This is a genomic window from Corynebacterium faecale (assembly GCF_030408735.1).
Lineage (GTDB): Bacteria > Actinomycetota > Actinomycetes > Mycobacteriales > Mycobacteriaceae > Corynebacterium > Corynebacterium faecale.
The window spans coordinates 57,672-114,129 of sequence record NZ_CP047204.1 but is presented as its reverse complement, the minus strand read 5'-3'; the positions used below and the strand labels follow the sequence as shown (position 1 = coordinate 114,129).

At 60.1% G+C, this 56,458-nt stretch carries 55 protein-coding genes and 1 riboswitch (2 of these 56 only partly in view); of the genes, 26 read left to right on the top strand and 29 right to left on the bottom strand.

Features of this window, described 5'->3' with window-relative positions; all coding sequences use genetic code 11:
* Positions 1-17 carry the 3' portion of a Fic family protein gene (locus CFAEC_RS00525; RefSeq protein ID WP_290277827.1) on the top strand. The gene continues 1,213 nt to the left of window position 1, outside the view, so only the last 17 of its 1,230 coding nucleotides appear in the window; its start codon lies off the left edge, out of view; the stop codon is at positions 15-17.
* 141 nt (positions 18-158) lie between these two features.
* On the opposite strand, the gene CFAEC_RS00520 is transcribed toward CFAEC_RS00525, so the two are convergent.
* Positions 159-716 carry a gamma carbonic anhydrase family protein gene (locus tag CFAEC_RS00520; RefSeq protein ID WP_290277825.1) on the bottom strand — a complete coding sequence of 186 codons (558 nt, stop codon included), beginning with the start codon at positions 714-716 and terminating at the stop codon, positions 159-161.
* Entirely contained in the window at positions 713-1,318 is a 606-nt protein-coding gene (locus tag CFAEC_RS00515; protein WP_290277823.1) for an HAD family hydrolase, read from the bottom strand. Before CFAEC_RS00515 ends, CFAEC_RS00520 begins: the two co-directional genes overlap by 4 nt.
* A gap of 135 nt (positions 1,319-1,453) precedes the next feature.
* Between CFAEC_RS00515 and CFAEC_RS00510 the strand changes: the two genes are divergently transcribed.
* Positions 1,454-2,020, top strand: coding sequence for a DNA-3-methyladenine glycosylase (locus CFAEC_RS00510; RefSeq protein WP_290277821.1), 567 nt, complete (start codon positions 1,454-1,456; stop codon positions 2,018-2,020).
* Positions 2,021-2,030: 10 nt separating this feature from the next.
* Here the strand turns inward: CFAEC_RS00510 and CFAEC_RS00505 are convergent, their stop codons facing one another.
* Both CFAEC_RS00505 and CFAEC_RS00500 read right to left on the bottom strand, forming a co-directional pair.
* Positions 2,031-3,035 carry an ArsO family NAD(P)H-dependent flavin-containing monooxygenase gene (locus tag CFAEC_RS00505; RefSeq protein WP_290277819.1) on the bottom strand — a complete coding sequence of 335 codons (1,005 nt, stop codon included), beginning with the start codon at positions 3,033-3,035 and terminating at the stop codon, positions 2,031-2,033.
* Between the two features lie 8 nt (positions 3,036-3,043).
* Positions 3,044-3,391, bottom strand: a complete 348-nt coding sequence (locus CFAEC_RS00500; RefSeq protein ID WP_290277816.1) for an ArsR/SmtB family transcription factor — start codon at positions 3,389-3,391, stop codon at positions 3,044-3,046.
* 82 nt (positions 3,392-3,473) lie between these two features.
* Between CFAEC_RS00500 and arsB the strand changes: the two genes are divergently transcribed.
* From arsB to CFAEC_RS00475, 5 genes are all read left to right on the top strand, one after another.
* Positions 3,474-4,604, top strand: coding sequence for an ACR3 family arsenite efflux transporter (arsB, locus tag CFAEC_RS00495; RefSeq protein ID WP_290277815.1), 1,131 nt, complete (start codon positions 3,474-3,476; stop codon positions 4,602-4,604).
* Positions 4,601-5,023, top strand: coding sequence for an arsenate-mycothiol transferase ArsC (locus CFAEC_RS00490; RefSeq protein ID WP_290277813.1), 423 nt, complete (start codon positions 4,601-4,603; stop codon positions 5,021-5,023). Before arsB ends, CFAEC_RS00490 begins: the two co-directional genes overlap by 4 nt.
* An 89-nt stretch (positions 5,024-5,112) precedes the next feature.
* Complete coding sequence (gene panB / locus CFAEC_RS00485) at positions 5,113-5,922, top strand: 3-methyl-2-oxobutanoate hydroxymethyltransferase (RefSeq protein ID WP_290277812.1); 810 nt, start codon at positions 5,113-5,115, stop codon at positions 5,920-5,922.
* Between the two features lies 1 nt (position 5,923).
* Positions 5,924-6,805 carry a pantoate--beta-alanine ligase gene (gene panC, locus CFAEC_RS00480; protein WP_290277810.1) on the top strand — a complete coding sequence of 294 codons (882 nt, stop codon included), beginning with the start codon at positions 5,924-5,926 and terminating at the stop codon, positions 6,803-6,805.
* Between the two features lie 13 nt (positions 6,806-6,818).
* The gene (locus CFAEC_RS00475; protein ID WP_290277809.1) at positions 6,819-7,445 is read left to right on the top strand and encodes a hypothetical protein; all 627 of its coding nucleotides are present in this window, start codon (positions 6,819-6,821) and stop codon (positions 7,443-7,445) included.
* 2 nt (positions 7,446-7,447) lie between these two features.
* Here CFAEC_RS00475 and xylB read toward each other — a convergent pair whose 3' ends face one another.
* Together xylB and CFAEC_RS00465 are read right to left on the bottom strand one after the other, a co-directional pair.
* The gene (gene xylB / locus CFAEC_RS00470; protein ID WP_290277807.1) at positions 7,448-8,836 is read right to left on the bottom strand and encodes a xylulokinase; all 1,389 of its coding nucleotides are present in this window, start codon (positions 8,834-8,836) and stop codon (positions 7,448-7,450) included.
* On the bottom strand, positions 8,836-9,678 hold the full coding sequence (locus tag CFAEC_RS00465; protein ID WP_290277805.1) for a DeoR/GlpR family DNA-binding transcription regulator: 843 nt from the start codon (positions 9,676-9,678) through the stop codon (positions 8,836-8,838). The genes xylB and CFAEC_RS00465 overlap by 1 nt, the downstream gene beginning before the upstream one ends.
* A 194-nt stretch (positions 9,679-9,872) precedes the next feature.
* Here CFAEC_RS00465 and CFAEC_RS00460 point away from each other — a divergent pair, with 194 nt between their 5' ends.
* From CFAEC_RS00460 to CFAEC_RS00450, 3 genes are all read left to right on the top strand, one after another.
* Positions 9,873-11,273, top strand: coding sequence for an RbtT/DalT/CsbX family MFS transporter (locus tag CFAEC_RS00460; RefSeq protein WP_290277803.1), 1,401 nt, complete (start codon positions 9,873-9,875; stop codon positions 11,271-11,273).
* A gap of 45 nt (positions 11,274-11,318) precedes the next feature.
* Positions 11,319-12,842, top strand: coding sequence for a mannitol dehydrogenase family protein (locus CFAEC_RS00455; protein WP_290277801.1), 1,524 nt, complete (start codon positions 11,319-11,321; stop codon positions 12,840-12,842).
* A 146-nt stretch (positions 12,843-12,988) separates the two neighbouring features.
* Entirely contained in the window at positions 12,989-13,525 is a 537-nt protein-coding gene (locus tag CFAEC_RS00450) for a SixA phosphatase family protein (protein ID WP_290277799.1), read from the top strand.
* Between the two features lie 318 nt (positions 13,526-13,843).
* Here CFAEC_RS00450 and CFAEC_RS00445 read toward each other — a convergent pair whose 3' ends face one another.
* The 5 genes from CFAEC_RS00445 to CFAEC_RS00425 all read right to left on the bottom strand — a co-directional run bounded on the left by CFAEC_RS00445 (position 13,844) and on the right by CFAEC_RS00425 (position 19,440).
* Positions 13,844-14,485, bottom strand: a complete 642-nt coding sequence (locus tag CFAEC_RS00445; protein WP_290277797.1) for a PIG-L deacetylase family protein — start codon at positions 14,483-14,485, stop codon at positions 13,844-13,846.
* Between the two features lie 929 nt (positions 14,486-15,414).
* The gene (locus tag CFAEC_RS00440; protein WP_290277794.1) at positions 15,415-15,741 is read right to left on the bottom strand and encodes a DUF202 domain-containing protein; all 327 of its coding nucleotides are present in this window, start codon (positions 15,739-15,741) and stop codon (positions 15,415-15,417) included.
* A gap of 11 nt (positions 15,742-15,752) precedes the next feature.
* A complete protein-coding gene (locus CFAEC_RS00435) occupies positions 15,753-16,139 on the bottom strand; it encodes a YidH family protein (protein WP_290277792.1) in 387 nt (128 codons plus the stop codon).
* 267 nt (positions 16,140-16,406) lie between these two features.
* Positions 16,407-17,792 carry a M20 family metallopeptidase gene (locus CFAEC_RS00430; RefSeq protein ID WP_290277791.1) on the bottom strand — a complete coding sequence of 462 codons (1,386 nt, stop codon included), beginning with the start codon at positions 17,790-17,792 and terminating at the stop codon, positions 16,407-16,409.
* 31 nt (positions 17,793-17,823) lie between these two features.
* On the bottom strand, positions 17,824-19,440 hold the full coding sequence (locus tag CFAEC_RS00425) for an AbgT family transporter (protein ID WP_290277789.1): 1,617 nt from the start codon (positions 19,438-19,440) through the stop codon (positions 17,824-17,826).
* Positions 19,441-19,664: 224 nt separating this feature from the next.
* Here CFAEC_RS00425 and CFAEC_RS00420 point away from each other — a divergent pair, with 224 nt between their 5' ends.
* Complete coding sequence (locus tag CFAEC_RS00420) at positions 19,665-20,576, top strand: CE1 family esterase (protein WP_290277787.1); 912 nt, start codon at positions 19,665-19,667, stop codon at positions 20,574-20,576.
* A 42-nt stretch (positions 20,577-20,618) separates the two neighbouring features.
* Complete coding sequence (locus CFAEC_RS00415) at positions 20,619-21,512, top strand: CE1 family esterase (RefSeq protein ID WP_290277786.1); 894 nt, start codon at positions 20,619-20,621, stop codon at positions 21,510-21,512.
* A gap of 8 nt (positions 21,513-21,520) precedes the next feature.
* On the opposite strand, the gene CFAEC_RS00410 is transcribed toward CFAEC_RS00415, so the two are convergent.
* Positions 21,521-22,453, bottom strand: coding sequence for an aldo/keto reductase (locus CFAEC_RS00410; protein ID WP_290277784.1), 933 nt, complete (start codon positions 22,451-22,453; stop codon positions 21,521-21,523).
* A gap of 105 nt (positions 22,454-22,558) precedes the next feature.
* On the opposite strand from CFAEC_RS00410, the gene CFAEC_RS00405 reads away from it, so the two are divergent.
* Complete coding sequence (locus CFAEC_RS00405; RefSeq protein ID WP_290277782.1) at positions 22,559-23,032, top strand: MarR family winged helix-turn-helix transcriptional regulator; 474 nt, start codon at positions 22,559-22,561, stop codon at positions 23,030-23,032.
* A gap of 109 nt (positions 23,033-23,141) precedes the next feature.
* Here CFAEC_RS00405 and CFAEC_RS00400 read toward each other — a convergent pair whose 3' ends face one another.
* Positions 23,142-24,296, bottom strand: a complete 1,155-nt coding sequence (locus CFAEC_RS00400; RefSeq protein WP_290277780.1) for a Fic family protein — start codon at positions 24,294-24,296, stop codon at positions 23,142-23,144.
* Positions 24,297-24,326: 30 nt separating this feature from the next.
* The gene (locus CFAEC_RS00395; protein ID WP_435384243.1) at positions 24,327-27,899 is read right to left on the bottom strand and encodes a bifunctional proline dehydrogenase/L-glutamate gamma-semialdehyde dehydrogenase; all 3,573 of its coding nucleotides are present in this window, start codon (positions 27,897-27,899) and stop codon (positions 24,327-24,329) included.
* Between the two features lie 241 nt (positions 27,900-28,140).
* On the opposite strand from CFAEC_RS00395, the gene CFAEC_RS00390 reads away from it, so the two are divergent.
* A complete protein-coding gene (locus CFAEC_RS00390; protein ID WP_290277778.1) occupies positions 28,141-28,755 on the top strand; it encodes a PepSY domain-containing protein in 615 nt (204 codons plus the stop codon).
* Positions 28,756-28,852: 97 nt separating this feature from the next.
* Here CFAEC_RS00390 and amn read toward each other — a convergent pair whose 3' ends face one another.
* Together amn and CFAEC_RS00380 are read right to left on the bottom strand one after the other, a co-directional pair.
* Entirely contained in the window at positions 28,853-30,277 is a 1,425-nt protein-coding gene (amn, locus tag CFAEC_RS00385; RefSeq protein WP_290279763.1) for an AMP nucleosidase, read from the bottom strand.
* Between the two features lie 31 nt (positions 30,278-30,308).
* Entirely contained in the window at positions 30,309-31,706 is a 1,398-nt protein-coding gene (locus CFAEC_RS00380; protein ID WP_290277776.1) for a DUF2252 family protein, read from the bottom strand.
* 86 nt (positions 31,707-31,792) lie between these two features.
* Here CFAEC_RS00380 and CFAEC_RS00375 point away from each other — a divergent pair, with 86 nt between their 5' ends.
* Positions 31,793-33,172 carry an MFS transporter gene (locus CFAEC_RS00375; RefSeq protein WP_290277774.1) on the top strand — a complete coding sequence of 460 codons (1,380 nt, stop codon included), beginning with the start codon at positions 31,793-31,795 and terminating at the stop codon, positions 33,170-33,172.
* A gap of 73 nt (positions 33,173-33,245) precedes the next feature.
* Positions 33,246-34,010 carry an alpha/beta fold hydrolase gene (locus CFAEC_RS00370; RefSeq protein WP_290277772.1) on the top strand — a complete coding sequence of 255 codons (765 nt, stop codon included), beginning with the start codon at positions 33,246-33,248 and terminating at the stop codon, positions 34,008-34,010.
* A gap of 251 nt (positions 34,011-34,261) precedes the next feature.
* Here the strand turns inward: CFAEC_RS00370 and CFAEC_RS00365 are convergent, their stop codons facing one another.
* Positions 34,262-34,768 carry a MarR family winged helix-turn-helix transcriptional regulator gene (locus CFAEC_RS00365; protein WP_290277770.1) on the bottom strand — a complete coding sequence of 169 codons (507 nt, stop codon included), beginning with the start codon at positions 34,766-34,768 and terminating at the stop codon, positions 34,262-34,264.
* A gap of 245 nt (positions 34,769-35,013) precedes the next feature.
* On the opposite strand from CFAEC_RS00365, the gene CFAEC_RS00360 reads away from it, so the two are divergent.
* Positions 35,014-35,916, top strand: a complete 903-nt coding sequence (locus tag CFAEC_RS00360) for an esterase/lipase family protein (RefSeq protein ID WP_290277768.1) — start codon at positions 35,014-35,016, stop codon at positions 35,914-35,916.
* Between the two features lie 18 nt (positions 35,917-35,934).
* Complete coding sequence (locus tag CFAEC_RS00355; protein ID WP_290277766.1) at positions 35,935-36,942, top strand: esterase/lipase family protein; 1,008 nt, start codon at positions 35,935-35,937, stop codon at positions 36,940-36,942.
* Here CFAEC_RS00355 and CFAEC_RS00350 read toward each other — a convergent pair.
* A complete protein-coding gene (locus CFAEC_RS00350) occupies positions 36,939-37,874 on the bottom strand; it encodes a Sir2 family NAD-dependent protein deacetylase (protein WP_290277763.1) in 936 nt (311 codons plus the stop codon). The two genes, CFAEC_RS00355 and CFAEC_RS00350, sit on opposite strands and share 4 nt — an antisense overlap.
* 69 nt (positions 37,875-37,943) lie before the next feature.
* Between CFAEC_RS00350 and CFAEC_RS00345 the strand changes: the two genes are divergently transcribed.
* Positions 37,944-38,525 carry a hypothetical protein gene (locus tag CFAEC_RS00345; protein ID WP_290277761.1) on the top strand — a complete coding sequence of 194 codons (582 nt, stop codon included), beginning with the start codon at positions 37,944-37,946 and terminating at the stop codon, positions 38,523-38,525.
* 109 nt (positions 38,526-38,634) lie between these two features.
* Complete coding sequence (locus tag CFAEC_RS00340) at positions 38,635-39,288, top strand: hypothetical protein (protein WP_290277759.1); 654 nt, start codon at positions 38,635-38,637, stop codon at positions 39,286-39,288.
* A gap of 256 nt (positions 39,289-39,544) precedes the next feature.
* Here CFAEC_RS00340 and bsaP read toward each other — a convergent pair whose 3' ends face one another.
* From bsaP to CFAEC_RS00320, 3 genes are all read right to left on the bottom strand, one after another.
* A complete protein-coding gene (gene bsaP, locus CFAEC_RS00330) occupies positions 39,545-39,832 on the bottom strand; it encodes a biotin synthase auxiliary protein BsaP (protein ID WP_290277755.1) in 288 nt (95 codons plus the stop codon).
* The gene (bioB, locus tag CFAEC_RS00325; RefSeq protein WP_290277753.1) at positions 39,832-40,836 is read right to left on the bottom strand and encodes a biotin synthase BioB; all 1,005 of its coding nucleotides are present in this window, start codon (positions 40,834-40,836) and stop codon (positions 39,832-39,834) included. Before bioB ends, bsaP begins: the two co-directional genes overlap by 1 nt.
* Positions 40,837-41,124: 288 nt before the next feature.
* Positions 41,125-41,550 carry a hypothetical protein gene (locus CFAEC_RS00320; RefSeq protein WP_290277752.1) on the bottom strand — a complete coding sequence of 142 codons (426 nt, stop codon included), beginning with the start codon at positions 41,548-41,550 and terminating at the stop codon, positions 41,125-41,127.
* Positions 41,551-41,770: 220 nt separating this feature from the next.
* On the opposite strand from CFAEC_RS00320, the gene CFAEC_RS00315 reads away from it, so the two are divergent.
* Both CFAEC_RS00315 and CFAEC_RS00310 read left to right on the top strand, forming a co-directional pair.
* On the top strand, positions 41,771-43,141 hold the full coding sequence (locus CFAEC_RS00315) for an HNH endonuclease signature motif containing protein (RefSeq protein WP_290277751.1): 1,371 nt from the start codon (positions 41,771-41,773) through the stop codon (positions 43,139-43,141).
* 93 nt (positions 43,142-43,234) lie between these two features.
* On the top strand, positions 43,235-44,149 hold the full coding sequence (locus tag CFAEC_RS00310) for a D-isomer specific 2-hydroxyacid dehydrogenase family protein (protein ID WP_290277749.1): 915 nt from the start codon (positions 43,235-43,237) through the stop codon (positions 44,147-44,149).
* Between the two features lie 99 nt (positions 44,150-44,248).
* Here CFAEC_RS00310 and phoH2 read toward each other — a convergent pair whose 3' ends face one another.
* Positions 44,249-45,685, bottom strand: coding sequence for an RNA 5'-3' helicase PhoH2 (gene phoH2 / locus CFAEC_RS00305; protein ID WP_290277747.1), 1,437 nt, complete (start codon positions 45,683-45,685; stop codon positions 44,249-44,251).
* Positions 45,686-45,867: 182 nt separating this feature from the next.
* Positions 45,868-46,035: riboswitch (FMN riboswitch) on the top strand.
* Between the two features lie 101 nt (positions 46,036-46,136).
* On the opposite strand from phoH2, the gene pnuC reads away from it, so the two are divergent.
* The 3 genes from pnuC to CFAEC_RS00290 all read left to right on the top strand — a co-directional run bounded on the left by pnuC (position 46,137) and on the right by CFAEC_RS00290 (position 48,618).
* On the top strand, positions 46,137-46,829 hold the full coding sequence (gene pnuC / locus CFAEC_RS00300; protein WP_290277745.1) for a nicotinamide riboside transporter PnuC: 693 nt from the start codon (positions 46,137-46,139) through the stop codon (positions 46,827-46,829).
* Positions 46,830-46,941: 112 nt separating this feature from the next.
* Positions 46,942-47,553, top strand: coding sequence for an NAD(P)-dependent oxidoreductase (locus CFAEC_RS00295; RefSeq protein ID WP_290277743.1), 612 nt, complete (start codon positions 46,942-46,944; stop codon positions 47,551-47,553).
* A gap of 177 nt (positions 47,554-47,730) precedes the next feature.
* Entirely contained in the window at positions 47,731-48,618 is an 888-nt protein-coding gene (locus CFAEC_RS00290) for a LysR family transcriptional regulator (RefSeq protein WP_290277740.1), read from the top strand.
* 75 nt (positions 48,619-48,693) lie between these two features.
* Here CFAEC_RS00290 and CFAEC_RS00285 read toward each other — a convergent pair whose 3' ends face one another.
* From CFAEC_RS00285 to CFAEC_RS00255, 7 genes are all read right to left on the bottom strand, one after another.
* Positions 48,694-48,981 (bottom strand): muconolactone Delta-isomerase family protein, encoded by a 288-nt coding sequence (locus CFAEC_RS00285; RefSeq protein ID WP_290277738.1) that lies wholly within the window; start codon positions 48,979-48,981, stop codon positions 48,694-48,696.
* Positions 48,982-49,099: 118 nt separating this feature from the next.
* A complete protein-coding gene (locus tag CFAEC_RS00280; protein ID WP_290277736.1) occupies positions 49,100-50,314 on the bottom strand; it encodes an acetyl-CoA C-acetyltransferase in 1,215 nt (404 codons plus the stop codon).
* A 32-nt stretch (positions 50,315-50,346) separates the two neighbouring features.
* Entirely contained in the window at positions 50,347-51,687 is a 1,341-nt protein-coding gene (locus tag CFAEC_RS00275) for an MFS transporter (protein WP_290277734.1), read from the bottom strand.
* A 252-nt stretch (positions 51,688-51,939) separates the two neighbouring features.
* Positions 51,940-52,740 carry a 3-oxoadipate enol-lactonase gene (pcaD, locus tag CFAEC_RS00270; RefSeq protein WP_290277733.1) on the bottom strand — a complete coding sequence of 267 codons (801 nt, stop codon included), beginning with the start codon at positions 52,738-52,740 and terminating at the stop codon, positions 51,940-51,942.
* A 75-nt stretch (positions 52,741-52,815) separates the two neighbouring features.
* Entirely contained in the window at positions 52,816-53,592 is a 777-nt protein-coding gene (locus CFAEC_RS00265) for a CoA-transferase subunit beta (protein ID WP_290277731.1), read from the bottom strand.
* On the bottom strand, positions 53,592-54,512 hold the full coding sequence (locus CFAEC_RS00260) for a CoA transferase subunit A (RefSeq protein ID WP_290277729.1): 921 nt from the start codon (positions 54,510-54,512) through the stop codon (positions 53,592-53,594). Before CFAEC_RS00260 ends, CFAEC_RS00265 begins: the two co-directional genes overlap by 1 nt.
* 155 nt (positions 54,513-54,667) lie before the next feature.
* The gene (locus CFAEC_RS00255; RefSeq protein WP_290277727.1) at positions 54,668-55,939 is read right to left on the bottom strand and encodes a chloride channel protein; all 1,272 of its coding nucleotides are present in this window, start codon (positions 55,937-55,939) and stop codon (positions 54,668-54,670) included.
* A 247-nt stretch (positions 55,940-56,186) separates the two neighbouring features.
* Here CFAEC_RS00255 and CFAEC_RS00250 point away from each other — a divergent pair, with 247 nt between their 5' ends.
* Positions 56,187-56,458, top strand: partial view of an aldehyde dehydrogenase family protein gene (locus CFAEC_RS00250; RefSeq protein WP_290277725.1) — the beginning only. Its footprint extends 1,192 nt past the window's final position; the window shows 272 of its 1,464 coding nt (coding positions 1-272); it begins with the start codon at positions 56,187-56,189; the stop codon falls past the right edge of the window.

Sequence of the window (56,458 nt, the reverse complement as noted above, 5' to 3'; positions counted from 1 at the left end):
GTATCCAGATGGATTAACCCAGGCCGCCTCAACCATGGTCCGGCTGACAAAAAGGTGTACCCATCTGAAACTCCCCTACCTCAGATATGTGGAGATAAGACATCCACTGACTGTTTCAAGCTATCACGCCGGCGAGAACAGCACTATGACCGGAGAACTCAGCTAAAACGTACCTCATCCAGCGACAATGCTTCGCTTATGGAAGCCTGGTTTTTGGAGGTCTCGACATAGCGTCCCGCGTGAGGAATGAAGGCGGCGGATTGTTCGTCGTCAAGCTCTCGTCGCACTTTCGCCGGCACGCCGGCGGCCAAGGATTTCGCGGGGATTTCCTGGCCTTCCAGCACCACCGCACCGGCGGCGATGAGGGAACCTTCACCGATCACGCTGCGGGAGAGCAACCCGGCTTTCATGCCCACCAAGGTGCCGTTGCCCACCGTCGCGCCGTGGACGAGCGCCATATGGCCGACGGTGACATCATCGCCGAGGGTGCAGGGGGCGTCGCCATCAACATGGAGAACACAGTTGTCCTGGATGTTGGTTCGCGCGCCGATGCGGATGGCGTTGACATCGCCGCGCAGCACCACGCCATAGAAGACTGAAGCGTCCGGGCCGATCTCCACATCGCCGATGATGGTGGCATTGGGTGCGATCCAGGCTGTGTGATGGATGCGTGGGGTTTTGCCGTTGAATGGGAGGATCAGGGGGCCGTTGTTCATGGAAGTTCCGCCTTCAGTGCATCAAGAGTTGAGTAGTGGATTGCGTTCATGCCTGCCTCGCGGGCAGCCTCAACATTGACCTGGCGGTCATCGATGAAGGTGATCTCTGAAGCCGGCACCCCAAGGGCCTCGATGGCCAGTTCATAGGCTTTGGGGTCTGGCTTGGCGGTGTCGATCTCACTGGAAAAGAGGACGGCATCCAGGGAATTCAACCAGTCTCCATGCACGTCACGCAGCTTCTTCGCCACACCCTGGGGGATATTGGAGAGCACCCCGATCCGGTGCCCCCGGGCCTTGAGTTCATCCACGAAGGCCTTGACCTGCTCATCCATTTCGGAGATGCCCGCGTAGTCAGCAGCCATGGCCTCGCCGAAGTCGAAATCCAATAATCCGACGCGGGCCTGCACCTGGTTCCAATAGCTGATTTCGGTGATGCGTCCGGCGTTCAGATCGGGGCGCAGCTCCCGGTACACCTCATGCAGCAGCTCGGTCTTGCCAGGTTCGCCGATCACGCGGTTCACCCGCTCGAACTGCGCGGGCCCCTCGACTTTCATGATCACGCCGTAGAGATCAAAAAGGTATGTTCTGGGTGAAGTAGCCATGCAGGCCTCCTTGCCACACTGGTGGGGCTGGTCGTCCATAAGCGGTTTTCTTTCAGTCTAGGTACTTCTGCCACCGCTGTGTCCGGAATCGCGAGCCTGGAACCGTAACAAGCTCACCGACCTACAATCGCTGCCATGTCCATTGATTTCCTCCAGACCGCAGATATTGTCGCCCCACAGCTTCTGGGTTGTATCTTCACCCACGACGGGGTGTCGATCCGCCTGACGGAGGTGGAGGCTTATCTCGGTGCCGAGGACGCCGCCGCCCACACGCACCGCGGCAAGACCGCCCGCAATGCCGCAATGTTCGGCCCCGGTGGCCACATGTATGTCTATATCTCCTATGGCATCCACCGCGCGGGCAATATTGCCTGCGCGCCGGAGGGCACGGGGCAGGGTGTCCTGCTGCGTGCGGGCGAGGTGGTGGCCGGGGAAGAAGAAGCTTATCGACGCCGCGGCCCCGTCCCCTTCCCCCGCCTGGCGCAGGGGCCCGGCAACCTGGGCCAGGCCCTCAACCTGCAGATATCCGATAATCACGCACCGGTCAACGGTCCTGATTTTCACTTGGAGGAACCCACCGACCGTCCGGAATGGGTCAGTGGCCCACGCATCGGGATTTCCAAGAACACCGACGCACCGCTGCGTTTCTGGATCCCCGGTGATCCAACAGTGAGTGTGCGTCGGGGACGGCCTAAACTCTGAACCCGGGGGGTTATTTCACCGTTTTACCCACTGATGCGGCGACTTCGCGGGCTGCCTGTTTGGCGCTGGGGCCGACACCGGTGATCGTCGCTGAGCCTGGTCCGGTCCAGTCGCCATAACCGACCACATGCAGGCCGGGGTGTTGCGGCCGACCGTTTTTCAGAAGGCGACGTATCGGCCTGATCGCCGGCCGGAATCCGGTGCACCAGATCAGATGATCCGCCTCCACCTCGTCCAGGGAAGAAAACGTGGGTGTGGCCTGTAAGCGGCCGGAATCCCTGGCCTCGCGGACCTCAGGCAGGACCACGATATCGCCCAGATCCGAATCGGCCCCCGGATCGGGTTCACCACGTTGGATAGCCAAGGCCCGCTCCCGGTTACGTCGGAACAGCACCCGGCCATCCACATCGTCTGGCATCCAGCGAGGTTGTTCCCGGGTGTACCAGGTCACCTCGGCCACTGTGGTCAGTTCCGCTGCGATCTGTGCCCCGGAGTTCGCACCACCCACCACGGCCACTCGTTGGCCCCGGAATGTTTCTATGCCGGGATAGTTCGCGGAGTGCCAGTGGGTTCCGTTGAATGTCCCAGGGTAGGTCGGGGCGAAGGGCGCGGACCAGGTGCCGGTGGCGGCGATGACATTCCTGGCCGTCCACGAGCGATGGCCCGCCTGGACGTGGAAACGTTCACCGTCATGATCAACCCGATCCACGGTGACCGGACGTTCCACCGGGATCCGGTAGCGCTGCTCATAGGCGGTGAGATAGTCCACGACGTGGGCGGCTGGAGGAAACCCTCCATAAGCGGGCATGGGCCAACCGGGAAGATTGGAGAACTCCGCGGTGGAGAATAATTTTAGGGAAGGCCACACATGCAGCCATCCACCACCGGGAGTGTCCTGATCATCCAGGACCAGGGTGTTAACCCCTGCCCGGAGCAGATAATAGGCGGTGGCAAGTCCTGCCTGACCGCCTCCGATGATGATCGCCTCATAGGTGTGGTCAGCGTCTTGTGCCATGGGTGTAATCAACCGATCTGCAGAACGGTGCGCAACTCGGCGAACAGTTCAGGACGCACCGTGTGCAGAACCGTGCGCCCTTCACGGGTGCGTTCCAGCAGGCCGGCTTCGGTCATCTTCTTCAGGTGGTGGGAGATGGTCGGCTGGCTCAACCCCATCAATTCAGTGAGCTCATTGACGCTGACCGGCCCACATCCACCGGCAGCCAACTGTGACAGCAGCCGCAACCGCACCGGTTCAGCCAGTACCTTGAACAGGGTGGCATAGCGCTCGGCCTCATCATCAGACAGGGGGCCGGTGGCCAGTGAGCAGCAGTCGGACAGGTCAGTCAGGGGAAGTATCTGGGAGGCGGTCATGTTCCCCACTATATATTGACGTACGTCGATATTGGAAGTAGTTTGAATATCGATAACCATCGATACTACTGAGAGGTGACGCATGACCGCGCCCACCCAGACCCGGGAACAACCTGCCCGCATTTCCTTCCTTGATAAATACATTCCCGTCTGGATCATCCTCGCGATGGCGCTCGGCCTCCTGCTGGGCCGCGGCATCCCAGGGCTTGCCCCCTTCCTCGGCTCTATGGAGGTCGGCGGGATCTCACTGCCCATCGCCCTCGGCCTGCTGGTGATGATGTACCCACCGCTGGCCAAGGTCCGCTATGACAAGACCAAACAGATCGCCTCTGACAAACGTCTGATGGGCGTCTCACTCATCCTCAACTGGATCATCGGCCCGGCCCTGATGTTCGCACTGGCCTGGATCTTCCTGCCAGGCGAACCGGAGCTCCGCACCGGCCTGATCATCGTCGGCTTGGCCCGGTGCATCGCCATGGTGCTGGTGTGGAGCGACATGTCCTGCGGTGACCGCGAGGCCACCGCCGTGCTCGTAGCCCTCAACTCCGTCTTCCAGGTCATCATGTTCGGTGTCCTTGGCTGGTTCTATCTTCAGCTCCTGCCGTCCTGGCTCGGCCTGGAAACCACCTCCGCACAGTTCTCCTTCTGGTCGATTGTGAGCTCGGTGCTGGTGTTCCTGGGCATCCCATTGCTGGCCGGTGTGCTCTCCCGTGTGATCGGCGAGAAGGTCAAGGGACGCCGTTGGTATGAATCGACATTCCTCCCCGCCATCTCCCCGTTGTCCCTGGTCGGCCTGTTGTACACCATCGTGTTGCTGTTCTCACTGCAGGGCGAACAGATCACCTCCCAACCCCTGACCGTGGCGCGCCTCGCGGTACCGCTGCTGCTCTACTTCGTGGGCATGTTCTTCATCTCCCTGCTTGCGTCCAAGCTCTCCGGGATGGGTTATTCCCAGTCCGCGTCGGTGTCCTTCACCGCCGCGGGCAATAACTTCGAATTGGCCATCGCGGTATCCATCGGCACCTTCGGGGCGACCTCCGCCCAGGCTCTGGCTGGCACCATCGGGCCATTGATTGAGATCCCGGTGCTCGTTGGTCTGGTGTACGTCATGCTCTGGCTGGGCCCGAAGCTCTTCCCCGGTGATCCGACCCTGCCCCCAACCCGTTCCACCACTACTCAACCCAGCAACCATCAGGAGACCATCACATCATGAGTACCTCAAACCTTTCCGTTCTGTTCGTCTGCGTCGGCAACGGCGGCAAGTCCCAGATGGCCGCGGCACTCGCCGAAAAGCACGCCGGCGACCAGCTGGAGATCCACTCCGCCGGCACCAAGCCGGGCAGCAAGCTCAATGCCGCATCTGTCGAGGTCATCGCCGAAGCAGGTGCCGACATGTCGAAGGGTTCACCCAAGGGCATTGATCCGGAACTGCTCAAGCGCGTTGACCGCGTGATCATCCTCGGTGCCGATGCCCAGCTGGAACTTCCCGCCGATGCCCGGGGCACCCTGGATCGGTGGATCACCGATGAGCCGTCTGAGCGCGGCATCCAAGGGCTCGAGCGCATGCGCCTGGTCCGCGATGACATCGACGCCCGCGTCCTCGGGCTCTGCGAGACCATCCAGCGCTCGTAGATGGAATAAGACCGAGGTAGCCACCACGGAACCGATCAAGTAACACTGCCGTTGACGGAGTGTTTCGGAACACATCTATACTCATCGACATGTCTGGCATTGATGCAAAGAAGATCCGCACCCGTCATATCCATGAGGCCAAGGCCAATGGAACCAAAATTTCCGTCCTCACCAGCTATGATGCGCTGACCGCCTCCATCTTTGATGAGGCGGGCATCGATATGCTGCTGGTCGGTGATTCCGCCGCCAATGTGGTGCTGGGACGGGACACCACCCTGTCCATCACTCTCGATGAGATGATCGTGCTGGCCAAGGCTGTCACCATCGCCGCCAAGCGGTCCCTGGTGATCGTGGATCTTCCCTTCGGCACCTACGAGGTTAGTGAACAGCAGGCCGTGGAATCCGCGGTGCGTGTCATGCGCGAGACCGGTGCGGCGGCCGTGAAGATCGAGGGTGGTGTGGAGATGGCCTCCACCATCCGCCGGATCGTGGATGCCGGCATCCCCGTCTGTGGTCACATCGGTTTCACCCCGCAGTCCGAACATGCCCTCGGCGGTCCGGTGATCCAGGGTCGTGGTGTCGGTGCGGACAAGCTCATCGCCGATGCCCACGCCGTCCAGTCCGCCGGCGCCTTCGCCGTGGTTCTGGAGATGGTGCCAGCAGACGTGGCCACCGAGGTGACCCGCCAGCTGGATATCGCCACCATCGGCATCGGGGCAGGCAACGGTACCGATGGTCAGGTACTGGTGTGGCAGGATGCCTTCGGATTCAACCGCGGCCGCAAACCCCGTTTCGTGCGTGACTATGCCACGCTGGGTGATCAGCTCCTCGACGCAGCCCGCTCCTACGCCGCAGATGTGAACTCCGGCGCGTTCCCCGGCGAGGCGGAGAGCTACTGACATGTTGATTGCACGCACCAAAAAAGAGCTGGCCGCTGCCCTGGCGGAGATCCGGAGCCACCACCGTTCCATAGGCCTGGTGCCCACGATGGGAGCGCTGCACTCTGGGCATGCCTCCCTGGTTGCGGCAGCCCGGGAGGAAAATGATGCCGTGGTGGCCAGCATTTTTGTCAATCCCCTGCAGTTCGAGGCGCTCGGCGACTGCGATGACTACCGCAACTATCCCCGCCAGCTCGACGCGGATCTCTCGCTTATGGAAGCCGAGGGTGTGGATGTGGTGTTCGCCCCCGAGGTGGAGGAGATGTACGGCCCCACCGGAGTGCCCCTGCTGTGGGTGCGCACCGGTGCGATGGGCGAGCGGCTTGAGGGCGCCAGCAGGCCGGGACATTTTGATGGGGTGGCGACGGTCGTCGCAAAGCTCTTCAACCTGGTGCGACCGGACCGCGCCTACTTCGGGCAAAAAGACGCGCAACAGGTGGCCGTGATCCGCCGCCTGGTGGCGGATCTGGATTTCCCGCTGGACATCCGTGCCGTGCCCATCATCCGCGCCGCTGACGGGTTGGCGGAATCAAGCCGCAACCAGCGTCTTTCTGACACCGATCGCACGGCCGCGCTCGCACTCCCCCGCGTGCTCAGCACGCTCGCCGAGCGCGCGGCAGGCAACCAACCGCTGGATATTGAGGGGGCGCGTGCGCAGCTGCGCAATGCGGACGGGGTGCGACTGGACCACCTGGAGCTTGTCGACGCCGCCACCCTCGAGCCCCTTGCGGTTTCCGGGGCGCTGGACCGCCCAGCGCTCGTGGTCGCCGCAATCCATGTCGGCGCGGTCAGGCTGATCGACAATGGTGAACTGATCCCCGCCGGTGATCGGGACCTGCGCTAACCTGAGAATCACCATGTCACTGCATCCACTGCTCCCTGAGATCCTCGGCCACCGTGATTTCCGCCAGATGGCGCGGGTCACCAACGCCGAGTTGAGCAGCGGATCACGCGCGATCGTCGTGCCGGATAGAGCCGCATTGAGAGCGTTCCTTCCCAGTGATCAACCCACCAGGGCAGTTCAGAGTGCGAAACGCTCGCGTGCTGGATTGATGGGTGCGGGTCTACTCATCCCGGTCCTGGCGGTATTAAGCGCTGCGATTGATTCCACCGCTCTTATCATTCTGGCCGGAATTCTGATGCTTCTGGTTGTGGTGGGAACCCCGCTCGCACTGGGACGCATCTGGTTCCTGGCGCGGAAGGAACGGGAGGGTAAAGACGTCGACCTGAACCTACCGGTGTTGATCACTGACACCCGCGACCCATCTGAGCTGGCACTTCTACACCAGCTGTGCGCCTTTCACGACTACACCCATCAATCCGGATACCCCATTCCCGCTCCCAAATGGCACTTGCTGGTCAGCGATGCCCAATTTGCCCTGCACTCTGGAAACCTCGCGGCAGCCGAACGGGTGGCCACCCAGATTGATGATTGGGTCATTGGTGCCGAAGCCGCCAATGAGGCTAGGCGGAACTTCCGGTAGCGTCAGGGGTTACACCAGTCCCGCGTCGCTTCCCGGAGGCGGGCGTAGCGCACGGCAATCTCATCATTTCTCTGTCTGGACATGGTTGTAGACCCCGCGATATCCCACGTTGGTGGTTTACCCGAACCTGACAGCACCCATGCAGCCTGCCGGGCGGCACCGAGTGCGACGTATTCTGCAGGTTCAGGGATCACCACATCCGTACCGAATACCTCCGGGGCGATCTGGCGTACCGCCTCCGAACGGGCACCACCACCGATGAGCAGAATGCGCTTCGCAGGGACACCAGTAGCATCAACCAATGCGGTGACGGCATCATCCATGGAGCTAAGCAGGCCTTCCACGGTGGCACGTGCGAAGTCTTCCCGAGTGGTGGCGCTGGTGAGTCCCGCCAGCACCCCGGTTGCCCCAGGCCGGTTCGGGGTACGTTCACCATCGAGGTAGGGCTGGAGCACCAACCCCGCGGAGCCCGGGTCGGAGGCTAACGCCAAGCGATCAAATTCCTCCCATTCCACCCCCAGGATACGGCGACCGAGTTCCAGGACACGGGCGCCATTGAGGGTGCAGGACAGCGGCAGATAGGCACCGGTGGCATCGGCAAACCCGGTGACCAGTCCGGATGGATCGTGGACACTGTCATCCACCGTGGCTGAAGCCACCCCGGACGTGCCTATGGAGACACTGACATCCCCTGGTTTCAGGCTCAATCCCAAGGCGGCGGCCGCATTATCACCAGTCCCGGGGGCAACCAGCACGCCACTGCTGGTGCGCCCTGCCACCTCGTTCGGACCTAAAAGGTCAGGCAGGGTCACCCCGCGCCCGAATGCGAGTTCCACGAGGTCAGGCCTCCAGGCACGGTAACGAGTGCTGTAATAGCCGGTGCCGGAGGCATCACCGTGGTCAGTGACCATGCGCTTTTTGCCCAGCAGATGCCAGGTGAGGTAATCATGCGGGAGCAGCACCGCAGCGGTGCGACGCGCATTATCGGGTTCATGGTCTCTCATCCACCGTAACTTGGTGGCCGTGATGGAAGCCAGATACACACTGCCGGTGGCGTCCACAGCAACATCAGTACCACCGATCTCCTCATTGAGATCACGCGCCGCCTGTGCGGAGCGGGTGTCGTTCCACAGCAGGGCGGGCCTCACCAGGTCGCCATGGGCGTCCAGGGCCACCATTCCGTGCTGTTGGCCGGCGATGGACACAGCATCAGCACGCCCCAGGAGCCCCTCGGTGGCGATGTCAAGAGCCTCGATCCAGGCGGCAGGGTCCACCTCCGTACCGGAAGGGTGACTCGCACGGCCTTCATCGACCACGTGGCCGGTGGCGGCGTCGACAAGCACCGCCTTGCACGATTGGGTGGAACTATCGATGCCCAGCACCAGTGCCATCAGTTTTCCCCTTTCTGGAGGGCGGTCTCATTCCCATCCACATCGACGACATGGATCTGGGCGCGACAGAGTGAAAGAAGTTCACGCTGCTCACGGCTACATTTCTGGTCAATGATGATGTGATCGAAATGATCGATCGGGGCCACACGGAAGACACCGGGTGAGCCGAATTTACTCGAATCCAGCACCAGCACTTTGATGGCACCGATGCCGATCACCGCACGTTTGGTGTCCGCGGCCTCCATATCCGGGTGAAATAATGCAGCAGAATCACCAGTCTCTCGCAGTGCGGTGGTGGATACGAAGGAAATATCTGCAGATAACTGGTTGAGCTGCGCGGTGGTGGTGGTGCCGAGGAAGGAATCCGTTTCCGCAAAGTAGAGTCCGCCACAGGCGATGAGGCGGATATCCATCATCCCGGCGCGCCGGCGGTGATCGCTCATTGCCTTGAGGGAATGGGTGATCAATGCCGACGGCGCGCGTTCAGGGAGTTGTTCCACCAGGGCTTCGAGGGTAGTGGAATCATCAATCGCCACCACCGCACCTTCGGGAATGAGACGCGCGGCAGCGGCACAGAGCGCCTCCTTGGTGGTCCGGTGCAGGTGTCTGCGCTGCCCCACCGCCAGCTCACTCATAGACGGCGACACCGAGCGCGCGCCACCCCGGATGCGTTCGAGGAGATTATCCGCAGCCAGTGCCTCCAGATCACGGTGGATGGTCATCGCGCTGACATCAAAATGCTCTGCCAGTTGTTCCACGCGCGCGGAACCATGTCGCGTGATGTAGGAGATGATGCGCTCTCGACGCCGCTCCTGGGCGGTGGCGGGGGTTATGTGGGCCATGTGAAAAAGCTACCACGCCCCTGTTGTTAGAACCAGCAGCTTTTAACATTTTTATGTTGGGTATTGCTTTTTGCCAACATAATGGCGTTAGATTGGTGATAGATTCACGTGATCTGCACCACCACAGTATGAATAATCTCTACTTGGCACAGTTTTTCCCCACTGCATCTAACAAACCTAACAAAGGCGACAACATGCCCACTCCACAGGTACCGGTGACACAACCGGGCGTTCTGGACCGTCTCGGCATCCCCCGGGCACTGATCTTCGGTTTCATCGGCCTCACGATCTTCATGATCGGCGACGGCGTGGAGACCAACATCCTCGAACCCTTCCTCAGCTCCGAACATGGTTTCAGTGTCTCGCTGGCCGGCAGCCTAATCACCGTTTACGGTGTGGCCGTGGCTATTGCAGCTTTCTTCGCAGCAGCACTCTCTGACCTGTGGGGTCCACGGAAAGTAATGATCCTCGGTGCGGCAATCTGGATCATCTTCGAACTCGCCTTCCTCGCAGTGGCACTGACCACTGACCAGACCTGGCTCATCTTCCTCACCTATGGGCTCCGTGGTTTCGGATACCCCTTCTTTGCCTATGGATTCCTGGTCTGGATCACCGCCACCGCATCCCCACAACAGCTGGGAACCAGCGTGGGCTGGTTCTATGTGGCCTTCTCGGCAGGTCTGCCCACACTGGGCGCACTGGTAGCCACCATTTCCATGCAGTGGGTGGACCTCAGTTTCTATCAAACCCTGTGGGTCTCTCTGATACTGGTGGTCATCGGTTCCCTCATTGCCCTGCTGGGCGTGAAGGAACGCCGTGGCCGCCATCCACTGGTATCAAACCCTGAGGATGTCACCCAGACTCTCGGACAGGGCTTCACGCTGCTGCGCCATGATCGCCGGGCCCGTTTTGTCACTTGTATCCGCACCATCAACTCCATCCCCACCTATGCCATGGCAGTGTTCTTTCCCTCCTTCTTCACCGAAGACCTCAGGTGGCAGCTGGGGTGGTTTCTCATCCTCACCACCGTCATCTATGCCGTGAACCTGCCGTTTAATCCCTTCTTCGGCAACTTCGGTGACCGCTATGGATGGGCACGCACGGTTTTCTGGGTTGGCTCCATAGGCGGCGCAGCCACCCTGTCATTGGTGTACTTCACCCCGCTCATCGGTGTCCGGGCAGGATTGAGTGATGGTCTGGTCTTCGGTATCACCATTGCGGCGGGTGCTCTTTTCGGTATCTCACTGGCAGGCTTCGTTCCCCTGTCAGCCATCGCGGTATCGCTTGATCCGAAACACCCCGGTGCTGCCATGGCCACCTACAACCTGGGCGTGGGTGGAGCCGTGGCTGTCGGTCCGCTCCTGGTGGCGGTCTTCCACCCTCTCATCGGTGCCACCGGTCTCATTTTCATCATGATCGGCCTCTACCTGCTCTCCGGTTGGATGACGCTTCAGCTGCGTGGCACCCAGCCAGGTTTCGACGGTGTTCCAGCCCTAAAGGAAGGCGCAGAGATCACCGACCTCGCGAGAAACAACCCCACGGAGGAAACAGCAACCGTGGATAAGCACATCACCACCAGCAACATCGCACCCTAAACACACCCATCAGCCGCACACCTTCGGTACTTCAAGGAGAAATCCATGCCCCTGCAGCTCACTACCGCTCATCTTCCCGCCATCACAGCCGCCACCGGTGTGGCCATTCCAACCTATGACCGCACCCAGGTCACACCGGGCATCGTCCACTTCGGCGTCGGCGGTTTCCACCGCGCACACCAGGCCATGTATCTGGATTCCCTGATGAATGAGGGCACAGCACTGGACTGGGGCATCATCGGCATGGGTGTCATGCCATCGGATGCCCGGATGCGCGATGCACTAGAAAAACAGGATCACCTGTACACGCTGACCACCAAAGCCCCGGATAACTCCAGGAAACAGCGCATCATCGGCTCCATTGTTGACTATGTGTTTGCACCGGACGATCCAACTGCCGCCGTAGAAACCCTCGCCGATCCGCGAATCCGCATTGTCTCCCTCACCGTCACCGAGGGTGGATATAACATTGATCCCGCCACAGGCAACTTCGACCATTCCAATCCCCGCATCACGCAGGACCGGGACATGATCCGCGCCGGTGATTATTCGGGACTGCAGACCTTCTTCGGACTCATCACTGCAGCATTGATCACCCGACGCGCTGCTGATACTGCACCTTTCACCATCATGAGCTGCGATAATATCCAGGGTAACGGTGAGTTGGCGGCCACGTTCTTCATGGCTTTCGCTGACTCTGTCTCCCCCCAGCTAGGCGCCTGGGTAGCGGATAATGTCCGGTTCCCCAATTCCATGGTGGACCGCATCACCCCGGAGACCACCGATGCGGATCGTGCCGATGTGCTGGCCACCGGTTATGAAGATGCCTGGCCCGTGGTCGCGGAGGACTTCACGCAATGGGTACTGGAAAACACTTTCACAGCCGATCCCGATGGCACCATCGGCCGTCCCGCCTTCGAGCAGGCCGGTGTCCAGGTGGTCGCTGATGTCGAACCCTATGAGCTGCTGAAGCTTCGTCTCCTCAACGCCTCCCACCAGGGCCTGTGCTATTTTGGCTACCTCGCTGGCCACCGGATGGTGGACGAGGTCATGTCAGACCGACGTTTCCGTGACTTCCTGCTCGCCTATATGGAACGCGAGGCCACCCCGACCCTGCAGGCGTTGCCTGACGTGGACCTGGATTCCTACCGTCACCAACTTATTGCCAGGTTCGGCAATGCCTCAGTTAAGGACACAGTGGCACGTCTGTGCGCCGAATCCTCCGACCGCATCCCCAAGTGGCTGCTGCCCGTGATCCAGGAGAATCTAGCCAATGGGGGTGAAATCAGATTGTCCGCAGCGATCGTCGCCTCCTGGGCGCGCTATGCGGAGGGTATCGACGAGGACGGCCAGCCGATCACTGTGGTGGACCGACTCGTGGATCGTGTGCGGGAGAACGCCTCCCGAAACCACGAGGATGTGCTCGCCTTCCTTCGTGACCGTGGCCTGTTCGGGGATCTCATCGATTCACCCGACTTCACCGCCGCCTACACCGAGGCGCTCACCTCACTCCATGAACACGGCGCTGAGGCCACCCTGGACATGCTTCTTGCAAAAGTCACCGTTTAAACACGCTTATCGACGCCCCACTGTGGAGTGCGGGTCGTCGTCAAGCGGGTGAACCGCCGTGCAGCAGCGCGGACGCCACGAGCACGGCCTGGGGAGCTTCCCTGGTTGCCAGGTGGGGTGGCGTTTTCCGGACTATCATGAGGCTCATGCATCACCGCCTGGTTATTCTGCGCCATTCCAAATCCTCCTGGGCTGAACCCGAACCGGATCATGACCGCCCGCTGAACAAGCGCGGACATCGCGATGGCAAGGCTGCAGGCAAGTGGTTGGCGGACAACATCGGCCCGATTGATCACGTGTTATGTTCCACAGCCGCCCGCACGCGTCTGACCTGGGAACGTGCGCAGGCTGGCGGGGCTGTGGCGGCGGGTGGTGGCGGCGGTGCGGCCGGCGGCACGGCGGTTCACTATCACGATGAGATCTACGAAACCGAAGTGTCCTATTTCGAGCACCTGGTTCTCCGAATCCCGGAGACAGCGGGAACCGCGCTGTTCATCGGCCACTGGCCGGGTGTGGTGGAACTGGCGCACCATTTTGCGGCGGAGGATGATCACCCCGGATGGTCGCAGATGGATAAAAAATTCCCCACCAGTGCGATCGCAGTGTTGGAATTTGATACCCCCTGGAAAGACCTGTCCACCGGTACTGCCCGGCTCACAGATTTTGTGATTCCGCGTGGCTGACAACTGAAAGGTTGCCTGGTGGTTATTCGGTAGCTGTCCAGTGGCTATTCGGCCAGCTATTTGGCGGCTGTTAGGCGGTGCGTGATTGCGGGCTGATCAGAGGCGCACCGGCAGCTCACGTCATCGTCTAACCGTTGCTGGCTGGCGATGGGTTTATTGCATTTGGCGGTTGTCTCTCAGCCACCATCAGCCACTCTCTGGCCACCGGCGTTCTTATGGACACCCGGTTTTCGGGTTTAAAACTCGAGAGCTTTGACCTGCTTCTCAACTAATACGCTGATGATTTCCATCCTCACGGCTACCACTGACTACCACTGCTTACCACTGCAATGAGGTGGAAGAACCTGCACGGATGACCTCAAATGACTCCTTGCGCACACCGTGATCCCAGGGATCCCGGGTGCCATGGTAGTCGCGGAGGACATAATCCTTCATGAGCAGATACGCATCCACATCACAGCGACAGTCCGAGGAAAAACGCCCGTCGCTGGTCGGTGACCGGAACCCGTACACGGCCTGCCTCACCGTGGACATCTGCATCACCAGATCAGCAAGCATCGCCCGTTCCTTATTGGTGTCATGCACTGAATGGGTCAGGATGGCGTCAGGACGATATTTCTCCAACTGTTCGCGGATGAGAGCACGGATGTACTCACGTCTGGCTGCAACATGCTGCACTGGCACATTGCCCAAGGTCAAGGAACTACAACCGACGAACTGCGCCCAAGACCCGCACTTATCAGGAAGCATTTCCACCTCATCATCAGAACCACCATTGGTGAGGGTGAACACGTGAATCTCATGATGTCGGTCCCGGAGTTTGGCCAGCGTGGCCACCGCCCCGTAGATGGCGTCCCCAGGATGTGCCGCCACCACCAGAAAGGTACGGTGACTGATCGCAGGCTGGGAAAGGATCCGGAATCGTTCAAAGACGAGAGCCCCCACAGCCACAGAAACCATCAAAAATCCACATAAGAGCAGGTCAGCGATGGAACTAGTCCTGAACCACACCCATGACACAAAACTCAATAGCACCAGAACCAGAGAAACCGCGACCGTGGCTCTAATGAGCAGGTCTGCCCGGCGAAATCTCCTTAAGATCCGTCGGCGCACATTGCTGAACCCCATAGAGGACGCAACCAGAAATCCGATCATTCCGCACACAAGCAACATGATTGGCATGCTTCTTCTGAAGCCCTCCCTCCCTGTAGCGGCACCCTGTGCCTGTCTTATCTCTTGATGACTCTCGCTGTTTTTGACACCTTTCGACGGTCTCAGCTCGCCATAACCGGTCTTAATCGTCTTCTCTATTCACGGGCCTGAAACCCAGGCCCGAGACCTAACGGCACGATTAACCACGATCGCTAAGGCCCGTTGGACTTCAAGCTTCATCCGTTTGACTTGGGAAGAACAGCCCCCAAAATTGGGAGCAGCTGAATTCCGCTGCGCGCTGCAGGGCCTCATACAGGCGGTTCTCCAGGTCACAGGGGTTAGCAAGGTCACAGGGGTTAGCAAGGTCACAGAGGTTCTGTGGAAAATAATGTCGGTTCCTTGAGTGAACCCCACGTTTAAAGTTCAGGGATAAATAAAAACCTCCCACCGCGATATCCCACTGGGATCCCGCGATGGGAGGCTTCTCTGACTGGAGGGCACACAGGTCGGGCCTCGAGTAGTCGATTCGCTAGCAAGATTGCGACACCAATCAGAGTTTTCCCTCACCCCCCAAACCGATTCCCACATCGATCCGGGGTGATATCGATTATGTTCGCACTTCTATCGCTTCAGCGAAACCCCCCGCAACAAAAGTAATGAATTCGTGTCATTTTCTTAATTAACACGTTATCCACTGGCTGGCCTGCAGGCCTCGTCCCTTATGGAAAGGGTGTCGATCAATGCGCCAGCACGAAGAAGATACCGGTGGCACCGAACACCAGGGCGGTGAACGTTAAAGCGGCCACCCCGATGACATTGGGCGAAACATAGTCCTGCGCCAGACCACGGGATTGTCTGGTGTAGCGGATGCGTTGGGTGACCAGAATGAGCATGGCCAGGCTCATCAGCAACACCACTGGGACGAGGATGGCTGCACCATAGAAACTGGCCCAGCGCAGGAGCACCGCAGTGCACACTGCCATGGAAATAGTGGTGCGGTTCCACGATAGAATCGTGCGCTCGGGTTGAAGACCCGGATCGTTATGGAGCGGTTGTGATTTCACATCAATTCTCCTTATCCGATGACAAACAAAACGAGCACGGCTGCACCGGCCACCAGAGCAGAGATGGACAATAAGGGCACGATCGCGGGGACGGGCAGCGGCTTTCCGGTACGCATAGCCCGCTCGACATTCACCCACCGGACTGCCGCACCGGCTGCGATGAGCATGCCAACACCAATGATGAACACAGCAATCCCGGTGCGCAGGGTGGGATCGAGCGAATCAATGGGAAATGCCTCGAAGGCGATGCCACCGGCGAGAAATGCCAGGGAGGTCCGTGTCCATGCGAGGAAGGTGCGCTCATTGGCCAGGGTGAAGCGTGGATCGGGTTCATTCCCGTCGGGAAAAACTGTCCGGGCAAACCGACCGCGTTCACCGGTGGCATCTGCATTGGGCATGGATGGGCAGCTCCCTTTGAATCAACGGATGAGAATGTCTATCTCAGCTTAAATTAGTTCCCGCTGATGGGGGTGTACCGTGTGGCCCAATACCAGCCCAATACCAACCCGATGTCGGCGCGGTGGCAGACCCCGCGTCAGCACGACCGGTGAGTGCACGGCGCGACGTGTGCGGTGCACACCTGACGCCTAGCACCCAGGGTCCCCCGTACTGCACACCACGTACTGCGCCCACCGCGACGGCACGCAACGCAACGGCGCTCACCACTACTCCAGGTAGTTAGCAACCTTGAGCACTCCGCCGGATGCCTCGAATTCAGCGCGGGCTGCGGTAAGCAACATCGGATCCGCCAGCGCATCCACAGCCACCTGTGCCAAGCCGATGGCGGAATCCACCGCGGCATCCACGGCATCTTCGGTGCGGGAGTACTCCGCAAATTCCTTCGTGTGCAGGGCGACATTTTCCGGGGATATCTTCACCATCGGGTGGATGCCGGGGATGATGTGGGAGACATTGCCAAAGTCGGTGGAGGCCGCCAGGGTATCGGGCAGGATCCCCTCCGGCAGCGCGGTCCGGCCACGGAGCTGCTGCGTGCGGGCCCACCGGCCGGCGAGGACGTGATTGTTGCGCACCGGCAGGCTGGCGGGGTGGATGTCCCAGTCAAGTTCCAGCCCCACTCCGGCCATCCTCGCAGCGCCTTCCATCACGTCATTCACCCGGGCCGAGAGATCAACCAGGGCATCCGGGAGCAGGGACCGCACATAGATCGCCATGGTCGCCGCATCCGGAATCACACTGGGCCGGTTACCGCCCTCGGTGATGATCGCATGCAGACGGTCACTCGGCGGCATCTGCTGCCGCAGCACACCCAGGCCCTGGTACGCCAGGCTCGCAGCATCGAGTGCGTTGCGCCCCATATAGGGGTGCGCGGAGGCATGGGCTGACACGCCGTGGAACGTGGCGGTCATCGTGCGACGCCCCACCCAGATGTGTTCAGCCAGGTCATAGGCGAACGGGTGCATCATGATCGCCGCATCAACACCGTCGAAGGCACCACCGGCGATCATGTATTCCTTACCGGAATGCCCCTCCTCCGCCGGGGTTCCCAGCAGCACCAGCCGGCCCTCAAATCCCAGGTGATCCAGGCCCTTGAGTTCCATATCCCTGAGCGTGGCAGTGGCCGCCAGGAATGCGCCAACCCCCGCGGCGGCGATGATGTTGTGTCCGCACGCATGCCCGATCTCCGGCAGCGCATCATATTCCGCGAGAATGGCGATCGTCGGGTGCCTCTCCGCATCAAAACCACTGGTGGCCCAGCTCGCCTCGAGTGCGGTCTCCACGCCATAAACGGCGGTTGCCACGGCAAAGCCGTGCGAAGAGAGCTTGTCGACGATCCGCTCACACGCATGGAACTCCTCGAACGCCTCCTCCGGATGATCATGCAGATCAAAGGCGAGATCGCGCAGATCATCGCGGAGCCGTTCGCCCTTCTCCTGAATGTCCCGCCACATCACGGTCTGCCCCGGGTAATCAGCGACGGCCCCTTCAGCGGTGGCGAGCAGTCGTTCCGCCTCGATCTTCCGCTTGGCGATCCCCTCCTCCATGTAATCCAGGTACACGGTTGATGGTGGTAGCGGTTGTTTACTGCTCATGGATATCCCTCAGGAGATGATCGTTCGTGACTTACAGGAAGATGCCGGATCCAGGTCCGAGAGGCAGGTCCGCGTAGAACCAGACCGCCAGGAGTGAAGCCCATGCTAGCCAGAATGGGATGACAAAGGGGATCAATCGGGATATCAGGGTCCCCAGCCCCGCATCAGGTTCATAGCGTCGCAGCAGCCCGAGGATCACGATCATGTAGGGATTCAGCGGTGTGATCACCTGGGTGGCGGAGTCACCCACACGGAACGCCGCCTGCACGAAGGAGGGTTCATAACCCAACAGGGCGAACATCGGGACGAATACCGCAGCCATGAGCGTCCACATTGCAGAACCGGAAATAATCAACAGGTTCAGACACGAAGCAAGGAGAATGAAGGCGATGATGGCAGGGAACCCCGTCAGACCGATGGCCTCCAGCCCCGCGGCACCCTGAACCGCAGTCCACGTTCCGATACCGGTCCAGTTGAACAGGGCAACGAACTGACCGAGAATGAACGCCAACACCAGGAAGTCGATCATGTCCTTGATGGATTCACCCATCATGCGGACAACATCCTCCATGTTCTTGATCGTTCCCAGAACCGCTCCATAAGCGATTCCCATGACCATGAAGATCAGGAACACAATGAACACCACGGAACTGAGTAGTGGTGACTGGGGTAGGAATCCACCGCCCTCGTTGCGCCACGGTGAGTTCGGGATGAGCACCACAACCACCACCAGGATGGACACCAACAGGGTCATCCACAGGGATACAGCCAGGGCACGGTTCTCATGGACGGTGAGGGTCGGGGAGATGTCATCGTCGTTGAGGCTGTCATCCTCCACGGCGTAGTCGGTGGAGATCTTCTGTCGCCACATCCGTGGTTCCAGGACCTTATCGATGAGAAAACCACACAACATACCCAGCACGATCGACGAGGCGATGTTGAAGTAGTAGTTCGAGACCGGGTTCACCTCGGTGGTTTCCAGTCCCGGGAGCGTCTCCATGACAGCGTTGGTGATGCCGGCGAACAGAGCATCCAAGCTGGTGGGGACCAGTGCCGTGGAATAACCTGCTCCCACGGCGGCGAATCCACCCAGCAGGCCGGCAACCGGATGCCTGCCAGCCGCCTTGAACACCATGGCTGCCAGCGGAGGCACCACCACGAAGGCGGCATCCGCCATCACGGAGGCGGTCACACCAATCACACCCACGGCATACGGCAGCACCAGCTTCTTCGCCGAACCAAACAGCTTGCGGATCAGCGCTGACAACATTCCTGAGCGTTCCGCCACACCCACGGCGAGCAGAATCGGGAGGACGGTCAGCAGCGGTGGGAAGCCGATGTAATTGGCTCCCAAGTTCACCGTCAGCCAGGTCATCCCCTCCCCGGTGAACAGGCCCCGGATGAACAGTTCCTCATCGGATCCCGGAACGATCACCGACATGTTCATCCACGCCATGATCGACGAGGCGAGGGCGGTGATCAGGAACAATATAAGAAAGAGTGTGAAGGGTGTGGGCAGTTTGTTGCCCAGTCTCTCCACTCCCGTGAGAAACTTGTCGCTCCATCGACCCACGGTGCTCGTGGGGGCGTCGGCGGACTGGTCCCTGGTGTTGGCGGCGGTGGATCCTGCATCCTGGTCAGTACTCATCGTCTCTTGTACTCCTGCGCTCAGGTGTGGGGCGCCCCGGATGAGAGACGAAACCCCATGGATGAATTGAACACTATGGGCATCGACAATCAGCTCGCTATGGCTCACAACAAGAGTTATGCAAACGTTATTTCTCCACCACCCGTCCATAAGCGGAAGCGCTGAGGAATACACCTTTCCACCCCCTGCCGAAACACTCTGCGGGCATCTACGATCTACAGATCATGACGCTCCGTTCCCGCGTGCTGTCGATGGTCATCACGATGATGGCCACCGCAGCAATCGCGATCACCCCCACCTCCACCGTGGCTCAGAGCTCGGATGCGGATTTTGTTCGCACCCAGCAGTCATCGTCCCAGCTTGTTGCTGGTTCCACCTCCTATGACCTCATCCACCGGTCCTTCACCCAGGCCGGTGTCAATCGGGAATATCACATCGCTGTTCCTGCGTTCTTCGATCACACACGGCGCTATCCGGTCATCATCGGTTTCGGTGGTTGGCAGGAAACCGCCACCTTGTTCCGTGACTACTCCGATCTCGAGCAGGCCGCCCGTGGCAACGCCATCATCATCTACGCCCAGGGGGTCAATAACGCCTGGGCCGGCGCGCCGTATGCGAGCACCACCATGTCCCAGGACATTGAGTACATCCGCACCGCCATCAACGATGCCATCATCAACCATTCAGGCGACACCAGCCGCGTCTACGCCACCGGCCTGTCCAACGGTGGTGGGATGGCGGCAGCGCTCAGCTGCCACGCGCCAGAGCTTGTCGACGCCATCGCAACCGTCGCCGGGGCCTTCTACAATCCGACGGTCACCGGATGCATGGGTAGCTCTGTCCCGACACTGCTCATGCACGGAACCGACGATGGCACCATCGCCTATGGAGGCGGCACCCGTCACGGTGCTCCCTATAGAAGCGTTTATCAGACCTTTGAATCATTTGCGTTCCGCAACGGCTGCACCACCGCGATCGTCAACCAGACCACCGAGCACTACGGCACCACCACTTTCCGCCCGGCCCATTGCTTCCACGACACTGAGCTCGTCCGCGTCAACGGTGGTGGTCACACCTGGTTCAACGATCCCCAGGCAGAGGACGTGGTCTGGGAGTTCTTCCGCAGGCAGGGCTGATCACCTACGCCCGCGACTTTTTAGATTCCTGCACGGGAGGTGATGCTTCACTACCATGGTGTGCCCATGGAGCATCCTTTCCGTACTTTAACCTTCGCTGTCACCCTCGCGACCACCACGGCACTGGCGATGGCACCTGCTTCAGCACAGGCGCCGAACCAGCCGACAGCCATGTCCAGTGATGTCATGGATACCAACCTCATCCGCACCTCCTTCGCCCAGGACGGCACGGACCGTGAATATCTGCTCAAGTTACCTGCCAACCATGATCCTGCCCAGAACTACCCGGTCATCCTGGCATTTGGTGGCATGGGTGATTCCGCCGCCAGCTTCCGTGCCTATGCGGGGCTTGAGGAGGCCAGCAACAACGAGGCCATCATCATCTACGGCCAAGGGGTGGGTAATGCGTGGGCCGGTGCTCCCTATGCCCTGACAACCATGGAGCAGGACATCAATTATGTGGAGACGGCTATCCACGAAACGGTCAGCACACTCGGCGGTGATCCCGAGCGTATCTATGCCGTTGGCATGTCCAACGGCGGTGGCATGGCCGCGGCACTGGGATGTCATGCCCCGGACCTGGTTGATGGCATCACCTCTGTCGCCGGGGCCTATTATGACCCGGCCGTGACTGGTTGTGACACCACGGACACAGAGGAAACCGTACCCACCCTGCTGATCCATGGCGCCGAGGACAGCCTCATGGACTTTGACGGCGGAATCCGCCACGAGGCCACCTACCTGGGTGTGCGAGAGGTATTGGACGCAGCTGCCACTCGGAACCACTGCTCCGTCCACCCCGGCAGATCATCCCTCTTCCCTGAGTCCTGTGATTCAGACACAGAGCTGGTGACAGTCACCGGCGGTGGCCATGACTGGTTCTACACCCCGTCCGTAGCTGATCTGACGTGGGACTTCTTCCAACAACAGGACTGAAAATCCGCTTATGGAGCAGAGGCGGCGTCGAGGCGGGTGAGGTGGGCGTCGTCAAGCTTCAGCGTTGGGGCCGCCATCAGCTCGGGGAGCTGATCGGGGCTGGTGGCCGAGGCGATCGGCGCTGTCACGCCCTTGGCCAGCAGCCAGGCCAGCGCGACGGTGGCGGGTGCGGAATCGAGTTCATCGGCCACGGCGCGGAGTTCCGTGATGAGTGCGAATGCCTCATCGGTGGCCTGGCCTTCAGCAAATCCTGCGCGGGCGCGACCTTCAAGGTCCTCCTTGGATGAGTATTTTCCGGTCAGCAGGCCGGAGGCCAGGGCGAAGTAGGGGAAGACGGCGGGGCCGAATTCCTCCACGATCGGGCGGATGCCGGTCTCGTAGTCATGGCGGGTCAACAGGTTGTACTGTGGCTGGACGGCGACGGGACGGGCGGTGGAGTCGGCGGATTTTTCGAAGAATTCGCGCAGACGCTCCGGGGAGTAGTTCGACAGTGCGAGGTGCTTGATTTTCCCGGCCGCAATGAGTTCTTCGGCCGTTGCGATCTGATCCTCTATGGAGATGGTCTCATCGTCGTGGTGGTAGTAGAAGATATCGATGGTCTCGACGCCGAGACGTGCGCGGGAGGCATCAACCGCTGCGAAGGTGGCGTCGCGGGAACGGCCGGTATGTGGTTCGAGTGCTCCGGATTTGGTGGCGATGATCAGATCATCGGCACCGCCGCGGGCCTTGAGGTAGGCGCCGAGTACCTTCTCGGAATCGCCTCCCTCGTTGCCGTCGGCCCAGGCGGAATACATGTCGGCGGTGTCCACGAAGTTGCCACCTGCGTCACGGAAGGCATCCAGCACGGCGAAGGACTGCTCCTGATCAGTGGTCCATCCGAAGGTGTTGCCACCCAGGTTGAGCGGGAAGATGTCGAAGTCGGTGCCCTTGATGTGGACCATGGTGTTCTCCTTGGAAAGTGTGTCTGGGTTTCTCGGTCTCCCCCCACCATAACAGGGTTGCTTTAATTTTCAAGTAAGACTCGTGATCGGCTAGACTCCCCCATCATGACCTCACCACGCTGGCTCAACCCGGAAGAACACGAGACCTGGCTATCGTTGTGGTCAGTCACCTCGTGGCTGCCCGCACGCCTGGACGAACAGCTCAAGGCCTCAGCGCAGATCAACCTGCCGGACTATTTCGTGCTTTCCCAGGTATCCATGGCCCCCGAGCGCCGCCTCAGCATGACCGAACTGGCCCGACTCTCCGACATGAGCGCCTCCCGCCTCTCCCACACCGTCACCCGTCTGGAGCAACGCGGCTGGGTGTACCGCGCACCTGACCCGGAGGACAAACGCACCAATATCTGCCATCTCACCGACGAGGGGCTCGCCTTCATCCAGCAGGCGGCCCCCGGGCATGTCGAAGCCACCCGCAAGCTGGTCTTCGATGCGCTCACGCCTGCGGAGAACCGTGAATTCGGTCGTCTGTTGGGCAAGGTCCTGAGCCGCCTCGACCCGCCACGCAGTCCGAGTTCCTAAAGTAGAACCCGGGATATGTTTAAGCAATCGACACATCCCGGAAACATGTCGATTTTTCGGACCACAATCGACATATCATCATTGATTGCGCTCATTTTAATGAGATTTTTTACCTGTGAGAGAGCACATCCAGCGCTTTTACGTTGATGAATATCTTTTCGCGCCCAACGCGAACCTCGGAAAGCACTCCCGCACCTGCAAGCTTGCCCAGCCATACGGCCGCAGTCTGCCGTTTAACCAAACCAGAATCAATGAGATTCTGGATTCGAACATAGGGATTAACTAACAACAGCTCTGCGAGCTCCCGGACCGGAGCGATCCCACCAACCTCGCGGATTTCCGATTCCAACACATCCTGTAGTTCACGGAGATCATCAATGAGTTGAATTGCATCCTTAGCTGCCGCTTCAACACCATTGATCATGTAGACGATCCAATCTTCCCAATTACCGTCACTGGTGACTTCGCGCAACAACCTGTAATACACCGATTTGGTTGAAACAATATAACCCGAGAGATACAGCACCGGCAGTTTCAGCACACCACTCTGGATCAGCATCAAAATGTTGAGGATACGGCCCGTTCTACCATTACCGTCATAAAACGGGTGGATAGCTTCAAATTGATAATGCGTAACCGCCATCAGCACCAGTGGATCCAGGCCATGATCAGAATAGATAAACCTCTCCCATGCCGAAAGGTGCGCAAGGATGACATCCTTCCCCTCAGGCGGGGTGTAGATGCGATTTCCAGTGGCAGGGTTACCAATGAATGTGCCTGGGATAGATCGAATTTGTGCAGACGAATCCTGCAGAGCACTACAAATCTGAATGGCCATCTGCTCTGAAATCGGCCGGTCATCCAACGAGGCAACTGCAGCATGAAGCGCGCCATTGTAGCGAAGCGCTTCCTTGGTTTCCGGTGAAGGTGCCACATCAACTCTCCACGCAGCCCGGAAAAGTTCATCGTTGGTGGTGACGATATTTTCGATTTCAGATGACGCTTGTGCTTCACGGAGCGGAATCGTCGAAGTGATAATGCCGGGATTGGGCATCAGGCGACAGGCGGTATTGAGAGTTGCCAACTGTTCACGCGCAGCAATGACAGCCTTCAGCACCCGCACCGTTTCAAGATCAGTGGCAGGCGGAAGTGAGGGGAGCTCATTGTAGGGAATCTCCGGATCGAACCCCGCGCCTGTTTCCTTCATACTGAAAGCATAAACATATCCCGGAAACATGTCGATTTTCCCAGCCAAAATCGACATATCACCATTGGATTATCACATCGACCCAGCTCACCGGCTCCCCTTCAGCTCTCCCGCCAGCTTATGGAACGCCGCGGAACGGTTGCCGAACCGGTGCAGCGTGATCGACAGCGCCTGCTCCTTCAACCAGTTACGCAGCTCGACACGTCCGGAGGAGGTGACGGGGGCGTCGATAAGCGCCACCTCGGGCCGCACCGCCAGCCGCTCGCGCTGGAACCCGGTGACACCACCGGCCACGCGCACGCGCGCACCAGCGCCGTCATCATAATCGCCACGCAGGAGGTTGGTGATGAACACAGAATCATCGACCGTCTCCACGCTTATCGACGCCGCCCCCAGCACCTCCCGTACCCCGGCGTCCGCCCCGGGGCTCACCAGTACGCGCAGCTCAGCGCCCGTGCGCCGGGCCGCGAGCACCAGGCGCGCCACCTCCTGCGCGGTGGCATCATCGGCGACGCGCAACACCACCGATGCCGGGCGGTAGCGGAAGATATTCGCTTCCGCCTCCAGGCCCGAGGGGTCGCGTGCCACACCGAACTCGGTGGTCCACGCCATCTCATCGCTGGCATGCGCCTGCTCCAACCAGGTGATGTGATCCGGTGACAACGTGGCGGACCACTTGTTGATCAACGGACTCGACTTCGTCGGCGCCTCCTTATCCGGACGATCACTCCACTTACCCATCAGCATCACATAATTCGGGCCACCCGCCTTGGAACCCAGACCGACTGAGGATTTCTTCCACCCGCCGAAGGACTGACGCTCCACGATCGCACCCGTGATACCGCGATTGACATAGGCATTACCCACCTGGACCTGATCCAACCAGGTACGCACCTCATCCACATCCAGGCTCTGCAACCCACCGGTGAGGCCGAATTCCGTGGCGTTTTGTAATTCAAGGGCCTCCTCAAGATTCTCCGCCTTCATCAGCCCCAGCACAGGGCCGAATACCTCGGTGAGGTGGAAGAAGGACCCCGGTTGCACACCCTCCTTGATACCGGGCCTCCATAGGCGGCCGGTGTCATCGAGCTGCTCAGGTTCCATAAGCCAGCGCTCCCCCGGTTCCAGCGCCGTGAGGGCATGGCCGAGCTTGTCACTGGGCAGTTCGGTGAGCGGACCAACAGTGGCGGCCATATTGCCCGGCCAGTCCACCACCAGCGAGGATGCGGCATCAATGAGCTGCTTCCGGAACCGTTCCGAGTCATACATCGTGCCCACCAGGATGCCCAGGGAAGCCGCCGAACATTTCTGCCCCGCGTGCCCGAAGGCGCTATGCACCAGTTCTGAGACCGCCAGATCACGGTCCGCAGACGGCATGACCACCATCGCGTTCTTACCGGAGGTTTCCGCATTGATCTGCAGCTCAGGGCGCCAGGAGGAGAACATCGCGGCGGTCTCGGAAGAACCGGTGAGGATCACCCGATCCACCTTGGGATGGCTGACCAGCTGACGGCCCGCATCACGGTTGGCCGGGTACACACAATGCAGCACCCGGCGCGGCACACCCGCCTCCCACAGGGCCTCCACCACCGCTGCTGAACAGTGCTGGCTGGGTTTGGACGGCTTATGGATCACACCCGCACCCGCTGCCAGTGCCGCGAAAGTGGAACCAGCTGGGATGGCGATGGGGAAATTCCATGGTGGGGTGACCACCACCACCCGGTCCGGGGTGAATTCAGCGTTATCCACCTGATCCAGCTCCAGGGCACGGTGGGCGTAGTAGCGGGCGAAGTCGACGGCCTCGGAGATCTCCGGATCTGTCTGCCCGACCACCTTGCCCACCTCGGCGGCCGCGATGGATACCAGGTGCCCGCGGCGGGCCTCGAGGATGTCCGCGGTGCGGTACAGGATGCGCGCGCGTTCCATAGGCGGGAGGGTAGCCCACTCAGATGCTGCGGCCCGGGTGCCTTCCACCAGTGCATCGATGTCGGTTTCCTCCACTGACAAGGGTGCGGTCTGCGCGTCCAGCCATCCGTCCTGTTGGCTGTGCTCAATCGCCTCACGCGCCCAGGCCTGGTTGGCGGGGAGTGCGGGATTGGTATCGGGTTCATTGTCAAAAAGTGGCAGGGCATGCCGCGGGCGGGCAGCTTCCAGCTCACGGGCATAATCGCCGGCGGCCTCGAGGGAATCGGCTTCCTGCGCACCACGGTCCTGGGTGTCATTGGGCCCCGGCACCTCGGCCTCGATGAGTCCAACCAGCTCCTCTATGGAAGCGCGGAACCTACCCTCCTCCCGCTTGAACTGGGGATTATCCGGTTCCAGATCAAAGATGGCGGACATGAAGTTCTCGCTCGCGGCGTTCTCCTCAAGCCTGCGCACCAGGTAGGTGATGGCGGCGTCGAATTCCTGCGGCCGCACCGCCGGAACATAGAGCAGAAGCTGCCCCACATCCTTACTGGCCGCCCTCGCCTGATCAGAGGCCATGCCCTGGAGCATCTCAAACTCCACCTTGTCAGTCACCCCACGTTCCACCGACAACAGATGGGCGAAGGCGAGATCGAAGAGGTTGTGGCCCGCCACCCCCAGGCGCAGCCCCTCCATATTCTGCTTATGGAGGGCCCACCACAGCACCCGCTTGTAGTTGGAATCCGTGGCCTGCTTGGAGGGCATGGTGGCCAGCGGCCAACCGGCGATCTCCGCGCGCACCTGTTCCATAGGCAGATTGGCGCCCTTGACCAGTCTAACCTTGAGCGGGGCGCCGCCCTCCCGGACGCGTTGCGCCCCGAACTCAGCCAGTTCTTGTATGGAAGCCAGTGCATCGGGCAGGTAGGCCTGCAACACGATGCCGGATTCCAGGTTCTTCACCTCCGGCAGCGCCATGAGTCGCTTAAATACCTCCATGGTGAGACGCAGGTCGCGGTACTCCTCCATGTCCAGGTTGATGAACTTGCGCCCACACGGCGCCCCAGCTGATGCCGCGGCCTCTATATATAAAGGTGTAAGACGCTTGACGACGGCATCCACCGTCTCCTCGAAACCCCACATGGAAATCTGCGACGCCACCGAGGAGACCTTGATGGACACATAATCCACGTCCATGCGACGCAGCAGACGCTGGGCATCCTCCAGGTGTTTCAGTGCCTCCTTCTCACCCAGAACCGCCTCACCGAGCAGGTTGATATTCAGGCGATTGCCGTCTCCCTGCAGTTCTGCGACAGCCCGGCCGAAGGGTTTGTCGCGGGCATCCACGATCATGTGGCCCACCATCTGACGGATCCGTGCCCGCGCGGCAGGAACCACCACCTTCGGCAATGCCCGTCCGATGAGGGAACCCGCCTGGATCTGGGCGCGGTCCAGGAAGGACATGGTGGACGGCGCGATGGCACCCAGTTCATTGAGGGCACGGGCCGCGGCATCGAGATCCTCGGTGCGCACCACACGGTCCACAAAACCCACCGTGAATTCCAGACCATTGGGGTCCTGCAACACCGCAGCCAACCGTTCCGCCGCAGGATTGGGCACGCTCTCCTGTTTGCTGTATTCCAGCCAGTCACGGACTTTCTTCACGGCCTGGTCGGTGACCACGGACAGTTCGATGGGCAGTGTGCTGGCAGTGCTGGCTGTGCTGCCTGTGTTGGCGTTATCGGCGGTTGCAGTCACGGTGCGGCGCTCCTTCTCACGTGGGCTCAGGCAGAGGGGCCGTATACATTCAGACGGGCACAGGGGCACCCTCTGTGAGCTGGATCCATTAGTTTCGACTAGTGTGGCCCCCAACATAGCGATGATTATGTATTCCGGTCATGCTGTCACCCCCGGAATCCGACAGAGGAATCAGTGAAGGGTTTTAAGGATTTTTTAATATCTAATCCCTATGCTGGTTTCCAACGAGAAGGAGAAAAACATGTTTTCACGTAAACTGCTCGCCCTGACCGCTGTCACCGGCCTGTCCCTGAGCCTCGCCGCCTGTGGTGATGATTCCAGTGACACCGCCGCCACCGAAACCACCGTGGTCACCAGTGATGATGCATCAGCCACCACCGCTGAGGAAACCACCACCGCTGAGGATGGCGATGATGACGGAATGGAGACCGAAACCCAGACCGCAGTGTCCGATGAGGATGCCACCTCTGACCGCGATCCCGTCTTCGATGCGATCGATCTCGTGATGGCCCAGCATCCGGATGGTGTGATCCTGGACATTGACCGTGAAGATGACACCGTCGTCTACGAGATGGACGTTGTGGTCGGCCAGGACGTGCTCGAGCTCATCGTGGACACCGTTGCCGGTGACATCCGTGAAGATGACCGCGACAACGATGAGGACGAGGACATCCGCGAAGCTGGCGCCGCCACCGTCACCGTCGTCGATGCCATCACCCAGGCACTTGAGGCCCACCCTGATGGTGTTCTGGATGAAGCATCCCTCGAGGAGGACGATGGACGACTCCAGTGGGAGATCGACCTCGACGATGTCGAGCGCAACGATCTCGCCGAAGTCACCATCCAGGCGAACTAACGCTTAAACCCCACGCACGCACCCCACGTCCATGTGCTTATGGACGTGGGGTGCGTTTGTCCGTTCCTCCCGCTTATGGAACGCGGTGGGGTTTCGTCTACCTAAACGGCACTTCCCCCAGCGTGCGACGCAGTTTGCGGGTGCGTAGGCGCTGCGGATCCACGGCGAGGTATTCCATGGCACGCACCGCACACATCACGTGGGCCTCCTTCGAGTTGGAGTAGAAGGCCTGGGCCTGGGCGGGTAGTTTCGGTACCGCGTGGAGGGGCAGATCAGAGACAGACAGCAACGTTCCATAAGGGATGCGGTAGCGGTAACCGTTGGTGGCGAGGGTGGAGGATTCCATATCCACGGCCACGGCGGTGGAACCGTTGAACCATTCCCATAGTTTGCGGGGGGTGTGCCATTCCCAGTTGCGGTCGTCGGTGGACAGGACCGTGCCGGTGCGCATGAGGTTGTTGTCATCGCCGTAGATTTCATCCACGCTGGCTTCGAGGGCCTTCTGGATCTCGGGGATGGCCGGGATGGGGTTGCCCAGGGGGATGCGGCGGTCCAGGATGTGATCTTCGCGCTGGTAGGCGTTGCCGAGGATGAGGTCGCCGATACGCATGCGGGCATCCAGGCCGGCGCAGTGGCCGATCATCACCCAGGCCTCGGGGCGCAGTACTGCCAGGCAGTCGGTGATGGTCTTCGCATTCGAGGGACCCACTCCGATGTTGATGATGGTGAGACCATCACCGTCGGCGGTCACCAGGTCAAAGCGGGGCATCTGGAAGCGACTGGCCAGGTCGATGGTGGTGATGCCACCGAGTTCATTCACCTCGGCGACGTTCTCGCGGGTGATTTCCTGTCCACTGGGCAGGGTGAGGGTGGTGTAGCGGGATTCCTCCTTCAGCAGCTCCCCCAGGCCGAAGCTGACGAACTCGGTGGTGTGCATGGCGTAGTTGGTGAACAGGATGTATTTCTGAACATGATCTACCGCGATGCCGGTGTAGTGCTCGATGCGGGCGCAGGCGATGTCGAAACGCTGGGGGCCGAAGTGGAACAGGGGGTGTTCCTCACTGTGGAAGGCCTCCCACTCGCCGTCGATGATCGCATCGTGGACCTCATCGAGCGTGGGGCGCGGAATGATATCGGCGACGTCCCCGGCGCGACGGGCCTCGGTGGCAGAGGGGGCATCACGGATATATTCCGGCGGGATGCGGATATCTGAGGGGCCCACCTCGATGCGGCACGGATAGTTACCGGTCAGTCGTTCGAGTTGCTCCCGCAGGTAGCGTTCCATGATGTGCGGCTTGGACAACACGGCGGAGAAGCGCCCGGGTTGATCGACGTATCCGAAGGGTTCGGTGCGGTCGATGGGTTTCCACTGCAGTACCTCCACCACGAGTTTCGGGTACACCACGTCGGCGTATGCGGCGTAGTCCCCGTTCTCCAGCGTCTGCTTCGCCAGTTCGGTGGAGTGGGTGTAGATCTCATTCAGTGTCCGGATGGCCTCGTCAATATCGGCCATTGCTTCCATAGAGGGATTCATAGGCCCCAGACTATCCACGTCACACGCCGAACGCACCGCGACCCAGATCCTCCCGGAAAAGTTCAAAATCCCGGTTGAGCCGTGCCAGGTAATCCAGGGCGAATTCCTCGGTGTCGGCGCGGAAAACGTCGCTGGCGGCGGCGCGCATGATGCGCTCCGCCAGCGGTTCACCGCTGCTTGTCGACGCCCTCATCGCCCCGTCAGCCCTCACGTGCTGGCGCCCGAGCACCCGGCCACACAACGCGGCATAGTCCTTCAGGTCATCATCATCCATCACCCCGACGCTGATATTCACCTTCTGCGGACCCCGTTCCCGGACCAGGAAACTGATCCCGGCGATCTCCGTGAACCCGTAGTACGGGTCACCGTCCTTCACGAAGGCATTGAACGCCAAGGCGATCCGCTGCGCCGGTGAATCCGGTATCCACTCCCCTTCCGGATCAGGGACCAATCCTTCCAGGGATGAGGGACGGGACATCTTCATCTCGAGAATGAGGTGGTGGGGTTGGTCGTCGATAAGCTCTTCCACCAGCACCCAGAAACGTGCCAGGCCACGCGACGCGGTACCCGAGCCCCGCCGGATGGCCAGATCAAGCGCTCTGAAAGAGCGCTTCTTGGCATCGGCGTAGGCCTCGAGCGAAGGCAGGAGCGCCTCGATGAGTTCGGGATGGCGGTGCGTGCGCTGGTCACCGCGGAAGGTCAACGCCTCAGAATCGATGCGTTTATCCAGGTAAGCAGCACGATCGCGCTGCGCCTTGCGGAAAAACGGGCGGATCGCCTTCGGGGCATCCTCCGCGGTGACGTGACGCTCAGCCAGCTCCGGGTTGTCCACGCACTCGCTTATGGAAGAAAAGTAACCCTCTATGAACGCGCGGACGATCTTGGCCGTTTTCTTCTTCTTGGCACCCGCCTGCTGCGCCGCCAACCCGAAACCCACCGCGCCGCGTTCCACATCCCAGGTGAAGGACGCCATCCAGGCCTCATCAAGATCATTGACACTGAAGATGGGTTCGCCGTTGGCACCGGGGAGGATCCCGAAATTCTCCGGGTGCACATCACCGACCACCGGCGCGCCCGGCAGATGGAAATCACTACCCACCAGGTCGCGGTAGAACAACAGCGCCGTGCCGCGGAAGAAGAGGAAAGGATCAGACGCCAGATCATCAAGCTTGCTGCGCACCGCATCAGGAACCAACTGCATGCGCACGATGTGATCCTCGATGATGGTGTTTCTGATATGACGCCGACGATCACGACCGCTGAGCAACTGAGGCGGAATGATGACGGACCCACCAGCCAGAGCCTCCGCCAACTCGGTGAATCCCTCCCGGTGGGTGACATACCTTGGAACAGCGCGGTGATCCGGTGCCGGCAAACCGAACTTGGCCACCTCTGCGAGCAGATTCTTGGTATCCATGATTTGAGCCTATTCACGGATCGGTCTGAGTGTCGGCGGGCTTGATCCGCCCCCAAATCACGTCGCGTTCCATAAGCTGAGTGACCATGACTGACCGCCAATCTGAAAGTCGATCTGAGGACGGATCTCAGGGCCGATCTCGAGACCGATCTCAGCGTGCCGTGGCGCGCGTGTTCATCGGCATCATCCTCCTGCTCCTCAGCGCCGGCTGGGCCGCCAACCATTTTGTCTCCATGATCGTGGTGTTGCGTGAGCAGTTCGGGATCTCCAGCCTGCTGCTCAACGGTGCGTTCGGTATCTACGCCCTCGGACTGCTGCCCGGCCTGCTCGGTGGTGGCGTGTTGGCAGATCGCGTGGGAGCCAGACCGGTGGTGCTGGCCGGTGCGGTGGGTGCTGCACTGGGAAATCTGAGTCTGCTGTTCTGGCACGAGGGTGCCGGGTTGCTGGTGGGCAGATTCATCGTGGGTCTCGGAGTGGGTCTGGCGGTGAGCGCGGGAACCGCCTGGGCTGGCCGGTTACGTGGCGCCAGCGGGGTGACCCTGGCGGGCATCATCCTCACCCTCGGCTTTGCGATCGGCCCGATTGCCTCGGGCCTCCTCGCCTGGGCCCTTCCGGAAAACCTGGTGGCCACGATCCCCTTCGCGGTGTCCAGCGTATTCTCCCTGCTCGCGGTGGTGTACTCGGTTGTGGTCGGGGATGCGCGGGAGCGGGCACCGGTGGCCAGGGCTGGCGCGGGTGGCCCGACTGGCCCGGCTGGCCCGGCTGGCCCGGCTGGCCCGGCTGGCCCGGCTGGCCCGGCTGGCCCGGCTGGCCCGGGTGGCGCGGGTGGCGCGGGTGGCGCGGGTGATGCTCACCCGGCTTATGGGGGCGCCCGGCGACCTGAGCGTCGCATGGCCAAGGCACTGGCGGTCTCACTACCCATGGCGCTGTGGGTTTTCAGTTGTGTGACCACCTCCCTGGTGATCCTCACGGCACGGGCGTCCTCGCATTTCAGTGAAGACGTGTTGCTGCCTGGTTTGGCCTCGGTGATCACGTTCAGCGCGGGCCTCGTGGCACAGTCTTTGGGACGACGATTCCAGTGGAGCCGGGTCTCCGGAATCATCGGCGCGTTGCTGGCGGCTACAGGTTTCGGTCTGGCAGCCTACGGCGGCGAAGTGGTTCCGGTGTGGGTGTTCGTAGTGGCCTCCCTGTTCCTCGGTGCCGCTTATGGAATCAGTCTCCGCGAGGGTCTGCTCGGCATCGAAACCTACACCCCCACAGGCCGTCGCGGCACGGCGATCGGCATCTATTACGTATTCACCTACCTGGGCTTCGGTCTGCCAGTGCTGTTGGATGCACTCCTCCCCACCATGGGCGCCACACTCCCACTGCTGCTTGTGGCCGCGCTCGCGGTGGGGTCAGCGGTGATCCGGACGGTTCAGATCAGAACGGGTTATCTGCCCACGGGGGCTGTACAACGAGGCTGACACCTGCATATCATAGATGCTAATAAGTGCCATAGGTCATATAGAGCTCATTTCCCTTTCTCAGGAGTTCCCCATGGCCATTATCTCCCCCACCATCGTCCGCGGCACCGGCCCGCATCATGTCATCTGCCTCCACGGCTGGTTCGGCCGGGCGGATGACTGGGGTCCGTTCGCCGACTTTCTGGACCCGGATAACTTCACCTGGCACTTCCCCGAATACCGCGGCTACGGCACCCGTCGTGATGAACCCGGCGACTTCTCGCTTATGGAAGCCTCACGCGACATCACGGACTATATCCACGGGTTGGCCCCCGAGAAACTCTCCTTGCTGGGACATTCCATGGGTGCCGTCCATATGCAGCGCGCCCTCCTCGACTCCCCCACCGCGCCCTCGGCGCTGGTGGGGATCTCACCGGTTGCGGCTTCAGGCACGCTTCTCGACGACCAGACAAGAGCCCTGTTCGAATCCGCTTCCATAAGCGAGAGCTCACGCCGTGCCATCATTGACTTCACCACCGGCGGACATCTTCCGGACTCCTGGCTGGATCACGCCGCCGCCGATTCCATGGCCCACTCCACCCCGGAAGCCATCGCAGGATACTTCCACACTTGGGCCGACTGTGATTTCGCCGATGAGCTGGGCACCCAGGACCTGCCCATCCTGCTGCTCACCGGTGAACATGATCCCGCAGTGACTGTCGACGGACTCCACGCCACCTATGGAAGGATTTATCCCTCCATGCAGGTCGAACTCCTCCCCGACACCGGCCACTACGCCATTGTTGAACACCCACTGAGCCTCGCATCGACAGTGATGGATTTCCTCATGAACTCTTGAGTGCAGACGGCCGGACAGCGGTGGGTTAGCAGTTGGTTACAGCATTGAGGAGGCGCCTTGTGCAAAAGACATCACACCGCGGAACCCTGGTTCGAGCGTGACATGATCTGAACATCTGGGTTTCTGAACCGTGAAATCCGCAGAGTAAGTGCCAAAAAGCGAAGCCCCCAGAATCGCCCCCAGGCGCCTACCGGAGCATCACAAACAGGGTTCAACCCCTCCAGCCCCTTGGGCCCCTCAGTCCCGACCCCTCAGTCCCGACCCCGCATCAGCTTCCCCAGCAGCATCTTCAACATGTCCTGTTCCGTGTGTGTCAGACGGTCAGACCAGCTCAGGAGCAGTTCATTCTGCTCCAGGAAGATCTCCTGGGCGATGTCACTGCCCGCCTCAGTCAGGGCGAGAACATTCGTACGCTTGTCTACCTCCGACTGCGTCTGAACCAGATAACCAAGCCTGACCAGCACTTTCACCACTGCCGATGTGGTCGCCCTGCTCATTCCCCCCAGATACGACACACGATGTTGTTCCATATCCCCCCTGACCCACAGGATGAACAGCATCTTGAAGGCGTTCCAACTCAAGCCCTTCGGTCGGTGCACCTGCCCCTCAGCGGAACGCATGGCAATACCTGCCGCCCGATTCAAGGCGATCACCAGATCATTGGGTCGCAGATCCTCATCCGGGAATTCCGCCTCCAGCCTGGTTTTGGCCTGATCCATGAAGTGCTCAAAATCCACGGTTCTGTTCGGGTCCGTCAACAGCTCACATCCCTAAAATCCCATCCCGGTGTCCTTCAGCAGGCGCCGCAGGTCGGTTCGCAGTGGTGGTATCCAGATTACTCCACCCAGGCTGACCGATGGGTGTTCCATAAGCGGATGGCGCATGCCTCACCGGGATCCAGTCCGGGATTCCTGCTTATTGGTTAGGGCGTTACCCTTGCCGTGAGGCGGAGGCTCCCCCAACTCACCGAGCGCAACCCGCCTGCGGGGGATAGTGTGAGCCCATGTCACAGCAAGAACCAGGCATGTTCCGGCGCACTGTGGATCGCGGGATGGCGAAGATCCGGCGGAATCCGCGGGAAGCCATCGCGGAGGAGATCACTCAGGAGATCTACGACCATGCCACAAATATCACATTGCCCCTGACTGCCAGGTTGAAGCCGCGGGGGATGTTCCAGGATGATTGGCGGGCAAGGCCCACGGGTGCGCGGCCGTGGCCGATCGTGTTGATCCACGGGTCGGGAGCCAGCAAGGGGTCGTGGGAGGACATGGGCAAGGAGCTGCGTCATCATGGGTGGGCGGTGTTCGCCCCTGATTTCGGGACCCGCGCCACTGAGCCGATCGCGGAGTCGGCGGTACAGATCGGTGCTTATATTGATGCGGTGTTGCTGGTCACCGGCGCGGCACAGGTGGTGCTGGTGGGGCATTCGCAGGGTGGTGTGGTTGCCCGGTTCTGGATGCGTACCTACGGCGGGTATATGAAGGTACGGCACATGATTTCACTGTCGGTGCCCAATCACGGCACGCTCATGGGCGGTATTCTGCACCCTCTGACCAAGGTTCGGCGCGGCGCGGGGCTTATGGAGCAGGTGATGACCAGCATGTTCGGCCCCACGGGTTTCGAGCAGCTCCGCGACACCGACATCATCAAGTTCCTCGCGGATGGCACCGACCTGGATCCGGGGGTCACCTACACCTGCGTGGCCACGCATTTCGATCCGTTCATCCAACCGCCCGAGGTGGCGTTCCTGGAGGTCACTGAGGATGATGATCCCGATCGTGTGAACAATATCTGGGTGGAGGATTCCTATCCGCGGGCGGTGATCCGTCATCAGGATATGGTGCGCGACCCGCGGGTTATGGAGATCGTCCTCGGGGAGCTCAACCGCGTGGCCCGGCTGGGGTGAGACCGTTAGATTGGGTATATGTCTGCTGAGTCCGACAAACAACCCCGCTTCCAGAGGCCGGATCCGGTCGCTGATCTCCGCCGCGAGCTCACCACCGCGCTCAAGGCAGTCTGGCGCAATCTGCCCACCGGTGATCAGGCGCCTGCCGCCACTGAACTGACCGATGAGGTGGTTCAGGAGATCATCACCAACTATGCGGAGGATCCCCGCCGACATGAAGCGCTTGTCGACGACGCCACCGCCTCACTTCCCATCCTCGCCCGCGCGAAGCACCGTGGTGTGTTTGAGGACGACTGGCGCACCCGGCCTACGGCCGAGCGCCCCTGGCCGGTGATCCTGGTGCACGGTACCGGCACCACCAAGGGTGACTGGCAGGAACTGGGCACTGATCTGCGCCGTGATGGGTGGGCGGTGTTCGCCCCTGATTTCGGGATGCGGGCCACGGGGCCGGTGCGGGACTCCGCGGAACAGGTGGGCGCATACATCGAGGCAGTGCTGGGTGCCACCGGTGCCTCGCAGGCGGTGATCGTGGGGCATTCCCAGGGTGGAGTGGTGGCGAGGTACTGGATGCGGCTCCTGGGTGGGTATCCGAAAGTGAAACACCTGGTGAGTCTGGCCTGCCCCCACCACGGCACAACGGTGGGCGGGGTGGTCAGTCCGCTGCTGCGCTCCAACCGTGGCGAGGCGGTGGCCAACTCCGTGGTGCACACGTGGTTCGGTGCCGCTGGACTGGAACTGATCACAGGCCATGACACCATTAAAAAGATCAACGAGGGCGGGGATCTGGACCCAGGGGTGGGTTATACGAATATCGCCACGCATTTCGACACCGTCATCCAACCCCCCGAAACCTGTTTCCTCACACCAAACACTCCAGAGGATGCAGATCGGGTCCACAATATCTGGGTGGAGAACCTGGACACCGATGCCGTGGTGCTCCACCCGGCGATGCCTTTCGATCACCGCGTCCGCGCCCTCGTCCGCGCCGCACTCGCCCGACTGGTAGCACATGCAGCAGAGTCTTAAAGCTCCAACCCATCCAGAATCTGATCAAAAGCCGGGGCCACGCGGGTGCGCCACAGGATATCCACGCGGTGATCCGCCCGGCCCGGCCCACCGTTAATCACCGCCACCGGCTTCCCGGCACGTTGCGCATCGATGACAATCCGGTACCCACTCATCACCGCCAACGATGACCCCGCCACCACGACCGCATCCGCCCCGTCGAGCATCGACGACACCCGGGCTTTACGCTCCGACGGCACCGGCTCCCCGAAATACACCACATCCGGCTTCAACATCACCGACCCACACCGCAGGCACCCCGCCATGACGAACCTGGCCACGTGTTCCTGATCCAGACTGACATCACCATCCGGATTCACCGCCCCGGGATCAAGACGTATCGAGGCGATATACCCGGGATTGAGGGCCTCCAGGCGTTCGTCAAGCAGGATGCGGTCCTCTAGATTGCCACAGCTCAAGCACACCACGCTGGCCAGATCCCCATGTAGTGCCACCACCTCCCCCGATCCCGCCTGCTTATGGAGCCCATCCACATTCTGCGTGATCACCCCCGTCAGCAGCCCGGCACGTTCCAACTCCACCATCGCAAAGTGCGTGCGGTTCGGCTTCGCCTCCCCCATCACCCGCCATCCCACAAACGACCGCGCCCAGTACCGGTGCGATGCCGCCGGATCATGCCGGAACTCCTGATAGGTCATCGGACGGTGCCTACTCAAACTCCCCGCCGGCCCGCGGTAATCCGGAATGCCCGAGTCGGTTGAGACCCCAGCACCCGTCACCGCGATCACCGACCGGCGTTCCATAAGCCTGACGACGCCCTCAAGCGCCTCCCTTTCTTCCATAGGCGGGGTGGTCTCCTCCACAACCCGCCCTATGGAACGTAATGCGGAACGGTGGGCCTGGGTGGCCTGGGCATCAAACATGTCATTCATGATATTCACACGAAGAATTCACTTTCATCCCACTTGTTTACTTCTCTCTCATCTGTATCCTCAATGGATATGACTTTCCTCAACACAGCCCGCGCGCGCCGCATTGCCATCACTGTGGCAGCCATCGGAGCTTTCTCCGTGGCCTCGCCCGCCATCGCTTCCGCTGATCCCATCGACGATGTCCTCAACGCCCTGCCCTCCGGCCAGATCTCCTGCTCCCAGGCCGAGCGCTACTGGACCGACGAGGCCGACTACAACAACAAGGTCGCCCAGGCCAACGCACTCGCGCTTTTCGATAACCGTGGCCCGCAGATCCGCGCAGCCCTCGCACGTGTCGATGAGGCCGCCAACCGCTGTGGCCTCAAGGGCGGTGGAGCCAACAATACCGGCGGAAACAACAATGCTGGTGGAAATAACAATGCTGGTGGAAATAACAACACCGGTGGCGGAAACACTGGCGGGAACAACAACACCGGTGGCGGTAACAACGCCCCGGCTCCAGCGCCTGCCGCAGCCACCCCGGCGATTTCCCTCGTGGCTCCCGGAGTCCCGTTCTTCAACATTGAGATCCCTGGTTTCGGAATCATCTCCCTGCCTGATCTGTACCAGATCGTGGCGCAGTTCCTGGCACAGTTCGGCATCCGGGTATAACCACCTTCCATAAGCGAATCCGCTTATGGACGAAGGGGTGGGCGTCGGTAAGCATGTGGCACCGGCGCTTGATCGTCAAAACCGCAACAACAGGTGGCATACTCTTTTCATGCTGAAAAAAACCAGGATCACCCTTCTGCCCGCTGCCGTGGTTGCGGTGGCGCTCGCCTCTGCGCCGACAGGTCATGCCGCGGTCGGTCAGATGCTGAACATGCTGCCATCCGGGGGTATCTCCTGCGACCAGGCCGCCAATCACTGGACCAGTGATGCTGACTATCAGGCGAAGGTGGCACAGGCGCAGGCAATCGCTGCCATGGACCCACGTGGAAATGAGATTCTTGCGGCTTTGGGGCGTGTGGACGCCGCCGCGGAGCAGTGTGGACTGAAGGGCACCACGGGAGGCAGTGCTGGCGGCAATGCTGGCAGCGGCACTCCGGCTGGTGCCGGCGAGGCCGGGGGCTCCGCCACCACCTCCGACCCGGATAGCCCGACCGGTTCAAACGGCGCCGGAGCTTCAGGGGGTGGTGGTGGCGGTTCTGCGTCGGGCTCTGCAGAAAATGGTGGTTCTGCCGCGCCGGCCCGCGGTTCTGGTGGCACCGCCGACGCACCGGTCACCGATGCGGAGTCGATCCTGGGCCCCATCCGCGACAACCCTGCCACCCCGATGAGAACGATTGAGGTTCTCGGTCAGGGCCAGATTGAGGTTGCCGACGCTGATGCCATGATGTCGAATTTCCTCAGGCAGTTCACGATCATCGTCTAAAGCACGTAATAAATGTGGGCATGCAGTGAACAGCCAGGATTGAAGGGCTGACCGCAGTGCGGGCACTCCCCATGCCCATAGGGCATCAAGCCCCCGCAGGAACCGCACTGGGTGGAGTGGGGGGCGTCGATAAGCATGGGGCCGAAGGGATGATCGGTGGCCTCCGCGTGGCAGAGATGGCATTCCCAGTAGTCGCCGCACGTGGCGCAGCGGTTGCGGACCACGTCGAGGGGTCCGTCATAGTGTCGACATCCCATCAGCGACGTTCCATAAGCGAGGAATCCACCTGGCCATGGCGGGAGCACTCCGCATCCCAGCCGTCGGGGCGGACCTGCACCTTCATCCGGCGGCCACAGATCTGGCAGTATCGCGGGGCCTCCAACCCGGCACGGGCGGACGGTGAGAGGTGCTGGTTCTCCCCTGCCGGGAGCCCGGTATTAGGGTGATAAACGGGTTTATCGCCGAGCAGGATCGCAGTGAGAAGAGCATCGCTGGTGGGCAGGTGGGTTGATTGGCGGGCTAGTTTATTCGCGGCGTTGGGCATCAAATGACCTTGTTCAGCACCTTGAGGGGCAACTGCAGACGGCCCATCATGTCCAGGTCATCCTCCATCGGACGACCCAACGTGGTCAGGTAGTTACCCACGATGATCGCATTGATTCCCCCCAGAAGGCCCTGCTCAGAGCCCTTTTCTCCCAGAGTCAGCTCGCGACCGCCGGCGAAGCGGATCATCGTGTGCGGCATGGCGAGGCGGAATGCACCAATCGCACGCAGGGCGTCCTCGCTCTCCATAAGCGGGCGGTCGGCAAACGGGGTGCCGGGGCGGGGATCGAGGAAGTTGACGGGGACCTCCGTGGGGTTGAGTTCGGCGAGCTGGACGGCAAACTCGGCACGCTGCTCGAGGGTCTCCCCCATGCCGAGGATGCCACCGGAACAAACCTCCATGCCTGCCTCCGCCACCAGGCGCAGAGTCTCACGACGCTCCTCCCAGGTGTGCGTGGTGACCACCTCGGGGAAGAATGACCGGGCCGTCTCGAGGTTGTGGTTGTAGCGATGCACGCCAGCCTTCGCGAGGCGGGTGACCTGCTCCGCGGTCAGGGAACCGATCGATGCCGCCACCTCGATATCCACCTCACGCTGGATCGCCGCAACAGCCTCCTCAAGCTGTGCCATGAGCTTCTCATCAGGACCCTTCACCGCAGCCACAATGCAGAATTCCGTAGCACCCGATTTCGCAGTCTGCTTCGCCGCCTCCACCAGCTGTTCGATATCCAGCCACACTGACCGCACCGGCGACTCGAACAACCCCGACTGGGAACAAAAATGACAATCCTCAGGGCATCCGCCCGTCTTGAGTGAGATGATTCCCTCGACCTCGATCTCCTCACCGCACCATTTCAGGCGCACCTGGTGGGCAAGCTCCATAAGCGTGGGGATGTCGGCATCGGGCAAATTGAGGACCTCGACGAGCTGGTCCTGATTGAGGCCGATTCCCTCATCGAGAACCTGTTGGCGGGCGGTGGCGAGAATGGAAGTTTTGTCAGACATAAGAATTGACAATAACCCGCAATTGAACGCTGTTCAATCGCGTATGGAAAAACCACCCCGCCCACCTGTTGTTCGCAGGTGACCGGGGTGGATATAAACACGCACGGGGCTAGCCGGCACCGCTGGCGGGATTGCCACCGGCACGGCCGAAAGGGAATTACCGCCAGCGCAGCCGGCGGGAGGAGCGGTTTACTGGCAGATCGCGACGCAACGTGCCGCGACGCAACGTGCCGCGACGTGCCGTGACCCGCCCGGGCGACCAGCCAAGCTCTTCTCCCAGGGGAAGACTTATTTCTTCTTGGACTTCTTGCGCTTCTTGGTCGGGCCAAACACCAGCGCGCCAGCCATACCCGCCAGGAAGAGATCCTTCGACAGCGACAGACCATCCTCAGACGGACGGATACCATCCTCCTGCGTCATGGCAGGGTTGCGGAAATAAATCGACAGCAGACCCGCCGAAAACGCAGCCAGCCCCAGACCTGCCAGACGATTCGGCACGACCGGGGTCACCAGAGCCGCACCGATACCCAGCTCAGAGTAGGCGACGACCTTTCCGAAGGTATCCGGATCCAACTTGCCCATCGCTGGCACACCAGAAGCTGCAAAACCCTGCATGCCCTCGGCTGCCTCAACCGGCATGCCCAGCTTTCCATAACCAGACTGAAGCAGATATGCACCGGATACACCACGAAGGATCGCGCTAGAAATAATCATATTTCCCTCCATAAAGGATTTTGTTGACTTGCCAACCATCGTACCGAAAACACCCCATGACAGAAAAAGGCAGAACACAACACCGTTAGACTTCCTTCGACCCCCTTCCGGTTCCCGTGACTTTCCCACAGAGCCCTCAACCTGTGAAATGCGAAAGTTATCCACAGACCGCACGGCCCTCCACTTCTGCTAATCGGTCCCGCCTGCTTCCATGTCAGCCATGTCCTCCATAGACGAACTGTCCGCCATCATCAGTCGCTCCATAAGCGAATTGGCCCAACTGCTCGCCGACGCCGCACACCACCCCGCACCGCCGGATGGCGGCCCCCTCATCCAGGCCCACCTCGACGCCGCCATCACACTCGAGAAGGCCTTCAACCAGAAAACGCTTTTCGACGCCGCCCTCGCCCACCTGATCCAGGAAAGCCGCGCGGGCAACCTGGTCGGTTCCACGCGACCTACAACCTTTCTGGCACAGCATCTCGACATCTCCACCAACGAAGCCCTCAACCGCCTACGCCGCGGCAAGCGCGACTTCGGCGAACTCGACGACCCAGATAACCCCCGCGCCGACATCGATCGCGCCTATGGACGGCAGCTTCTTTTCGAGAACTCCATAAGCGCCGAGAAGCAGACCCTAATCGAACGCGAACTCAAAAAGCTCCATAAGCAGGATTCGCTTATGGAGCTGAGGGTCCGGGCGGTGAAGGAGGCGTCGACACGCTCTGTTGAAGACCTGCGCACCTGGGTGCGCGCCGAAGTCGCACAACTCAATGCCGCTTCCATAGACCGGGACCCGCATGCGGGCGCGCGGAAGCGGCACATCGTGATCGGTAAACCCGACGCCGATGGTGGCTGCTTCGTCCGTGCCTACCTGCCCGCCGCCACGTCAGCGTTGTTGGAGGCGACGCTGGCGCCCGCACGCAACCCGGGTTATGCCAGCTCGGTGGAGCCGGAGGATGACACCCGCGGGCTGCAACAGCGGCGCGTCGATGCGTTTCACCAGCTTCTGCTGCGCCACAACGAGGTGCAGACGGAGCGCAACGGGGGTGTCGGCACGATCGCGATCAGCATGTCCATAAAGGATATCGAGGAAATGACCCCCACCAGCCGGTTCCCCACCAACACCCACTGCGAACTCACGCCTATGGACATCCTTGCGCTGGGCGCCGCGAAATTCGATTTCCTCATCGTCCACGACCCCGACTCCGGCCGGCCACTGCACCTCGGCCGCACCCAACGCACCGCCAACATCGAACAACGCATCGCACTCATGGCTGCCGAAGGGGTCTGCATCCACCACCGTTGCGATCAGTCCGCCATCAACTGCGAAGTTCACCACGTCATCCCATGGGCACAGGGCGGGCACACCGACATTGAGAACATGCACATCTACTGCCGCACCCACCACAGGCCCAACAACGACTCCCCCATAGACAGCCCGACCCGCGGTCGATCCGAACTCGATCCCGACACCGGCCGCTACGGTTATCGACCACCCCGGAACTTCTACAACCCCGATCCCCAGATCGAGCTCAACAACACCACAGCGCAAAACCGATCCGCGGGGGCGAAGATACGTCGTCAATAACTCCATAAGCGGATTCCTCTATGGTGGGCTCAACGTCAGGGGATTAGAAACCGACACCCGGCAGCCACCCTGTCCATAGAGGAGAATCCCCCCATGCGCATTTTCGTTGGATTCGGCGATTACCCCCACACAGTCGCCGCGCTCCGTGCCGCCGGCGCCACCCTCGTCTCGTCCATAGGCGAAGCGGAGGGGTTCGTCTTCACTCAGACACCCGGAACCGACTTCCCCGCATTGCCACCCCACATCCGATGGGTGCAGCTGCCCAGCGCCGGCATAAACGACTACTTCGCCGACGGCCACATCACCCCGGACCGTCGCTGGTCCAACGCCTCCGGCGTCTATGGACGGCAGGTGGCCGAAGCAGCCATCGCGCTGCTCCTCGGGCTGCTCCATAAGCATCCCACCATGGTCCGTGCCGACAGCTGGTCACCCCGCGCCCACCTCGATGCCAGCACCTCCTGGCTCGATGGCACCACCGTCGCCATCATCGGCGGCGGAGGAATCGGCCGCGAGCTCGCAACGATGCTGCGTCCTTTCGGTGCGCGTTCCCTGGCTGTCACCCGATCCGGGGAGCCGCATGAGCTTTTCGACGCCACCCTCTCCATAAGCGAATTACACTCCGCCCTTCGCACCTCCGATCATGTAGTTGTCACCGTGCCTCTAACCGATGCCACCCGCCGACTCTTCAGTGACGCAGAATTTGATGCGATGAAACCGGGAGCCCACCTGATCAATGTGGCCCGTGGTGAAGTGGTCGATACCGATGCACTCGTCCGCGCACTCAACGCATCCTCCATAAGCGGGGCGGGACTCGATGTCACCGATCCAGAACCCCTACCCGATGGTCATCCCCTGTGGGGGCGGGACAATGTGATCATCACCCCACACACGGCGAACACCCTCGCCTCTATGGATGAACTCCTGGCACCAGTGGTGGCCGAGAACTACCGGCGGTTCATCGCCGGCGAGCGCATGCTCACTGAGGTCGACGTGGCGAAGGGTTACTAAAGCTGAAATGCTGCCGCCGCAGCCATCCCTCCATAAGCGCCACGATGGTTGTGGCAGCATCGCGAACTTTCTGCTTATGGAGGCTCATGTCCCCAGATTTTATAGCGACGGTGAGTCGAGGACCCGCGTAACCAGTTCAGCGATTTTGGATCGTTCGGAGCGCTGCAGGGTGATGTGGGCAAACAGCTCGTGGTTCTTGAGGGATTCGATGACGGAGACGATGCCGTCGTACCGCCCGACGCGTAGGTTGTCGCGTTGAGCCACGTCATGGGTGAGAACAACTCGTGAGTTCTGGCCTACGCGGGACAGCATCGTCAGGAGGACGTTTCGTTCGAGGGATTGTGCTTCATCGACGATCACGAACGCGTCGTGAAGCGAACGGCCGCGGATGTGGGTGAGCGGAAGGACTTCAAGAAGGCCGCGGGAGAGGGCTTCATCAATGATGTTCGGGCTCACCATGGAGCCCAGGGTGTCAAACACCGCCTGCGCCCACGGACCCATTTTCTCGTCCTGATCGCCAGGAAGGTAACCGAGTTCTTGGCCGCCCACCGCGTACATCGGGCGGAAAACGATGATTTTTCTATGGACGCGACGTTCCATAACAGCTTCAAGAGCCGCACACAGGGCGAGGGCACTCTTGCCGGTACCTGCCGCGCCGCCTATGGAGACGATGCCGACGGAGTCGTCGAGAAGCAGGTCGATGGCGATCCGCTGTTCCGCGCTGCGTCCCGAAATCCCGAACACCTGCTGATCGCCGGGCACAAGTTCAATAGTCCTATCCGGGGTCAACCTGCCCAGCGCCGACCCACCCATAGGCGAGCGCAGGGTGAGGCCATGATTGACCGGCAGATGCGCCAATTCCTCTATGGAGATTTCGTGGGTGTCATAGAGCTCCTGCAGCTGCCCATCGGCGATATGAGCTGTGGTGATACCCGTGTACCCCCGGTCGCGCGCCAGCGCCGCGCGGTACTCTTGCGCGGCCACCCCGCTTGCCGACGCTTTGATTCGCATCGGCAGATCCTTGGAAACCAGCACCACCCGATGACCCTCAAGCTGCAGATTCTTCGCCACAGCAAGAATGCGTGTGTCATTTCCCGCGACCCGGAAACCAACCGGCAGGGTCTCCACGCTCTGATGGTTGAGCTCCACCTGAATGTGCCCACCCTGATCACCTATGGGGAGGGGTTTCGACAGATCACCATGGATCTCCCGAAGTTCATCCAGCATCCGCAACGCCTGACGAGCAAAAAAGCCAAGCTCCGGGTGATGGCGCTTGGCCTCCAACTCAGTGATCACCACAATCGGCAGAACCACATCATGTTCCGCAAACCTAGTCAGCGACAGCGGATCTGAGAGCAACACCGACGTATCCAGCACATACGTGATGGTTTCCATAGAGGAATCATGATCCATGGCCAGTCTCCGACGCGCGAGAGGAAATACCTGTGTGTCACCCCCTTCCGCTTCCAGACCAGTTCCTTCGCTTATGGAAGGAAGGCGCTTATCTTCAAGGAAATCCGGATGGGTAATGGTCACAAAGTCCTCCTCAAGTGGCTTATGGGCCACGGTAGTTCCATAGAGGAATTAAGGCCGGTGGCTCAGGAATCTTTCATCAGGTTGTCACCCCAAATTCATCATGTGAGGGTGAGCCGGTTTAAGTGTGCTCACTGATAACCTGTGAAATTTAGTTGATTTGTCACTGAATCCGGCTAAGCTGAATCTGTTCTCAGGGCGGGGTGTAACTCCCCACCGGCGGTAAGACCATCCACCAGATGTGGCTGATCAAGCCCGCGAGCGCCACTACTTCCGCTTATGGAGGGGGTGGGTCAGCAGATCCGGTGTGATTCCGGAGCCGACGGTCATAGTCCGGATGAAAGAGAACCGCGGTTTTGGCAACGCATCGGTGTGTTTGGCACAGGTGTATTGGTGAACCCGGAATGACAGCCCCGAGGATTCCATGTCTCACATCCTTTAAAGGGGAATGATCATGAATCCTATAACCGAATTACTCGACGCTACCTTGTGGATCAACGGTATTCCGATCCTATGGCGTGAAATCATCGGCAATCTTTTCGGCCTCGCCTGTGCGTGGGGTGGTATGCGGCGTCTCGTATGGGCGTGGCCAGTCGGCATTGTGGGAAACGCACTTCTTTTCACCGTCTTCATGGGCGGTCTCTTCAACACCCCCCAGGACCTGGATCTCTATGGACAGGCTGGGCGTCAGGTGATGTTCATCATCGTGAGTTGTTATGGCTGGTACCAGTGGTCGGCTGCTCGACGCGGTGCGACATCTGATGAGGCTGTGGCGGTGATGCCGCGGTGGGCATCGAATCGTGAACGCGCCGGTTTGGTAATCGCTGCTGTGGTCGGAACCATCACGTGTGCGTGGATCTTCCAGTCACTGGGGTCGTGGGGCCCGTGGGCGGATGCGTGGATCTTCGTCGGATCTGTTCTCGCCACCTATGGAATGGCTCGTGGTTGGACCGAGTTCTGGTTGATCTGGATCGCCGTGGATATCGTCGGTGTGCCACTGCTGCTGGTCGCTGGTTACTATCCGTCAGCTGTGCTCTACCTCGTCTATGGAGTGTTTGTGTCCTGGGGTTTCTTCGTCTGGATGCGTGTGCAGAAGAAAGAGCAGAGCAAAACCGCGAAGGCGAAGCAGCCGGTGCTTATTAGTTAGCGTTGGTATCCGGGTGGCAGACAACCCCTCCATAAGGGAAGTTCATTCCCTTATGGAGGGGTTGTCTGTAGCTAGGCTTGGCTAAACCATTTCCGAGGAGAAGAGGACCAACATGAACATCACTATCATTGGTGGGTCACAGGGTACCGGGGAGCAGTTGGCTATTGCTGCTGTGGAGGCAGGCCATGAGGTGACGGTGGCGTCGAGAAGCGGCAATGCTCCTGCTGGGGCCACCGCGGTGGTGGGTAGTGCGACTGATCTTGGTGTGGCGCGCACAGCGGTGGAGGGCGCGGATGCTGTGGTTATTACGGTTGGTGCTGCCAAGGGCATCAAGCATGCCCGCACGGCGGTGACCAGGTCAGTCATTCAGGCAATGCAGGAAACCGGTGCCCGTCGTCTGGTCATCCAGTCTTCTCTGGGTGCTGGTGATTCAGGCAAGCAACTTCATGTTCCACTGCGTCAGTTGATGAAGGTGCTGTTGGCTAAGCCCTTAGCGGATCACAATGAGCAGGAAGCAGTGGTGCAGGATTCCGGGTTGGAGTGGACCATTGTCCGGCCGACTGGTTTGAAGAGCGCGGATGCCTTGGGTACGTGGCGGGCACATGAGGTCTCGGATGGTGAAACTCTGGGTGGGACTATCCCCCGTGCGGATCTGGCGGCCTATCTTTTGGAGGTTGTGGAAGATGATTCAACCATTGGGAAGGCTTTCGGGATCAGCAGTTGACGTGTCGATCCCCTTTCCCGGTTTTCATCCCAGATGGTGTTTCTATGGACACCCCATAAGAACTTATATGCGCATTTCCGCATAAAAAGGAGAATTTAACGGTTTTTAGATAGAGAATGAATATCTAGCGTTCACTGTGAGTGAGCTTCATAGGGTGAGTGTCGAGAGGAAAACTGCGTGGAACTTCGATTATTACAGTCTTTTTTGGTGCTGGCTGAAGAACTCCACTTTGGTCGGGCTGCTGCGAGGTTGTTCATCGCTCAGCCACCTTTGACGAAGCAGATTCACCAGTTGGAGAAGCAACTCGGTGTGCAGTTATTTGAGCGTCATCCCCGTGGTGCACGACTAACACCGGCGGGTGAGGCTCTCAAGGTGGAGGCTCAACAGATTTTCTCTGCGGTGGATACGGCTGTTCATAATGTTCGTAATGCCGATCATGGCAGTGCAGGGCGCCTGGTTTTGGGTTATTCCGGAGCTGTTGGTGCTGCCCAGTTGCCGGCGGTTCTCCGCTCGATCACTAAAGCAAATCCGGGGATTGACATTGAAGTCAAGAAATACGCCAATGCCTCACAGGTCGCCAGCGCGACTATCGACGGTGAGATCGATTTCGGCCAGGTTCTGCTTCCTTTTGAGCATCCAGATTTGAGTACCCGCTCAGTATCCCATCATGACCCGGTGGTTGTGGTTGCTTCTACTCATAAGTTCGCTGAGCGTAGTTCTGTGCGCACGACAGAGTTGGAGAACGAGGGTTTTGTGACACCGCGCCGTTACAGCGGGTCAGCTTTGATCCCTCTCATTGAATCAATTTTTGATAAAGAGGATTTTAGCCCCAAGGTGATCAAGGAAGCACCCGATGCTGATATCACCATGGCTTATGTCGCAGGTGGAATTGGCATCAGTATCACGGTGACAGGTGTGCAGATCTACGGTCATGATCTGCGGTTTATTCCTTTCGATGATAAATCCCTTCCCGGCCTTGAATCCGCGGTGGCATGGCGCACGAAGAATCCTTCAGCGCTGCTGGAGAAAGTCCTTACAACGGTGCTGGATATCTCATATTCTTAGAGTTTGAACCAGTAAATGCACCACCGGATCAATCTGATCCGGTGGTGCATTTACGTTCCAAACAGTGTGCTTCTACTAAGCGTACTGATACATTTCAGGCAGTCCCGATGGGTGTGGCGCCAGGGGTGTGACATCAACTTCCATGTAGGGGAAGAGTGGCAGATTTGAGAGAAGGTTATGAAGTTCCTCATTCGACTCAACTTCGAAGATGCTCACGTTGGAAACCTCCCCGACAACTCGCCAGATGTGGCGGAATTGTCCGTCCCGCATCATTGACTGGCCGTATTCCATTTCGCGCTTTCGTAGGTCATTCCACTCCTCGTCAGTGATGTGGTGTGGGCGGATGACGTTCATCTGAACCATGAAAAACAATGTATGTCCTCTTTCGCAATAGGTGGAGAAGTAGTTGTTATTTTCACTGGCATTGCGCCAGATCTTGTGTCGATGCGACTGGTGAAGTCGCACCGCCCCACTGGGTGAATCACCCAGGGAAGTTCTTGAATACCGCTGCGATGCCCTGACCGCCGCCGATGCAGAGAGTTTCCAGTCCATATTGAGCATCACGGCGCTGCATCTCCCGGCTCAGGTTGGCCAAAATTCGCGCACCGGTTGCCCCCACCGGGTGGCCGAGGGAAATTCCTGAACCGTTGACGTTGATGCGCTGGTGGTCAGCATCAGTAAGACCCATGGACCGTGTGCAGGCAAGCACCTGGGCTGCGAAGGCTTCATTGAGCTCGATGAGGTCAATATCCTTCAATTCGAGACCTGCCCGCTTGAGTGCCTTTGCCGTGGAATCAACTGGTCCGAGCCCCATGCGGTGTCCTTCGAGGCCTGCCAGGGCCCAGGAGACGAGGGAGACCTTCGGGGTCAGTCCAAGCTCTGCAGCCCGCTCCGGGGTTGTCACAATCACGAGGGCGGCAGCATCATTCTGCCCGGAGGAGTTACCGGCCGTAACAGTGGCTTGTTCATCCTCACGCAATCGCATTGGGTTGAGTTTGCCCAATGATTCGAGGGTTGCACTAGGGCGAACATGCTCATCAGTGTCGAAAACAACGGTGTGTTTTCGTTGCTTTATGGTCACCGGAACGATCTCGTCATCGAATTTTCCAGCTTTCATCGCCGCAGTCGCCCGTTGGTGGCTGCTCAGTGCCAAGGCGTCTTGGTCTTCACGGCTGATGTTGAATTCGCGGCGTAGATTTTCGGCAGTTTCAATCATTCCACCGGCGATAGGTTTGGATACTCCACCGGCATGGATACGACCGTGAACGAGGGAATCCTTAAAATCCAAACCATTCTTGTTGGCTCCCCACCGTGCAGAGGTGGAGTAAAACGGTGCCGAGCTCATTGATTCAACACCACCTGCGAGAACAACATCAGCCATGCCTGTTTGAATCTGCATCGCTGCGTCAATGATGGCTTGAAGCCCGGAACCACACCTGCGATCCACGTGAAGTCCGGTGACGGAGTCTGGGAAATCAGCATCCTGGGCCACTGCCCTACCGATGCACGGGGCATCGGTGGTTCCATAGCCTTGACCAAGGATCACTTCATCAATCGTTGCAGGATCGAGTCCGTTTCTTTCCACAAGGGCCCGGGCAACTGTGGTTCCCAGCTCCAGTGCTGTGACATTTCGGAGACTTCCACCAAATCCGCCTATGGGGGTTCGGACTGAATCGCAGATGACAACTTCACGCATGATGCAGACTTTCGCTTTCCTTTATGGAGGGTTTAAACGGTTGCCATAACCTTGGCGATTTCCGGATCCTGGACCTTATTACCTCGGTACATTTTGGTCATGCCAACCGTGGCAACGATGACACCAAGGACGCAGAGACTCATGACGTAATAGCCAGGCATTTCACCGATGTCAGTGCGGGCGACAATCCAGGTGGCGAAGTATGGGGCGGTTCCGCCGAATACTGCGTAGGCCAGGTTGTAAGACACAGCGCTGGCGGTGTATCTGATGTGTACTGGGAAGAGGTCGACCATGAGCAGCGGGGTGAGGGTTGCGATGCAGGCTACTACCATGCCGTAGATGCTCAGTCCGATGATTGCGGAGGTAAGGGTTGCTGTTTCCATAAGGCCGAACGCTGGGATGACTAGGGCGGCGAGGAGGATTGCGGAACCGACGGCGACCTTGGGTGGTCCGTACCGGTCGATGAGTATGCCGGCGATGGGGCAGGCGAGTGCGAAGGCGACCAGACCAATGATGTAGATTCCGAGGGCTTCAGATTGTTCGAAACCAACTCGTTGTGTCATGTAGGCAACCATGTAGCTGGTCAGAAGGTAGAAGGCCACTGCATTGAGCGCTGACCATCCGAACAGAATGAGCATGCGTCCCTTGGTGGTACGGAAAGCCTCTACTACCGGGGCGTGTTGTTTCCCCGTGTTCTCGGTTTGCTTGAGTACTGCACTGAACTCTGGGGTTTCTTCGACCTTGGAGCGCAGGTACAGGCCTACGATGCCGAGGGGGCCGGCGACGATGAAGGGGATGCGCCACGCCCATGCTTCGAGGGCATCGTCGGGCACAGCCCAGGTGACGATGAGGCCGGTCATTGCGCCACCGATGGTGCCTAGTGCGGTTGCTACCGGGTTGATGCTGGCGAAGAGTGCACGTTTCCCTACTGGGGCGTATTCCACCACGAAGCTACTGGCTCCTGCGTATTCACCGCCGGCAGAAAGTCCCTGCAGGATGCGCCAGACAAGGAGCAGGGCGGGTGCTGCGACGCCGATGGTGGCGTAGGAGGGGGTTAGGCCGATGGCGAGGGTCGCGCCACTCATGAGGAGAACCGCTAGGGATAATGCGGCCTTACGGCCTTTACGGTCACCGTACTGGCCAAAGAGGAGGCCACCGAGGGGGCGTGCGAGGAAGCCCACTGCGAACACGGCGAAGGTTGCGAGAAGACTGGCGGTTGGATCATTCGATGGGAAGAAGTGAAAACCGATGATGGTGGCGAACTGTGCGTAGAGCGCAAAGTCGAACCACTCAACGAAGTTTCCAATACCGCCAGCAGTGATTGCTTTACGACGAGCTGCTTTCAGCTCCTGGGTTTCGGTCAAGGTTTGCATGGGGACCCCCTCAGAGGAATATCCAACAATGGAACAACGGTAATTGTTTGTGATGTGAATTACATCTATCAATACTCTCGCAAGAGATCACTTTTGAGTCCAATATCGGATCGCTAAGAAGCCGATACCCAAAACAGCACCTCCCATAGTCCTGCAACCAGCACATAGAGCCGACTGTCTAGGGGATCCCCCTTATGGAGGGATCCCCTAGACAGTCGGCTCTGGGGAAAGGAAACTACCGGATTCGCAACGTCACAGACGCGCTGATTCCCTTATGGAAGGCTGGAGAAAGCTGGCAATCATGGCACCGTACTGTTCCGGTGCCTCGATGTTGCCGATATGTGCTGCGCCTTCAATGACTTCGAAGCTGGCTTCTGGGATGTTGTCGGCGATGATCTGGACGACGGCTGGTGGGGTGGATACGTCTTCGGAGCCGGCAATGACGAGTGTTGGGGTGGTGATGTCCTTGAGTCGGTTGGTGACATCAAATTTGGAGACGGCGTCGCACGCTTGTGCGTAGCCTTCTGGGTCGAGCGCTACGAGGTCATCCAGGAGCAGTTGAGCTTCTTGGCTCTTGTCAGCGAAACCTTCTGTGTACCATTTGCTGGCGCTGGGTTCACGGAGCCAGTCCATGCCTTGTTCACGGACGTTTTTGGCGCGGTCCTGCCAGATTTCTGGTGCGCCGAACTTGGCGGCGGTGCAGGTGACTATGAGGTTCTCGAGTCGCTCAGGTGCATCCAGTGCCAGCTGCTGGCCGATGGCACCGCCGAGGGAAAGTCCGATGTAGGAGAATTTTTCAATCTTCAGTACATCGGCAAGTTTGAGCACATCAGTTGCGAAGGCTTCCACCGTGGCATCGGAGGTTTCCCCAGCGGGTACCGGTGCGCTTCCCGCTGCGGACTGTCCGTGGCCGGCGGTGTCGAAGCGGATGACATTGTGGGTGGCTTCTAGATACGGAAGGACATTTTCCCACATGCGGGAGGTAGTTCCGAGGGAGCTGCCCATGAGGATTGCTGGTCCGTTGATGTTTCCGGACTGGATGTAATGAAGCATGATTGTTCTCCTTATTTAATGTGTGTGGAAAAATCTGGTGAGAAATTCCGGAGGGAATCCCTTATGGAGGGATGGTTAGCGTAGGTAGACCCGATTGGGGTCGATGTCGTCTCGGAGGAGGTGCAATTCCTCCGCGGTGGGTGATGGGACGGTGTGTAGATCGTCGCTGATGCGGAGGTCCCATCCGGTGGATCGGATGACGTCGTCTACGTCCACCCCGGGGTGTATGGCGGTGAGTGTGAGTTCTTCACCTATGGAACCTCTGCTGAGGATGCCGAATTCGGTGATCACTTTGGTCACGCCCAGTCCCCGGGGTGTGAAGCCGGCGGCGAGGGCACGGTCGGGGCCGGGGGAGGTGCAGAAATCTAGTTCAGCGACGAGGGAGCGTTTTTCATGTCTACGCATGATGACGTAGACCTCTTTGGAGTTGGCCATGACTTCGGCGGCACCGCCGGAGCCGGGGAGTCGGACTGTGGGGTTGTTCCAGTCGCCGATGACGGAGCTGTTGAGGTTGCCGTATTTGTCGATTTGCGCTGCGCCGAGGAATCCTACGTCGATGTGGCCACGCTGTAGTACGTAGTTGAAGAGTGCGGTCATATCGAGGACGGCTTCCGCACCGGTGATGAGGACTGAGTCGGCGACTGTTTCCGGGAGGCTTGCCGGGTGCGCTCCGCAGACTCCGGATTCGTAAATGATTTCAATTTCGGGGGCGGTGGTGAGATGTGCCAGCGAGGTGGCGAGGGTGGGGAGGCCGATGCCGGCGAAGACGGTGCGGGTGGTTGCGAGTTCACGGGAGGCAACAACGGCCAGAAGTTCGGAGATGGTGGCCTGGGTTGGGATGGTGGTGGTCATTATTTCCTGCTTCCGTAGTTGACTGGCAGGGATGGGACATACGGCGCGTCCAGGCGTTCCCAGAATGCTGCGCCTTGTTTGTTCACGTAGTTGTTGTGGACTTCCAGGTCGAAGATCCATTCCTGCATCCAGCGGTCGAGGGTGTCAGGGTTTTTGCTGATGTCGTTCCAGGCGCGGTAGAAGTCGCCGTCGCGGTCGTAATAACCCTGCACAAAGGAGGGGTGTGCACCGCGGGGGACGGGAACTACCGCGTCAACCACATGGCTGGGGAGGAGGGTGCGGTTGGGGTCGGAGGTGATGACATCGTCTTCGACGATTTCTTCAACTGTGACAATGATGTGCTTGGCGGAGTAGGCCACTTCCTGCTGAATGCCGGTGAGGCCCCAGATTTGGACATTGCCTTTCCGGTCGGCGCGTTGTGCGTGGAGGATCGCAACGTCGGGGTTGATTGGTGGCACGACATATACCTTTTCGCCTCCATAAGGGGATTCCATCACGCGGATCTCGGGGTTGATCTTCGGAAGATCGGATCCTGCGTAGGAAAGAACCGGATAGAAGGGCAGGCCTGAGGCACCGGCGAGGTATCGGGCGATCATTCCGCCGTGACTGTATTCATTGAATTTGAGGGGTGCACGTCCACGTCCTTCAATTCGGCGTCTTAGTTCATGTAGTGAACCCACCGAGCTGTTGCCGATGAATGATGAGGTCAGTGACTTAACGCAGTCCCCCGCGATGAGTTGATCAACCACGATATCCGCGGTCATCCGGTAAATATCTAAATTCTTGATCCGTTGGCGGATGATTTCATGGGCCGCGGCATAGGGAATTATGTGGGTAAAACCCTCTATGGAGAGTGAGCAACCGTCGTGGACATATGTGGCGATGGCTTCGCTGAGTGTTGTTACCTTTGTCTTTTCCATCAGAACCCTTTCCTTGATCCTCACACTGATTGTGATTCACAACACCCAAAGGTTCCAATATTGGAAAAGTATGGCCTGGATACTTTCATGAGAGACGCTTGCCCACGCCCACCTCACCTCCCCTTGCGGCACAAGCGGAAGTGCTGTTCGAGGGGTTATTTGGTTTCGCCGGTCCAGGTGGCGTAAGTGATGGGGATGGTGCGGAGGTCGGAATCGATAAGCACGGCCCAGACGCGGACGGCGAGGACGGCGGAGGCGACGGTGAGGAAGATCGGGAGGTAGCCCTGGGGTTCCATGTCGGTGAATTCGACGGCGGCGATGAGTCCGAAGAGGGGTGCGGACATCGTGGTGGAGAGGAACGCGGCTGCGCCGAGGAGTGCGAAGGCGGCGATGGGGATGTCGATGAGCGGTTGGAGGAGGGTGCCCACGATGGCGCCGATGATGGTGCCGAGGGCGAAGGAGGGGATGAGGTTGCCGCCGACTGTTCCGACGCGGAAGGCCAGCAGGAAGAGGAAGAGGCGAAGTATTAGTAGTAGGAGGAGGGTGGGGAGGAGAAAGGCGTCGTTAAGCAGTTGGTCTGCAACCCACCGTGGGTTGGCCAGCGCGGTCGGGTACACGTAGACGACCGCCGCGATGACGAGGAAGCCGAGCGGCATCTGCCAGAGGATCGCCGCACCGCGCGGTGAGCGTCGGGCGGCGTGGGTGGCGGCCGTGCTGAACCAGTGGCCGCCGAGGCCTGCGGCGATGCCGGTGAGGGCGGCGGCGACCAGCATGCCGGGGCTCTCGTTGAGGGGCACGGTGGCGAAGACATCGGGGATGGGCACGAACAGGCCGGTGGTGCCCACGGCCGCCGTGGTGGTGACGATCGCGATGACCACCGTGCGCGTGGATGCCTCCACCAGCAGCACCTCGAGTGCGAACAGCACCCCGGCCAGCGGGAGGTGGAAACTGGCGCCCAGCGCACCGCCGGCAGCTGAGGCCACCAGGATGCGTTTGGCGTCCAGATCCAGCTGCAACCAGCGGGAAAACCGCTCGCCGATCAGGCTGCCGGCGATGCGCGGGGCGTTCTCCGCCCCCACCGGCGCACCGGCAGCCACCGTGATCACCTGCAGAAATGCCGATGCCGCGGTTTCGGGGATGGGGACCTTCTCACCGCGCATCGCACCCACCACCGACACCTCACGCCTGCCCCAGCGGTGCACGATGAACCACGCCCAGGACGTGACAACACCCAGCACCACCACCGTCACCGCGAGCCGCACCGGTGACACATCCGCGATCGGATTCGAATTGTGCAGATGATCCGCCCCATAGACGAGCCGCTCCACCCCGATCGCCGCCCAGTTCAGCGCGGCCACGAACAGGCCGGTGAGCACACCGATGATCGTCGCGACCACCGCCAGGCGGTTCAGTGGAATTGTGGTCATGGGAGATCCTTTCCTTTATGGAAGCGAACCCAAGCTTATCGACGCCCCCCTCGCCGCACCCAGCCAACATTCATGCGGGACTTGCGGCGTTCCATAAGCGGCGCGTTGCGCCGAGGGGCATCCGATGACCCCTGGTCGACACCCCCAGGTGTAACCCTTACCACAGGAGTGGGCGGATCATCATTAACCTGTGGGGAGAATCCGTATCGGCGCGCTTATGGAGCGCAGGAGAAAACGAGGACGTCAGATGAGTACTGAGAATTTCGTGAGCAACCAGATCTTCATCGGCGGTTGGGCCGATGGTTCTTCGGAGCGGGCCACCACCACGGTGAACCCGTTCAACGGTGAGGAGATCACCACCATCCAGAATGCCTCCCAGGAGGATGTGGACAAGGCGTACTCCACCGCGGCGCAGGTCCAGAAGGACTGGGCGGCTCTGCCGCCGGTGAAGAAGACGGCCATCCTGAACAAGGCGGCGGATGTCATCGGCGATAACCGTGAGGCCATCGTGGAGCTGAT

What these genes read in the sequence shown, in the direction of transcription:
- CFAEC_RS00520 (WP_290277825.1), bottom strand. Translation starts at nt 716, where the DNA reads ATGAACAACGGCCCCCTGATCCTCCCATTCAACGGCAAAACCCCACGC.
- CFAEC_RS00515 (WP_290277823.1), bottom strand. Translation starts at nt 1,318, where the DNA reads ATGGCTACTTCACCCAGAACATACCTTTTTGATCTCTACGGCGTGATC.
- CFAEC_RS00510 (WP_290277821.1), top strand. Translation starts at nt 1,454, where the DNA reads ATGTCCATTGATTTCCTCCAGACCGCAGATATTGTCGCCCCACAGCTT.
- CFAEC_RS00505 (WP_290277819.1), bottom strand. Translation starts at nt 3,035, where the DNA reads ATGGCACAAGACGCTGACCACACCTATGAGGCGATCATCATCGGAGGC.
- CFAEC_RS00500 (WP_290277816.1), bottom strand. Translation starts at nt 3,391, where the DNA reads ATGACCGCCTCCCAGATACTTCCCCTGACTGACCTGTCCGACTGCTGC.
- arsB (WP_290277815.1), top strand. Translation starts at nt 3,474, where the DNA reads ATGACCGCGCCCACCCAGACCCGGGAACAACCTGCCCGCATTTCCTTC.
- CFAEC_RS00490 (WP_290277813.1), top strand. Translation starts at nt 4,601, where the DNA reads ATGAGTACCTCAAACCTTTCCGTTCTGTTCGTCTGCGTCGGCAACGGC.
- panB (WP_290277812.1), top strand. Translation starts at nt 5,113, where the DNA reads ATGTCTGGCATTGATGCAAAGAAGATCCGCACCCGTCATATCCATGAG.
- panC (WP_290277810.1), top strand. Translation starts at nt 5,924, where the DNA reads ATGTTGATTGCACGCACCAAAAAAGAGCTGGCCGCTGCCCTGGCGGAG.
- CFAEC_RS00475 (WP_290277809.1), top strand. Translation starts at nt 6,819, where the DNA reads ATGTCACTGCATCCACTGCTCCCTGAGATCCTCGGCCACCGTGATTTC.
- xylB (WP_290277807.1), bottom strand. Translation starts at nt 8,836, where the DNA reads ATGGCACTGGTGCTGGGCATCGATAGTTCCACCCAATCGTGCAAGGCG.
- CFAEC_RS00465 (WP_290277805.1), bottom strand. Translation starts at nt 9,678, where the DNA reads ATGGCCCACATAACCCCCGCCACCGCCCAGGAGCGGCGTCGAGAGCGC.
- CFAEC_RS00460 (WP_290277803.1), top strand. Translation starts at nt 9,873, where the DNA reads ATGCCCACTCCACAGGTACCGGTGACACAACCGGGCGTTCTGGACCGT.
- CFAEC_RS00455 (WP_290277801.1), top strand. Translation starts at nt 11,319, where the DNA reads ATGCCCCTGCAGCTCACTACCGCTCATCTTCCCGCCATCACAGCCGCC.
- CFAEC_RS00450 (WP_290277799.1), top strand. Translation starts at nt 12,989, where the DNA reads ATGCATCACCGCCTGGTTATTCTGCGCCATTCCAAATCCTCCTGGGCT.
- CFAEC_RS00445 (WP_290277797.1), bottom strand. Translation starts at nt 14,485, where the DNA reads ATGGTTTCTGTGGCTGTGGGGGCTCTCGTCTTTGAACGATTCCGGATC.
- CFAEC_RS00435 (WP_290277792.1), bottom strand. Translation starts at nt 16,139, where the DNA reads ATGCCCAATGCAGATGCCACCGGTGAACGCGGTCGGTTTGCCCGGACA.
- CFAEC_RS00430 (WP_290277791.1), bottom strand. Translation starts at nt 17,792, where the DNA reads ATGAGCAGTAAACAACCGCTACCACCATCAACCGTGTACCTGGATTAC.
- CFAEC_RS00425 (WP_290277789.1), bottom strand. Translation starts at nt 19,440, where the DNA reads ATGAGTACTGACCAGGATGCAGGATCCACCGCCGCCAACACCAGGGAC.
- CFAEC_RS00420 (WP_290277787.1), top strand. Translation starts at nt 19,665, where the DNA reads ATGACGCTCCGTTCCCGCGTGCTGTCGATGGTCATCACGATGATGGCC.
- CFAEC_RS00415 (WP_290277786.1), top strand. Translation starts at nt 20,619, where the DNA reads ATGCTTCACTACCATGGTGTGCCCATGGAGCATCCTTTCCGTACTTTA.
- CFAEC_RS00410 (WP_290277784.1), bottom strand. Translation starts at nt 22,453, where the DNA reads ATGGTCCACATCAAGGGCACCGACTTCGACATCTTCCCGCTCAACCTG.
- CFAEC_RS00405 (WP_290277782.1), top strand. Translation starts at nt 22,559, where the DNA reads ATGACCTCACCACGCTGGCTCAACCCGGAAGAACACGAGACCTGGCTA.
- CFAEC_RS00400 (WP_290277780.1), bottom strand. Translation starts at nt 24,296, where the DNA reads ATGTCGATTTTGGCTGGGAAAATCGACATGTTTCCGGGATATGTTTAT.
- CFAEC_RS00390 (WP_290277778.1), top strand. Translation starts at nt 28,141, where the DNA reads ATGTTTTCACGTAAACTGCTCGCCCTGACCGCTGTCACCGGCCTGTCC.
- amn (WP_290279763.1), bottom strand. Translation starts at nt 30,277, where the DNA reads ATGGAAGCAATGGCCGATATTGACGAGGCCATCCGGACACTGAATGAG.
- CFAEC_RS00380 (WP_290277776.1), bottom strand. Translation starts at nt 31,706, where the DNA reads ATGGATACCAAGAATCTGCTCGCAGAGGTGGCCAAGTTCGGTTTGCCG.
- CFAEC_RS00375 (WP_290277774.1), top strand. Translation starts at nt 31,793, where the DNA reads ATGACTGACCGCCAATCTGAAAGTCGATCTGAGGACGGATCTCAGGGC.
- CFAEC_RS00370 (WP_290277772.1), top strand. Translation starts at nt 33,246, where the DNA reads ATGGCCATTATCTCCCCCACCATCGTCCGCGGCACCGGCCCGCATCAT.
- CFAEC_RS00360 (WP_290277768.1), top strand. Translation starts at nt 35,014, where the DNA reads ATGTCACAGCAAGAACCAGGCATGTTCCGGCGCACTGTGGATCGCGGG.
- CFAEC_RS00355 (WP_290277766.1), top strand. Translation starts at nt 35,935, where the DNA reads ATGTCTGCTGAGTCCGACAAACAACCCCGCTTCCAGAGGCCGGATCCG.
- CFAEC_RS00350 (WP_290277763.1), bottom strand. Translation starts at nt 37,874, where the DNA reads ATGAATGACATGTTTGATGCCCAGGCCACCCAGGCCCACCGTTCCGCA.
- CFAEC_RS00345 (WP_290277761.1), top strand. Translation starts at nt 37,944, where the DNA reads ATGACTTTCCTCAACACAGCCCGCGCGCGCCGCATTGCCATCACTGTG.
- CFAEC_RS00340 (WP_290277759.1), top strand. Translation starts at nt 38,635, where the DNA reads ATGCTGAAAAAAACCAGGATCACCCTTCTGCCCGCTGCCGTGGTTGCG.
- bsaP (WP_290277755.1), bottom strand. Translation starts at nt 39,832, where the DNA reads ATGCCCAACGCCGCGAATAAACTAGCCCGCCAATCAACCCACCTGCCC.
- bioB (WP_290277753.1), bottom strand. Translation starts at nt 40,836, where the DNA reads ATGTCTGACAAAACTTCCATTCTCGCCACCGCCCGCCAACAGGTTCTC.
- CFAEC_RS00320 (WP_290277752.1), bottom strand. Translation starts at nt 41,550, where the DNA reads ATGATTATTTCTAGCGCGATCCTTCGTGGTGTATCCGGTGCATATCTG.
- CFAEC_RS00315 (WP_290277751.1), top strand. Translation starts at nt 41,771, where the DNA reads ATGTCCTCCATAGACGAACTGTCCGCCATCATCAGTCGCTCCATAAGC.
- CFAEC_RS00310 (WP_290277749.1), top strand. Translation starts at nt 43,235, where the DNA reads ATGCGCATTTTCGTTGGATTCGGCGATTACCCCCACACAGTCGCCGCG.
- pnuC (WP_290277745.1), top strand. Translation starts at nt 46,137, where the DNA reads ATGAATCCTATAACCGAATTACTCGACGCTACCTTGTGGATCAACGGT.
- CFAEC_RS00295 (WP_290277743.1), top strand. Translation starts at nt 46,942, where the DNA reads ATGAACATCACTATCATTGGTGGGTCACAGGGTACCGGGGAGCAGTTG.
- CFAEC_RS00285 (WP_290277738.1), bottom strand. Translation starts at nt 48,981, where the DNA reads ATGGTTCAGATGAACGTCATCCGCCCACACCACATCACTGACGAGGAG.
- CFAEC_RS00280 (WP_290277736.1), bottom strand. Translation starts at nt 50,314, where the DNA reads ATGCGTGAAGTTGTCATCTGCGATTCAGTCCGAACCCCCATAGGCGGA.
- CFAEC_RS00275 (WP_290277734.1), bottom strand. Translation starts at nt 51,687, where the DNA reads ATGCAAACCTTGACCGAAACCCAGGAGCTGAAAGCAGCTCGTCGTAAA.
- pcaD (WP_290277733.1), bottom strand. Translation starts at nt 52,740, where the DNA reads ATGCTTCATTACATCCAGTCCGGAAACATCAACGGACCAGCAATCCTC.
- CFAEC_RS00265 (WP_290277731.1), bottom strand. Translation starts at nt 53,592, where the DNA reads ATGACCACCACCATCCCAACCCAGGCCACCATCTCCGAACTTCTGGCC.
- CFAEC_RS00260 (WP_290277729.1), bottom strand. Translation starts at nt 54,512, where the DNA reads ATGGAAAAGACAAAGGTAACAACACTCAGCGAAGCCATCGCCACATAT.
- CFAEC_RS00255 (WP_290277727.1), bottom strand. Translation starts at nt 55,939, where the DNA reads ATGACCACAATTCCACTGAACCGCCTGGCGGTGGTCGCGACGATCATC.